Source organism: Tepidiforma thermophila (assembly GCF_002563855.1).
Taxonomy (GTDB): domain Bacteria; phylum Chloroflexota; class Dehalococcoidia; order Tepidiformales; family Tepidiformaceae; genus Tepidiforma; species Tepidiforma thermophila.
Genome location: NZ_PDJQ01000001.1, coordinates 55124 through 110476, shown reverse-complemented (window position 1 = coordinate 110476; position 55353 = coordinate 55124). Strand labels below are relative to the sequence as shown.

57 protein-coding genes (2 of these 57 only partly in view) are annotated in these 55353 nt (G+C 70.1%); 40 read left to right on the top strand and 17 right to left on the bottom strand.

Features of this window, described 5'->3' with window-relative positions; translation table 11 throughout:
* Positions 1-41, top strand: the final stretch of a protein-coding gene (locus A9A59_RS00560) for a hypothetical protein (RefSeq protein ID WP_098502416.1). It extends 298 nt beyond the left edge of the window; 41 of the gene's 339 nt are visible here — the last part of the coding sequence; the start codon falls outside the window, past its left edge; the stop codon is at positions 39-41.
* Here A9A59_RS00560 and A9A59_RS00555 read toward each other — a convergent pair.
* Genes A9A59_RS00555 through A9A59_RS00545 form a run of 3 tightly spaced genes read right to left on the bottom strand, consistent with a single transcriptional unit; the run spans position 38 to position 2208 of the window.
* Positions 38-529: a DinB family protein gene (locus tag A9A59_RS00555; RefSeq protein ID WP_098502415.1), complete on the bottom strand. Its 492-nt coding sequence runs from the start codon at positions 527-529 to the stop codon at positions 38-40. The genes A9A59_RS00560 and A9A59_RS00555 overlap by 4 nt on opposite strands.
* Positions 530-576: 47 nt before the next feature.
* The gene (locus A9A59_RS00550; RefSeq protein ID WP_098502414.1) at positions 577-765 is read right to left on the bottom strand and encodes a hypothetical protein; all 189 of its coding nucleotides are present in this window, start codon (positions 763-765) and stop codon (positions 577-579) included.
* 6 nt (positions 766-771) lie between these two features.
* The gene (locus tag A9A59_RS00545) at positions 772-2208 is read right to left on the bottom strand and encodes an NADP-dependent isocitrate dehydrogenase (RefSeq protein ID WP_098502413.1); all 1437 of its coding nucleotides are present in this window, start codon (positions 2206-2208) and stop codon (positions 772-774) included.
* Between the two features lie 177 nt (positions 2209-2385).
* Here A9A59_RS00545 and A9A59_RS00540 point away from each other — a divergent pair, with 177 nt between their 5' ends.
* The 5 genes from A9A59_RS00540 (at position 2386) to A9A59_RS00520 (ending at position 7678) form a co-directional block, all read left to right on the top strand.
* Positions 2386-3702, top strand: a complete 1317-nt coding sequence (locus A9A59_RS00540; RefSeq protein WP_098502412.1) for an MFS transporter — start codon at positions 2386-2388, stop codon at positions 3700-3702.
* Positions 3703-3778: 76 nt separating this feature from the next.
* The gene (locus A9A59_RS00535; RefSeq protein WP_098502411.1) at positions 3779-4723 is read left to right on the top strand and encodes an LLM class flavin-dependent oxidoreductase; all 945 of its coding nucleotides are present in this window, start codon (positions 3779-3781) and stop codon (positions 4721-4723) included.
* Between the two features lie 62 nt (positions 4724-4785).
* Positions 4786-5589, top strand: coding sequence for an enoyl-CoA hydratase (locus A9A59_RS00530; protein WP_098502410.1), 804 nt, complete (start codon positions 4786-4788; stop codon positions 5587-5589).
* Positions 5590-5630: 41 nt separating this feature from the next.
* Positions 5631-6968, top strand: a complete 1338-nt coding sequence (locus A9A59_RS00525; protein ID WP_098502409.1) for an MFS transporter — start codon at positions 5631-5633, stop codon at positions 6966-6968.
* A 92-nt stretch (positions 6969-7060) separates the two neighbouring features.
* Positions 7061-7678 (top strand): GNAT family N-acetyltransferase, encoded by a 618-nt coding sequence (locus A9A59_RS00520; RefSeq protein ID WP_098502408.1) that lies wholly within the window; start codon positions 7061-7063, stop codon positions 7676-7678.
* 283 nt (positions 7679-7961) lie between these two features.
* On the opposite strand, the gene A9A59_RS00515 is transcribed toward A9A59_RS00520, so the two are convergent.
* Entirely contained in the window at positions 7962-9470 is a 1509-nt protein-coding gene (locus A9A59_RS00515; protein ID WP_165772398.1) for a leucyl aminopeptidase, read from the bottom strand.
* A 27-nt stretch (positions 9471-9497) separates the two neighbouring features.
* On the opposite strand from A9A59_RS00515, the gene A9A59_RS00510 reads away from it, so the two are divergent.
* From A9A59_RS00510 to A9A59_RS00490, 5 genes are all read left to right on the top strand, one after another.
* Positions 9498-10364, top strand: coding sequence for a phosphatase PAP2 family protein (locus A9A59_RS00510; protein ID WP_098504758.1), 867 nt, complete (start codon positions 9498-9500; stop codon positions 10362-10364).
* Between the two features lie 170 nt (positions 10365-10534).
* Positions 10535-10834 carry a hypothetical protein gene (locus tag A9A59_RS00505; protein WP_098502406.1) on the top strand — a complete coding sequence of 100 codons (300 nt, stop codon included), beginning with the start codon at positions 10535-10537 and terminating at the stop codon, positions 10832-10834.
* Positions 10835-10910: 76 nt separating this feature from the next.
* A complete protein-coding gene (locus A9A59_RS13595; RefSeq protein ID WP_133117453.1) occupies positions 10911-11576 on the top strand; it encodes a hypothetical protein in 666 nt (221 codons plus the stop codon).
* A 1333-nt stretch (positions 11577-12909) separates the two neighbouring features.
* Positions 12910-13305 carry a MauE/DoxX family redox-associated membrane protein gene (locus A9A59_RS00495; RefSeq protein ID WP_133117452.1) on the top strand — a complete coding sequence of 132 codons (396 nt, stop codon included), beginning with the start codon at positions 12910-12912 and terminating at the stop codon, positions 13303-13305.
* 69 nt (positions 13306-13374) lie between these two features.
* Positions 13375-14859, top strand: coding sequence for an aldehyde dehydrogenase family protein (locus A9A59_RS00490; RefSeq protein WP_098502403.1), 1485 nt, complete (start codon positions 13375-13377; stop codon positions 14857-14859).
* 74 nt (positions 14860-14933) lie between these two features.
* On the opposite strand, the gene A9A59_RS14205 is transcribed toward A9A59_RS00490, so the two are convergent.
* Together A9A59_RS14205 and A9A59_RS00480 are read right to left on the bottom strand one after the other, a co-directional pair.
* A complete protein-coding gene (locus tag A9A59_RS14205; protein WP_098502402.1) occupies positions 14934-15266 on the bottom strand; it encodes an antibiotic biosynthesis monooxygenase family protein in 333 nt (110 codons plus the stop codon).
* Positions 15263-15790: a P-loop nucleotide/nucleoside kinase family protein gene (locus tag A9A59_RS00480; protein ID WP_165772397.1), complete on the bottom strand. Its 528-nt coding sequence runs from the start codon at positions 15788-15790 to the stop codon at positions 15263-15265. The genes A9A59_RS14205 and A9A59_RS00480 overlap by 4 nt, the downstream gene beginning before the upstream one ends.
* 58 nt (positions 15791-15848) lie before the next feature.
* On the opposite strand from A9A59_RS00480, the gene rpsO reads away from it, so the two are divergent.
* Together rpsO and A9A59_RS00470 are read left to right on the top strand one after the other, a co-directional pair.
* Positions 15849-16115: a 30S ribosomal protein S15 gene (gene rpsO / locus A9A59_RS00475; protein WP_098502400.1), complete on the top strand. Its 267-nt coding sequence runs from the start codon at positions 15849-15851 to the stop codon at positions 16113-16115.
* 152 nt (positions 16116-16267) lie between these two features.
* On the top strand, positions 16268-18646 hold the full coding sequence (locus A9A59_RS00470) for a polyribonucleotide nucleotidyltransferase (RefSeq protein ID WP_098504757.1): 2379 nt from the start codon (positions 16268-16270) through the stop codon (positions 18644-18646).
* A 94-nt stretch (positions 18647-18740) separates the two neighbouring features.
* Here A9A59_RS00470 and A9A59_RS00465 read toward each other — a convergent pair whose 3' ends face one another.
* The 4 genes from A9A59_RS00465 to A9A59_RS00450 form a co-directional block, all read right to left on the bottom strand.
* Positions 18741-19985, bottom strand: coding sequence for an LLM class flavin-dependent oxidoreductase (locus tag A9A59_RS00465; protein ID WP_098502399.1), 1245 nt, complete (start codon positions 19983-19985; stop codon positions 18741-18743).
* A gap of 141 nt (positions 19986-20126) precedes the next feature.
* Positions 20127-21014, bottom strand: a complete 888-nt coding sequence (locus tag A9A59_RS00460) for an acyl-CoA thioesterase (RefSeq protein ID WP_098502398.1) — start codon at positions 21012-21014, stop codon at positions 20127-20129.
* 68 nt (positions 21015-21082) lie between these two features.
* Entirely contained in the window at positions 21083-21310 is a 228-nt protein-coding gene (locus A9A59_RS00455) for a DUF2277 domain-containing protein (protein ID WP_098502397.1), read from the bottom strand.
* A 21-nt stretch (positions 21311-21331) separates the two neighbouring features.
* A complete protein-coding gene (locus A9A59_RS00450; RefSeq protein ID WP_165772396.1) occupies positions 21332-22522 on the bottom strand; it encodes an acyl-CoA dehydrogenase family protein in 1191 nt (396 codons plus the stop codon).
* A 79-nt stretch (positions 22523-22601) separates the two neighbouring features.
* Here A9A59_RS00450 and A9A59_RS00445 point away from each other — a divergent pair, with 79 nt between their 5' ends.
* The 3 genes from A9A59_RS00445 to A9A59_RS00435 are packed head-to-tail and all read left to right on the top strand — an operon-like array spanning position 22602 to position 25346.
* Entirely contained in the window at positions 22602-23591 is a 990-nt protein-coding gene (locus tag A9A59_RS00445) for a GGDEF domain-containing protein (protein WP_098502395.1), read from the top strand.
* A complete protein-coding gene (locus A9A59_RS00440; RefSeq protein WP_098502394.1) occupies positions 23588-24553 on the top strand; it encodes an HDOD domain-containing protein in 966 nt (321 codons plus the stop codon). The genes A9A59_RS00445 and A9A59_RS00440 overlap by 4 nt, the downstream gene beginning before the upstream one ends.
* 43 nt (positions 24554-24596) lie before the next feature.
* Positions 24597-25346, top strand: a complete 750-nt coding sequence (locus A9A59_RS00435; RefSeq protein WP_098502393.1) for a diguanylate cyclase domain-containing protein — start codon at positions 24597-24599, stop codon at positions 25344-25346.
* A gap of 3 nt (positions 25347-25349) precedes the next feature.
* On the opposite strand, the gene pyk is transcribed toward A9A59_RS00435, so the two are convergent.
* Positions 25350-26795 carry a pyruvate kinase gene (pyk, locus tag A9A59_RS00430; protein ID WP_165772395.1) on the bottom strand — a complete coding sequence of 482 codons (1446 nt, stop codon included), beginning with the start codon at positions 26793-26795 and terminating at the stop codon, positions 25350-25352.
* Positions 26796-26850: 55 nt separating this feature from the next.
* Between pyk and A9A59_RS13865 the strand changes: the two genes are divergently transcribed.
* Positions 26851-27330 carry a hypothetical protein gene (locus A9A59_RS13865; protein WP_165772394.1) on the top strand — a complete coding sequence of 160 codons (480 nt, stop codon included), beginning with the start codon at positions 26851-26853 and terminating at the stop codon, positions 27328-27330.
* The gene (locus tag A9A59_RS00425) at positions 27327-27857 is read left to right on the top strand and encodes an FKBP-type peptidyl-prolyl cis-trans isomerase (protein ID WP_098502391.1); all 531 of its coding nucleotides are present in this window, start codon (positions 27327-27329) and stop codon (positions 27855-27857) included. The genes A9A59_RS13865 and A9A59_RS00425 overlap by 4 nt, the downstream gene beginning before the upstream one ends.
* On the opposite strand, the gene A9A59_RS00420 is transcribed toward A9A59_RS00425, so the two are convergent.
* From A9A59_RS00420 to A9A59_RS00410, 3 genes are all read right to left on the bottom strand, one after another.
* Positions 27854-29167, bottom strand: a complete 1314-nt coding sequence (locus A9A59_RS00420; RefSeq protein WP_133117451.1) for a CaiB/BaiF CoA transferase family protein — start codon at positions 29165-29167, stop codon at positions 27854-27856. The genes A9A59_RS00425 and A9A59_RS00420 overlap by 4 nt on opposite strands.
* Before the next feature lie 27 nt (positions 29168-29194).
* The gene (locus A9A59_RS00415) at positions 29195-30334 is read right to left on the bottom strand and encodes an acyl-CoA dehydrogenase family protein (RefSeq protein ID WP_165772393.1); all 1140 of its coding nucleotides are present in this window, start codon (positions 30332-30334) and stop codon (positions 29195-29197) included.
* A 61-nt stretch (positions 30335-30395) separates the two neighbouring features.
* On the bottom strand, positions 30396-31478 hold the full coding sequence (locus A9A59_RS00410) for a phosphotransferase family protein (protein WP_278286739.1): 1083 nt from the start codon (positions 31476-31478) through the stop codon (positions 30396-30398).
* Positions 31479-31588: 110 nt separating this feature from the next.
* On the opposite strand from A9A59_RS00410, the gene A9A59_RS00405 reads away from it, so the two are divergent.
* The 19 genes from A9A59_RS00405 to A9A59_RS14400 all read left to right on the top strand — a co-directional run bounded on the left by A9A59_RS00405 (position 31589) and on the right by A9A59_RS14400 (position 49104).
* Entirely contained in the window at positions 31589-32620 is a 1032-nt protein-coding gene (locus A9A59_RS00405) for a glutamyl-tRNA reductase (RefSeq protein WP_165772392.1), read from the top strand.
* On the top strand, positions 32617-33750 hold the full coding sequence (locus A9A59_RS00400) for an Lrp/AsnC family transcriptional regulator (RefSeq protein ID WP_098502387.1): 1134 nt from the start codon (positions 32617-32619) through the stop codon (positions 33748-33750). The genes A9A59_RS00405 and A9A59_RS00400 overlap by 4 nt, the downstream gene beginning before the upstream one ends.
* 2 nt (positions 33751-33752) lie before the next feature.
* Positions 33753-34751: an aldo/keto reductase gene (locus tag A9A59_RS00395; RefSeq protein ID WP_098502386.1), complete on the top strand. Its 999-nt coding sequence runs from the start codon at positions 33753-33755 to the stop codon at positions 34749-34751.
* Positions 34748-35518 carry a chlorite dismutase family protein gene (locus tag A9A59_RS00390; RefSeq protein ID WP_098502385.1) on the top strand — a complete coding sequence of 257 codons (771 nt, stop codon included), beginning with the start codon at positions 34748-34750 and terminating at the stop codon, positions 35516-35518. The genes A9A59_RS00395 and A9A59_RS00390 overlap by 4 nt, the downstream gene beginning before the upstream one ends.
* Before the next feature lie 52 nt (positions 35519-35570).
* Positions 35571-37049, top strand: a complete 1479-nt coding sequence (cobA, locus tag A9A59_RS00385) for a uroporphyrinogen-III C-methyltransferase (protein ID WP_181950221.1) — start codon at positions 35571-35573, stop codon at positions 37047-37049.
* A complete protein-coding gene (locus A9A59_RS00380) occupies positions 37046-37558 on the top strand; it encodes a precorrin-2 dehydrogenase/sirohydrochlorin ferrochelatase family protein (protein WP_098502383.1) in 513 nt (170 codons plus the stop codon). The genes cobA and A9A59_RS00380 overlap by 4 nt, the downstream gene beginning before the upstream one ends.
* On the top strand, positions 37555-38982 hold the full coding sequence (locus tag A9A59_RS00375) for a CbiX/SirB N-terminal domain-containing protein (RefSeq protein ID WP_098502382.1): 1428 nt from the start codon (positions 37555-37557) through the stop codon (positions 38980-38982). The genes A9A59_RS00380 and A9A59_RS00375 overlap by 4 nt, the downstream gene beginning before the upstream one ends.
* Positions 38979-40250 carry a glutamate-1-semialdehyde 2,1-aminomutase gene (gene hemL, locus A9A59_RS00370; protein WP_098502381.1) on the top strand — a complete coding sequence of 424 codons (1272 nt, stop codon included), beginning with the start codon at positions 38979-38981 and terminating at the stop codon, positions 40248-40250. The genes A9A59_RS00375 and hemL overlap by 4 nt, the downstream gene beginning before the upstream one ends.
* Complete coding sequence (hemC, locus tag A9A59_RS00365; RefSeq protein WP_098502380.1) at positions 40247-41140, top strand: hydroxymethylbilane synthase; 894 nt, start codon at positions 40247-40249, stop codon at positions 41138-41140. Before hemL ends, hemC begins: the two co-directional genes overlap by 4 nt.
* 49 nt (positions 41141-41189) lie before the next feature.
* Positions 41190-42050 carry a class I SAM-dependent methyltransferase gene (locus tag A9A59_RS00360; RefSeq protein WP_098502379.1) on the top strand — a complete coding sequence of 287 codons (861 nt, stop codon included), beginning with the start codon at positions 41190-41192 and terminating at the stop codon, positions 42048-42050.
* A gap of 50 nt (positions 42051-42100) precedes the next feature.
* A complete protein-coding gene (locus tag A9A59_RS14200; protein ID WP_098502378.1) occupies positions 42101-43330 on the top strand; it encodes a class I SAM-dependent methyltransferase in 1230 nt (409 codons plus the stop codon).
* Between the two features lie 88 nt (positions 43331-43418).
* Positions 43419-43958 carry an HNH endonuclease gene (locus A9A59_RS00350; RefSeq protein WP_098502377.1) on the top strand — a complete coding sequence of 180 codons (540 nt, stop codon included), beginning with the start codon at positions 43419-43421 and terminating at the stop codon, positions 43956-43958.
* Between the two features lie 77 nt (positions 43959-44035).
* Complete coding sequence (locus A9A59_RS00345; protein WP_098502376.1) at positions 44036-45364, top strand: acetyl-CoA hydrolase/transferase family protein; 1329 nt, start codon at positions 44036-44038, stop codon at positions 45362-45364.
* A 118-nt stretch (positions 45365-45482) separates the two neighbouring features.
* Positions 45483-46385, top strand: a complete 903-nt coding sequence (locus A9A59_RS00340; RefSeq protein WP_098502375.1) for a crotonase/enoyl-CoA hydratase family protein — start codon at positions 45483-45485, stop codon at positions 46383-46385.
* Positions 46386-46416: 31 nt separating this feature from the next.
* Entirely contained in the window at positions 46417-46641 is a 225-nt protein-coding gene (locus tag A9A59_RS00335; protein WP_098502374.1) for a hypothetical protein, read from the top strand.
* Positions 46638-47222, top strand: coding sequence for an SDR family oxidoreductase (locus tag A9A59_RS00330; RefSeq protein WP_098502373.1), 585 nt, complete (start codon positions 46638-46640; stop codon positions 47220-47222). The genes A9A59_RS00335 and A9A59_RS00330 overlap by 4 nt, the downstream gene beginning before the upstream one ends.
* Before the next feature lie 167 nt (positions 47223-47389).
* Entirely contained in the window at positions 47390-47620 is a 231-nt protein-coding gene (locus A9A59_RS00325) for a hypothetical protein (protein WP_098502372.1), read from the top strand.
* Between the two features lie 23 nt (positions 47621-47643).
* Positions 47644-48027 carry a DUF2089 domain-containing protein gene (locus A9A59_RS00320; RefSeq protein WP_098502371.1) on the top strand — a complete coding sequence of 128 codons (384 nt, stop codon included), beginning with the start codon at positions 47644-47646 and terminating at the stop codon, positions 48025-48027.
* 867 nt (positions 48028-48894) lie between these two features.
* On the top strand, positions 48895-49104 hold the full coding sequence (locus A9A59_RS14400) for an SHOCT-like domain-containing protein (RefSeq protein WP_423242392.1): 210 nt from the start codon (positions 48895-48897) through the stop codon (positions 49102-49104).
* On the opposite strand, the gene A9A59_RS00310 is transcribed toward A9A59_RS14400, so the two are convergent.
* Positions 49101-50399, bottom strand: coding sequence for an acetyl-CoA hydrolase/transferase family protein (locus tag A9A59_RS00310; RefSeq protein ID WP_098502370.1), 1299 nt, complete (start codon positions 50397-50399; stop codon positions 49101-49103). The genes A9A59_RS14400 and A9A59_RS00310 overlap by 4 nt on opposite strands.
* Positions 50400-50494: 95 nt before the next feature.
* Between A9A59_RS00310 and A9A59_RS00305 the strand changes: the two genes are divergently transcribed.
* A complete protein-coding gene (locus tag A9A59_RS00305; RefSeq protein WP_098502369.1) occupies positions 50495-51907 on the top strand; it encodes a cryptochrome/photolyase family protein in 1413 nt (470 codons plus the stop codon).
* Here the strand turns inward: A9A59_RS00305 and mgtE are convergent.
* Positions 51885-53240, bottom strand: coding sequence for a magnesium transporter (mgtE, locus tag A9A59_RS00300; RefSeq protein ID WP_165772391.1), 1356 nt, complete (start codon positions 53238-53240; stop codon positions 51885-51887). The genes A9A59_RS00305 and mgtE overlap by 23 nt on opposite strands.
* A gap of 176 nt (positions 53241-53416) precedes the next feature.
* On the opposite strand from mgtE, the gene A9A59_RS13855 reads away from it, so the two are divergent.
* Positions 53417-54472: a DUF7452 domain-containing protein gene (locus A9A59_RS13855; RefSeq protein ID WP_098502367.1), complete on the top strand. Its 1056-nt coding sequence runs from the start codon at positions 53417-53419 to the stop codon at positions 54470-54472.
* Positions 54469-54771, top strand: a complete 303-nt coding sequence (locus tag A9A59_RS00290; RefSeq protein WP_098502366.1) for a hypothetical protein — start codon at positions 54469-54471, stop codon at positions 54769-54771. The genes A9A59_RS13855 and A9A59_RS00290 overlap by 4 nt, the downstream gene beginning before the upstream one ends.
* Before the next feature lie 114 nt (positions 54772-54885).
* On the opposite strand, the gene A9A59_RS00285 is transcribed toward A9A59_RS00290, so the two are convergent.
* Positions 54886-55353, bottom strand: partial view of a class I SAM-dependent methyltransferase gene (locus A9A59_RS00285; protein WP_098502365.1) — the 3' portion only. 402 nt of this gene lie beyond the right edge of the window; 468 of the gene's 870 nt are visible here — the last part of the coding sequence; its start codon lies off the right edge, out of view; its stop codon occupies positions 54886-54888.

Here is a 55353-nt window from a genome sequence, read left to right as displayed (position 1 = left end):
CCATCGACCGCCTGCTCGAACTCCTCCGGGCTGAGCCCTAGCGGCCAGGCCGGTCGCCCAGCTCCGCCCGCAGCGCACGGATCTGGTCCGCATGCTCCTCGCTGTGCGCTGCACCCCGCTGCAGGAGCTCCGCCACCGTCACCCGCTCCCCATCGACCAGCCCGTCGCGCCCGAACGCCTCCGCCGGGAACTGCCGCAGCAGCTCCGCATTCGAATACACGAGGGCGTCGTACAGCGCGAGCGCCGCTTCCGGGCTGCGCCAAAGGTACTGGAGCCGCCGTTTCCATCGCCCTTCGTCGAACCCCGGGAGCGCCGGCGGCTCCTCCTCAGCGAGCATGAACCGCAGCCGGCTCGCCCGGACCAGCTCCGCATCCGCGAGGTGCACCAGCACATCCCGCACGCTCCAGCCGCCGCTCCCCGCCCGGGAGATGACGCCCGGCCCGGCGCCGTTCACCGCCTCGCGCACCAGGGCCGGGCCGCGCACGTAGCGCGCCAGGACATCCTCCAGGTCAGCGGGCAGCCGCGCCATCGCACCATTCTACGGCCCGCGCCGCGGCTGCCTGCCCGCTGGAGCCCTCAGTCGTGCAATTCCGTTGCGGCCACCCGGTATGCGAGCGCCGAGCCGAGGAGCCGGCAGCTCCGGCGGTGGAGCTCCGCGGCCCGCGCCGCCTCAGCCGGGTCGGCGAAACACGCCCGCGCAGCCGGGCAGGTGCACCACACCTCCTCCCAGCCCCGCCGCGTCGCCATGAGCACCCGGTACGCCATCGCCCGTCACTCCCCCTGCCCCTTCGAGAAGGCCTCCTCGCCGTCGAAGGTGCACAGGTGCTCGGTCTTGATGAAGTCGATGCCGGCTCCCGCCAGCCGCCCCAGCAGTCCCACAATCGCCGTGTGGCTGATCGGCCCGTCCGCCTTGAACCGGCACCGCCAGTGGTCCGTGCAGAACGTCTCCGGGAGCCCCTCGGGCCAGACCTTCACCCCGCGGTTCGTGATCATCGCCAGGTGCAGCCCGTCGCCCTCCAGCGCCTGGAGCCGCGCCGCCAGCCCGTCCGGCGTCGTCTCCGGGTCGTGCACGAAGACATCCACCCCGATCGTCTCCTTCTTCGCCCGCGGCTGCGGCTTCAGCGGCGGCGGCGTGAACCGCCCCTCCGCCGTGTACCGCACCGGCTTCAGGTGCTGCGGCTCCTGCCCCAGCCGCGCAATCACCGCATCGGCGAAGGCCCGCGTACCCACCTTCTCCTTGCTCACGCCCGGGTCGTAGATGTCGTACGTGTGGATGCCGTCCTCGATCGTCCGCAGCCACGCGTTGTGCACCCGCGTCGCTACATCCGATTGCCCGATGTGCACCAGCATCATCACCGCGCCCAGCAGCAGGCCCGACGGATTCGCGAGGTCCTGCCCGGCCCGCCGCGGCGCCGAACCGTGAATCGCCTCGAACATCGCACCGTGCTCGCCGATGTTCGCCGAGCCCGCCAGGCCCACCGACCCCGCAATCTGTGCCGCCACGTCGCTCAGGATGTCGCCGTACAGGTTCGGCAGCACCACCACATCGAACGCCTCCGGCGTGTCCGCCAGCTTCGCGGCCCCGATGTCGACAATCCAGTGCTCCGCCTCGATGCCCGGGTACTCCGCCGCGACCTCCTCGAACACCTTGTGGAAGAGGCCGTCGGTCATCTTCATGATGTTATCTTTCGTGAAGCAGGTGACCTTCTTCCGCCCGTTCATCCGCGCGTATTCGAACGCGTACCGCACGATCTTCTCTGTGCCCGGCCGCGTAATCAGCTTCAGGCACTGGTACACCTGGTCGGTCTGCCGATGCTCAATCCCCGCGTAGAGGTCCTCTTCGTTCTCGCGGATGATGACGACGTCCATCCCCGGGTGCTTCGTCTCGACAAACGGCGCATAGGCTGTGCAGGGCCGCACGTTCGCATACAGGCCCAGCGTCTTCCGCACCGTCACGTTGAGGCTCTTGAAGCCCCCGCCCTGCGGCGTCGTGATCGGCGCCTTCAGGAACACCTTCGTCCGCCGCAGCGATTCCCACGCCTCCGGCGCAATACCGGCGCTGTACCCCTTCAGGTACGCCTGTTCGCCAATCTCGATCTCCTCGATCTCCAGCTCCGCCCCCGCAGCCTCCAGGATGCGCAGCGTCGCATCCATAATCTCCGGGCCGATCCCGTCACCCCGCGCAACCGTAATCGGAATTTTCGCCATCCAGGCACCTCCAGCGGTAAACTCTGCCCATGATACACGACGTTTGAGTCGTGAGTTGACGGTCGTCTGTCTGGTGACGTAACTGTCCCCCGGTGGCATCATGAACGCCACCCTAACCATCCGGTTTCGCCCTGTGGCTCCCCTCACCCAAACTCCGCTCCCCGGCGGCCGCCCCTGATGGCCGGGGCCCGCCCGGCCGCCCACGCCGCGCCCGGCTGGCGCCGCAATCTCGTCTTCATCTGGATCGGCGTCTTCGTCGGGCTCATGGGCGCCAACTTCGTCTTCCCATTCATCCCCTTCTTCATCCAGGACCTCGGCGTCACCGACGAATCCCGCGTCGCCTTCTACACCGGCATCACCGCCAGCGCCACCGGGCTCTCGCTCACGCTCACCGCGCCGCTCTGGGGCTCCCTCGCCGACCGCTTCGGCCGCAAACCGATGTTCCTCCGCGCCCTGGTCGGCGCCGGCCTCCTCATCGGCATCATGGGCATCGCCCAGGCGGTCTGGCAGCTCATCATCCTCCGCTTCCTCATGGGCGCCTTCGCCGGCACCATGGGCGCCGCCGCTGCCCTCGTCGCCGCCACCACCCCCAAAGAACAGGTCGGGCGCGCCCTCGGCACCCTCCAGACGGGGCAGTTCGCCGCCAACATGCTCGGCCCCGTCCTCGGCGGCATCGTCGCCTCCAGCCTCGGCATCCGCGAATCCTTCATCTTCTGCGCGGCCCTTTACGGCATCGCCGCAATCCTCGTCTTCTTCTTCGTCAGCGAAACCCCCGTCGCCGGCAGCGAGCCCGGTCCCGCCGCCCGCCGCAGCGAGGGCTCCCTCCTCGAAAACCTCCGCGTGGTCATCGGCGAGCGCCAGGTCGTCCTCGTCCTCCTCTTCCTCTTCGTCCTCTGGCTCTCCACCACCTTCGTCCGCCCCGTGATGCCGCTCAGCATCGATAAGTTCGCCGCTGCTGCCCCCGGCGAGGGGCGCGTCCACCTCGAACTCCCCGGCGCCGCCTGGGACCTCCGCAAAGAGGCCGCAACCGGCATCGTCTTCGCCGTCATCGGGCTCACCTCCACCATCGCCGCCCTCTCCGTCGCGCCCCTCGGCGAGCGCTTCGGCTACCGCAACACCGTTGTCGCCGCCGCACTCATCACCGGCCTCCTCTACCCGCTCGTGGCCCTCGCCCAGGGCCTTACCGCCTTCCTGCTCCTCTTCGGCGCGGTCGGCCTCTTCCAGGGCGCCATGGTCCCCGGCACAAACGCCCTCATCGCCGCCGGCACCCCCGATGGCAAGCAGGGCAGCGCCTTCGGTCTCGCCGCCAGCATGCAGTCCATGGCGCTCCTCCTCGGCCCCCTCGGCGGCGGCTTCACTTCCGGCGTCGGCGGCATCGGCGCCGTCTACATCGTCATCGGCGTCATCCTCGTCCTCGCTGCCCTCGCCGCAGCCATGCTCGTCCGCGAGCCCGAGGTCTTCGCCGGGCGCCGCCGGGCCCCCGCCCGGGCCTGAAGCCGGCCTTCCGCCGCAGCCTCGCGGCCGGTAGAGTTCGGCTCACCACACCCGCAGTCTCCGGAGGCCCCTGCCCATGCACGGCATAACCGTCGGTGTCCATATCGTTGCCCGCACCGCCCCCGAACTTGTCGACGGCATCGTCGCCGCCGAACAGGCCGGCATCGAATGCGCATGGCTCACCGTCGGCGGCCTCGCCCCCGACCCCTTCGCCGTCTTCGGCGCCGCCGCCATGCGCACCTCGCGCATCAAGTTCGGCACCAGCATCGTCCCTACCTTCCCCCGCCATCCCCTCGCCATGGCCCAGGGCGCTGCCGCCGTCGATACCCTCGCACCTGGCCGTCTCCGCCTCGGCGTCGGCCCCAGCCACAAGCCCGTCATCGAAGGCACCTGGGGCATCCCCTTCGAGCGCCCCCTCGAACACCTCCGCGAATACCTCACCATCCTCAAAGCCATCCTCGGCACCGGCTCCGTCGCCTTCGAAGGCAAGCGCCTCATCGCCCGCGGCTCCATCGGCGGGCCGACCGGCGTCACCGTCATGGCCTCCGCCCTCCGCGCCAACGGCTTCCGCCTCTGCGGCGAACTCGCCGATGGCGCTATCTCCTGGGTCTGCCCCCTCCCCTACCTCCGCGACGTCGCCATCCCCGCCATCCGCCAGGGCGCCGAAAAAGCCGGGCGCACCCCGCCGCCCCTCGTCGCCCACATCCCTGTCGTCGTCTCCGAAGACGCCGAGGCTGTCCGCGAAGGTGCCCGCCGCCAGATCGGCATCTACCCCCGCGTTCCCTTCTACCAGCAGATGTTCGCCGATGCCGGCTTCCCCGAGGCCCTCGAGGGTCAGCTCTCCGACCGGATGATCGATGCCCTCGTCGTCCACGGCACCGCCGAAGCCGTCAAGGCCCGCCTCCGCGAAGCCCCAGCCTTCGGCGCCGGCGAAATCCTCGCCATGCCCATCCTGCCGCCCGGCGACCGCGAGGCCCTGCCCCGCACCCTCGCCGCCCTCGGAGAACTCGCCGCCGAGTAACCTCCCGCCTCTCCCGGGCAGCCCCCTACAATCCGATAAACCTGCGCGAAAGGACCTGCCGCATGTCTGACGTTGTCCTCACCTCGGTCGAAGATGCCGTCATGGTCATCACCATGAACCGCCCCGAATCCCTCAACGCCATGACCCCTGAGATGCTCGATACCCTCGCCGACGTCGCCGCGAAGGCCGCCGCCGACCCCGCCATCCGCTGCGTGGTGATCACCGGCGCCGGGCGCGCCTTCTGCGCCGGCGGCGATGTCAAAGCCATGGCTGCCGCCAACGAAGCCGCTGCCTCCGGCGGCGGTGGCCTCGTCTCCCGCGTCGATGTCCTCCGCCAGCAGGAAGAGGTCTCCCGCCTCCTCCACGAGATGCCCAAGCCCACCATCGCCGCGGTCAACGGCGTCGCTGCCGGCGCGGGCCTCAGCGTCGCCCTCGCCGCCGACCTCCGCATCGCCAGCGACCAGGCGCGCTTCACCACCGCCTTCGCCAAAGTCGGCTTCAGCGGCGACTTCGGCGGCACCTGGCTCCTCCAGCGCCTCGTGGGCCCCATGCGCGCCCGCGAGCTTTACTTCCTCTCCGACGTCATCGATGCCGCCCGCGCCCTCGAGCTCGGCATCGTCTCCCGCGTCGTCCCCCACGACCAGTTCTGGGCCGAGACCATGGCCCTCGCAAAGCGGCTCGCCAGCGGCCCCACCCTTGCCTACGCCCGCATGAAGGACAACTTCGTCTACGGCGAGACCAACACCTTCGCCGATACCCTCACCCGCGAGGCCGAAAACATGGTCGCCAGCGGCCAAACCGAAGACCACCGGAACGCCGCCCGCGCCTTCGTCGAAAAGCGCGAACCCGTCTTCCACGGCCGCTGAGCCCCGCGCAGCCCGGCGCGGATTTCGTTAGAGTACGCTGAATGACCGCGCAGCACCCCCCGCGCCCCCTGCCGCCCGCTGCACGTCTCCTCCCCGGCGGGTGGTTCTACGGCTGGTACGTGGCCGTCGCCTGCTCCCTGCTGATGATGGTCGGCGTCGGGGTCGGCTATTACGGCCTCCCCATCTTCCTCAAGCCGCTCAAAGAGGCCCACGGCTGGTCAACCGCCGAAGTCAGCTGGGCCCCCGCCATCTACTTCTGCGTCTCCGGCCTCACCGCCGCCATCGTCGGCCCCTACGTCGACAAATACGGCCCTCGCCGCTTCATGCTCATCGGCAGCCTCATCAACGGCGCCAGCGCCGCCATGATCGGGATCGTCAATGAGCTCTGGCAGCTCTACCTCGTCTATTTCGTCTTCGCCGTCGCCTTCGGCATGTCCAGCAACATCGCCGTTAACGCCATCCTCACCCGCTGGTTTATCCGCCGCCGCGCCCTCGCCATGAGCATCTCCTTCACCGGCGTCTCCCTCGGCGGCGTTATCCTTGCTCCGGTCGCCAGCCGCCTCATCGACGCCGGCGGACTCGAACTGGCGACCCCGATCCTCGGCGCCCTCGTCATCCTCACGTCCATCCCCGTCATCCTCGGCGTCATCGTCTTCGACCCCCGCGACGTCGGCATGCTCCCCGACGGCGACACCGCGGAATCAGCACCGCCGCCCGCACAGCAGGCGGTCCTCGCCGCCCAGATGCGCACCTGGACCCGCGCCGAGGCAGTCCGCACCGTCGGATTCTGGGGCATCCTCGTCGCCTTCCTCCTCGTCCTCATCGCCCAGACCGGCTACGTCGTCCACCAGGTCACCTTCCTCGAAGACCGCCTCGGCTCCCGCAGCGCCGCCGCCTTCACCATCTCCGTCACCGCCTTCGGCTCCATCGTCGCCCGCCTCGCCGTCGGCATCTTCGCCGACAACGTCGACCGCCGCCTCCTCACCGTCATCCTCTTCGTCGTCCAGGCCACCGCCATCCTGCTCATCATTCACACCGACAGCATCGCTGCCACCTGGGCCCTCACCCTCGTCTTCGGCCTCACCATCGGCAACGTCTACATGATGCAGTCCCTCCTCGTCGGCGAAATTTTCGGCATGGTCTCATTCGGAACCGTCTTCGGGCTCATCAGTCTCGCCGGCCAGGTCGGGAGCGGCCTCGGTCCCATCGGCGTCGGCATCATCCACGACGCCACCGGCGGCTACACCGTCCCCTTCACCATCACCGCGGCCCTCACCTACCTCGCCGCCGTCGCCATCCTCTTCGCCCGCCCCGCGAAGTCCCGCGCTGCCGAGGCCGCCCCCGGGCCCGCTCTCCGCTCTCCCTCCGGCGCCGACTGACCCGATAGACTCCTTCCTGAGGCCCTATCGGAACCTGAAATCTGCACCGGCCGATAACTCGATACCTCCGCCCCGTCTGCGATACTCAAACCGTGGACGTCGTCTATCCTCCGGAACGCACCTTCGTCACGCGCACCGGCACAACCATGCGCCTCCGGCCGATCCGACCGGAGGATGTGCCCAACCTCTTCGCCTTCCACGAGCGCCTCTCCATCGAGTCGCTCCGCATGCGCTACTTCACACCTCGCCGCCGGCTCACCAATGAGGTCGCCCGCCACCTCTGCACCGTCGACTTCCGCGACCGCGCCGCCTTCGTCGCCAGCCCGCTCGACAGCGACACCATCCACGGCATCGGCCGCTACGAGCGCGACGCACCCCGCTCCGCCGAGGTCGCCTTCATCGTCGAAGACGCCCTCCAGGGCCAGGGCATCGGCCCCGCCCTCCTCGCCCGTCTCGCCGAGCACGCCCGCAGCCAGGGCATCGACCGCTTCACTGCCGCTGTCCTCAACGAGAACACCGCCATGCTCGCCGTCTTCCGCGCCTCCCCATTCCGCCCGCAGGTCTCCGTCGAGGGTGACTGCGCCTTCGTGAAGCTCGATCTCACCGTCCTGCCCGAGCCCGCCGCTGCGCCGGCCCAGCGCTCGCTCCTGCCGAAGGCCCCACACCGCGGCCTCGCGCCCGCACCGCGCCTGTTGGCTGCCCCCGAGTAGTCTCCTGCCCGGTGAGCTGCCCCCAGCGGCCGAGGATGCGCTCCGCGCCTGCCTCGCGGGGAGGGAGCTCACCCTCGCCGGCGCCTGCCTCGCCATCACCGCCGACCCCGGCCAGACGGCGCACTGCTACCTCGTGCTCGAAGGCTCCACCCTCGAGCGGATGCGCCTGGTCGTCGGCCGCTGGGCTTCCGGCCAGGCGGTCGGCGTCACCCTTGTGTGCGGCCCGGCCGGCACCTGCCGCATCACCGAGGTCGCCCGCCCCGCCGGCTCTCCCTGGCGGGGCCTACTGCGCCAGCCGCAGCCCCAGGTTGATGAGCGCCCGCACGCTGTAGCCGCTCGCACCCTTCGTCACCCAGCCCCGGTCCGACGACATGTTGTCCACCCCGGCGATGTCGAGGTGCACCCACGGCGTCTTCCCCGCGAACGGCTCCAGGAACTTCGCCCCGACAATCGTCCCCGCACCCCGGTTCCCGGCGCCGACGTTCCGGCAGTCGGCCACATCGCTCTTGATGTACTCGTCGTACTCCTTCCACATCGGCAGCCGCCAGGTCTTCTCCCCCGCCGCCGCAGCCGCCGCCTCCACCTCCCGGCAGAGCGCATCGTCGTTCGTCATCAGCGCGTAGCACACGTCCCCGAGCGCCGTCGTCACCGCCCCGGTCAGCGTCGCCACGTCGACAATCCGCTTCGCGCCCAGCTCGTTCGCCCAGCAGATCGCGTCCGCCAGCACGAGCCGCCCCTCGGCATCCGTGTTGATCACCTCGATCGTCCGCCCGTTCATCGCCCGGACCACGTCGCCCGGCTTCGTCGCGCTGCCTGAGGGCATGTTCTCCGTGCATGGAGCAATCGCCAGCACGTTCAGCTTCGCTCCCAGCCGCGCCAGGGCCCACGCCGCCGTTATCACGTTCGCGGCGCCGGTCATGTCCGCCTTCATCGCCTCCATGTTCGCCGCCGGCTTGATGCTGATGCCGCCGGTATCGAACGTAATCCCCTTCCCCACCAGCGCGAGGTCCCACCCCTCGCCGCCGCGGCCCCGGTAGCCGAGCCGGATGAGCTTCGGCGGCTCCACGCTCCCCTTCGCAACCGAGAGCAGCGAGCCCATCCCCTTCCGCTCCATGTCCGCCCGCTCCAGCACCTCGAACTCCATCCCCGCCTCCCGCGCCAGCTCCGCAGCTCGCTCCGCCATCACCGTCGGCGTCAGGTGGTTCGATGGCTCGTTCGCCCAGTCCCGCGCGATATTCGTCGCCTCCGCCAGGATCGACCCCCGCTCCGCCGCCCGCGCCATCCCCGCCACCTTCGACGCGTCGTGCTCGATGATCACCACCTCCTCGATCTCCGCCCGGTCGTCCCCTGCGCTCGACTTGTGCTTCAGGAACTGGTACCCGCCGAGAATCGACCCCTCCGCGATCGCCTGCGCGCACGCCTCCGGGTCGAGCCCGGCGATCCCCGCTCCGTGCGCAATCGTCGCAATCCGGCGGATGCCCGGCCTCCGCAGCGCCCGCACCACGTTCGCCGCAAGGTTCCGCACCGCGTCGATGTCGAACTCGTCGCGGTTCCCCAGCCCGGCCACCAGCACGCGCGGCGCAGGCATCCGCCCCAGCGTGTGGATCGTCACCAGCTCGCCGGCCTTGCCTCGCAGGTCGCCCGCGGCGATCACCTGTGAAATTGCACCGCCCAGCGCCATATCCACCGCGCCGGTCCCGCCCCCCGGCACCGTCACACCTTCGAACAGGTTCACGACGACCGCATCCGCCGCTGCCCGGGTGATATCGCCTTGCTCGACACGTACCTTCACGTTCCGTTCCCCCGTCGAAGTCCCGGCATGCCGCCGGCGTGCTACCTTGAAATCAGCATTATCGTCGCGGCAACCGCCTGCGGCCACTCGCGGATCCCCATGGCGCCCCGATTCGACCGCACCGCTCACCGCCTCGCCCGGGCCTGGGCACTCATCCGGCAGTACGGCATCTACGAAGCCGTCGTGGTCGTCGTCGCCTTCCTCATCTACTTCACCGTCCGGGGCCTCGTCGTCGACCGCGCCGGCGAGGCGATGGTCCGCGCCTTCAACCTCATCGAACTCGAGCAGCAGCTCCGCATCTACTGGGAGCTCCGTATGCAGAGCTGGATTCTCGATTCCTACTGGGCCATCCGGGCACTCAACTGGGTCTACTTCTGGGGCCACATGCCCCTCGTCGCCCTCCTCGCCGTCTGGCTCTTCGTCTTCCACCGCCGCGCCTACTACAGCACCCGGAACGCCTTCCTCGCCTCAGGGGCCATCGGCGTCGTCATCTACTGGCTCTTCCCCGTCGCCCCGCCGCGGCTCGTCCCCTTCTCCGGCTTCATCGATACCATGGCCGCCTTCGACCGCTTCGGCTACAACGCCCAGGAGACCGAAGCCTTCGTCAACCCCTTCGCCGCCGTCCCCAGCCTCCACTTCGGCTGGTCGCTCCTCCTCGGCGCCGTCGTCGCCTGGGTCGGGCGGCATCCGCTCGCCGTCGCTTTCGGCGTCGCCTGGCCGGTCGCGATGTTCTTCGCTGTCGTCATGACCGGGAACCACTTCATCCTCGATGCCGTCTTCGGCGGCATCGTCGCCTTCGCCGGCTTCGGCATCGCCCTCCTCATCGAACGGTTCTGGCATCCAGCCGCCCGGGCGCTCGCCGCCCGCCTCCCCGCCCGCGAGCCGGTGAAGTGAAGCCTGTCCGCTTTCGCCGTAAGCCGCCGTGCTGGAAGCCCATGCCTGGCCGCCCGTTCGCCGACCGGTCAACTGGTCGACCCGTCAAGCGTTGAATGCCCATTACTTCTTGTGGTAGACACGACAGGTGCCCCGGTGGCGGACCCTGGAGCCGGGGGCAGGAGTGCCTCATGTATCAGCCGAGCGAGGTGCTCCGCGTGTTGGGCAGGCACCACGTGCGTGAGCTGAACGGCTACCAGCAGCGCCTGGTAGCTGCCATCTGCGTGGGCTGGGCTCCGCCGGACATCGCCGCAGCCAGCGGCCAAAGTTCGAAGGCCGTCTATCGCCACATAAGAGAGCTTGCCTGCCACGTTCTGGACCCGGTTGGATTCGAGCCAACCCGGGCTTTCCTTCGTACTTGGGCCGAGCTGCACGGAACCTGCTGCTGCGCGCCAGCGTTCAAAATGATCAGGGAAAACCGCATCTTCTGAGAAATATTCTCACATCGGCCCGGCGCCGGAGGGTAGGCTTATTCCGGTCCCCCGGCGGGCAATCGGAGACAAAGAGATGTTTCGCGAAGCGACGCGCCGACAGATCCTCCGCAAGCTGGCAGCCGGCCCCATGGCGGTGGCCGGCGCCATGGTTGACCCGCTGGGCCTCCGAAGCCGCGATGCCGCCCGTGCCGCTGATGGGCGCGGCTCGGACGCGGGAGAGCTTTACAACGGGCTCCTGCTTCTCGCACCCGGCGCAACCCGCCCGGCGCCGGAGAGAGTGCCGGTGCTCGCTCCACCGATACTGGAGAAGATCGGGGACGGGCCCGAACCGACCGGATTTGCGCGTTCGCTTTCCGGCGCTGAAGCGCGATCCTTGGGTGTCCCCCTCTGGAAGGTCAAAGGGCAACCGGTCTCATCGATCCGAGCCACGTTTTCTGGCTCCCGGGTATTCGAGGTAGCCACGATCACGGAGGCCGAAGACGGTCCGTACTCATCCATAGTCATCACCGCTCAGCCTCACTATATTCGGCCATATCCCGTCCCTGTCGCAGGCATCCCGGAGCGACCAGTGTTCCCGGCAAAGACCTCGGCGACGCCCGTCGCGGGAATATATTGGACTGCCCCTCTCGAAATCGTGGCAATCTGGGCGTCCGACGAAGGACTGTACAGAATGACTGCCACGATGCGCGCCCCCGCTTTGCCGGCGGAGAGATTTCCGTTCGAATTCCAGCAGGTTTAACGCAATGAACCTTCGATAGAAAGGGGAATGTTTCGTGCCTGGCTTCTATGGGTATGCGCCCATAACCGGTACAGTGACTTCCTGCTGGACCGGTCCCGTCGCCTGTCCGGCAGACCCAAACGGCTGCGGGAACAGTAGTCAGATGGCAGCCACAGGCAAGTACTGCGGCGGGGCATACACATGCGGTCCGTGCTGCCACCCCTCAGTATCTTGCAATGAGCCACAGGATATCAGCACTGGTGGTGGAACCCCAGACATCGTGTTCACTGCTGACCCAATCGTCGCTTCGATCTGGGTTGGACTGGCCAGCAATGCCTGCTCGAGCGGATCTGGGTGCAGCTCGCTTCCGTACACGAGGGTCATGACCGTCTACATGTACTCTGGGCTGAACGGTAGTGGCACATTTCTAGGGGTTGTTATATTTGTCCATGTGAATAATGCCATTGCGAGCGGATATTACAATACATCAATTGAGCCTGGAACAGGGCACGCTTACAAGGTGATAGGCTCCGTACCATCTGGTTCGTGCGGGCGATGCTATACAGGGCAACACCTCCATTGGGAGCGTTGCGGTAATTCTGTCGTGAATGCGAGTATATCATGCGGCGATACGATGCTCCGCAGTCTCTCATGGGTCTTCAGGTACTCCTACTGAGTCTCTTGCTCTGGCTGGCCGTTGGCTGTTCAGGCGACGACCAGACTCAAACGCCGGCTGCTTCCGCCACGGCCGGCGGCACGCAGGCCACGTCCGCGTCTTCAGCGACGCCCTCGGCCACGGCGGACCCGGCTCGCTCGCCACTGCCACCTGTTGTAGTAGAGGTCGCCGAAGCGATCCGGGATCGGGATGCTGCCAGACTGCTCCAACTGCTCGGCGGTGAGCCTGAACCGTGTGGCCAGACTCCAACGCCGGGAATTGGTGCCGGGCCGAACCCGACGTGTCCACCCGGATCGAGCCCCGGAACGCTTGTCGGGCAATTTATCGTAATCGGCGACTGCGAGGGCTTTAGCGTGCCGGCGGGGGCAGGGGTTGTGGATCGCATCATTGGCCTCCGCGACGAAGGCGCCGAGTTGCACGCTGTGGTCTGGGCGAGGGAGTCTTTCGGATCGCCCGAACGGGCCTACGTCCTCGTCTACGGGGTCGAGTCAGGCGCCGGTCGCGCGGTTTCGGTCAAGGAGAGCGGAATAGTTGGGGTGTACTTCGGCTGCGGCGCGTCTCCACCGGGTCTGGTGTCCTTCTGGGAGGCCAACGGAGACGCCGTCGTGTACCCACCGTCTGACGTCAAACGTTAACCGCGATGAGGCTGAGCTTGGGAGCCGCATGATGATTCAGGGCATGCAGTACTTGGCCATTGGCATTCCGGCGTCGGTTGCTGTCATCGCTGGCGTCATCAAGCTTCGGTTCCGCCGCGAATTCGCCTCCGCGATCGTCGCCTGGGGGGTCCTTCCCCCGCGTGGGATTCAGCCGTTCACCACCGGGCTGCCGGCGGCTGAGGTCGCCACGGGCCTGGCTGCGATTGGTCTCACGTTGATGGGACGCCAGGTCGCGGCTCTTGCGTTGCTCGCCCCGCTGTTCTTGCTGCTTGCGGCAGGCCAGGCCGTGATTCTCAAGCGAAGTGTCAACCCCTCGTGCGGGTGCTTCGGGAGGACTGCAGGGCCAATCGGTACCGGGACCATCGTCCGCGCCGCCGCCCTGGCGCTGCTGCCGGTGGCGGCCATCATCGTCTTTTAGCCGCCCGCTGGCATCCCTTCCCCCCTCTCGATATGCTCCCACCGACAGCACGAAAGGAGGCCCCTCCCCATGACGTCCATCGCCGAACGCCCCGGCGTCACCACCTACCAGCAGTTCATCGACGGCCAGTGGGTCGACGCCCTCAGCGGCGCAACCTTCACCCGCACCAGCCCCTACGACGGCTCCGTCGTCGGCGTCTACCCCAACAGCGGCATCGAAGACGCCGAGCGCGCCATCCGCGCCGCGCGCCGCGCCTTCGACGAGACCTCCTGGCCCACCTCCCCCGCCGCCGACCGCGCACGCATCCTCCGCCGGGCCGCCGACCTCCTCGCCGAGCGCGCCGATGCCTTCGCCACCTGCATCGCCGCCGAAGTCGGCAAGCCTAAGACCATGGCCCTCGGCGAAGTCATGGCCACCGCCGAGGTCTTCCAGCTCTTCGCCGCCAAGGCCCTCAACCTCAAAGGCGAATCCTTCACCCAGCAAATCCCCGACGCCGTCGGCATCGTCGCCCATGAACCCGTCGGCGTGGTCGGCATCATCACCCCCTGGAACTTCCCGCTCCTTCTCATCTCCTGGAAGATCGGCCCCGCCATCGCCGCCGGCTGCACCATGGTGGCCAAGCCCTCCCACTACACCCCCGGCTCCACCCTCATGCTCGCCGGCCTCCTCGCCGAAGCCGGCCTGCCGGACGGCGTCTTCAACGTTGTCACCAGCGAAACCGATAACGGCGCTCTCGTCGGCCAGCACATCGCCGCCTCCGAGCTCGTCGATAAGGTCGCCTTCACCGGCTCCACCGCCAGCGGCAAGGCCGTCATGCGCGCCGCCGCAAACAACGTCAAAAAGGTCAGCCTCGAACTCGGCGGCAAGTCCCCCAACATCGTCTTCCCCGATGCCGCCCTCGATGCCGCCGTCGCCGGCGCCTTCTTCGGCATCTACCTCAACAGCGGCCAGGTCTGCCAGGCCGGCTCCCGCCTCCTCGTCGCGAAGCCGATCAAGGACGAATTCGTCGCGAAGCTCACCGCCCTCAGCCAAACGCTCAAGCTCGGCGACCCCTTCGACCCCGCCACCACCATGGGCCCGGTCATCAACGAAAACCAGCTCGCAAAGATCGAGAGCTACCTCGAACGCGGCAGGCAGGAAGCGAAGCTGCTCACCGGCGGCTCCCGCGCCACCGACCCCGGCCTCGAAAAAGGCCTCTTCGTCAAACCCACCATCTTCGATGAGGTCCCCGCGCAGGCCACCATCGCCCGCGAAGAGATCTTCGGTCCCGTCCTCTCCGTCCTCTCCTTCGACAACCTCGACGATGTCATCCGCATCGCCAACGACACCATGTACGGCCTTGCCGCAGCCGTCTGGACGAAGGACATCAACGTCGCCCTGAAAGTCGCCAAAGGCCTCCGCGCCGGCACCGTCTGGGTCAACGCCTACCACTCCACCGGCCTCTACAACATGCCCTACGGCGGCTACAAGCAGAGCGGCCTCGGCCGCGAACTCGGCGACCTCGGCCTCGAGGAGTACATGGAGACCAAGTCCATCCAGATCAAGCTCCAGTAGCGCCGCCCCCGCTCTATCGACTCGCCCGGCCCGCAGCCCCGGCTGCGGGCCGGAGCCGTTCCGCTGTCCGCGCCTCAGTTGATCGAGGCGAACGCCTGCTCCGGCGCCACCGCCGTCAGCATCTCGAACCGCACCTCGTACACCTTCCCCAGCCACTGCTGGAGCGTGCCCCGGGCGTAGGCCGCCTCCGGGCTTTGCAACGCCACCGGCACCGAATCGGCATCTTCAAACACGTACACCACCAGCACCACCCCCTCCGGCGCCAGCCCCACCTCCACCCGCCGCACGCCGGGCACCGCCCCCGTGTCGCGGACGTGCACCTCCCGCGCCCACCGGGCGAATGCCTCGAAATGCTCCGGCGCCGGCCACGCCCGCATCACCAACAGCGGCCGAAACCGCTCCCTCACCGCAGCCGCTCCACCAGCCGGGCGATGAGCTCCACGCTTGGCCCCGTCTCGAAGCGCGTGTCGACCACCACGTTCGGGCCGTCCAGCGCCTCCGCCCGCGGAAGCATCCGCTCATAGACCGCTTCGTCCGCCTGCGAAAACCCCTCCCGCGGACGGCGCAGCCGCTCCCGCACCACCGCCTCCGGCGCCGTCACCCGCACCCGCACCAGCCCCCCGGCCCGCTCCCCCAGCCGCACGAACCGCCGCCGGTCCCGCCGCGTCAGGTTCGTCGCATCCACCACCACCGTCTGCCCCTCGGCCAGCGCATCCGCTGCCAGCGCCTCCGCCCGCGCGAACACCGCCGCGTGCTCCTCCGGCGTGTAGGCCGGCTCCGGAAAGAGCTGCCGCCGCACCGCATCGCTCTCCACGTGCACCGCCCCCAGCCGCTCCGTCAGCTGCCGCGCCAGCGTCGTCTTCCCCGAACCGGGCAGCCCCGAGAGCAGCACGAGCACCCCTTCGCCCCCTCCCCGATTGCCGCTAACCATGCCCATATGCTAGCGTGAAGCCGTAGAGACGACAGGAAAAGGAAGACAGAGAACAAGGTTGCTGACGAAAGAGCGCAAGACCGACCTCATCAAGGAGTTCGGCACTCACCCCAACGACACCGGGTCGCCTGAGGTGCAGGTTGCCATCCTCACCGAGCGGATCAAGTACCTCACCGAGCACCTCAAGGTGCACAAGCACGACTACCACACACGTCGCGGCCTCCTGAAGCTCGTCGGCCAGCGTCGCCGCCAGCTTCGGTACCTCAACAGCCGCGACGTCAACCGGTACCGCGAACTCATCGCCCGCCTCGGCCTCCGCAGATAGCGGAGGCTTTTCGCTTTCGCGGGGTCCGCAACCGCCCCGCCCGCACTTCCTCACCTGCGTCCCGCCATCGCGGAGCCACCGCGAAACGGGCACCGTGGCCCATATCCCACGGCCACCCCAGCAGCTGAGATGAAGCACACCACGTGACCACCATGAACGACCCACGCACCTACGAAATCGAAATCGGGGGCAAAACCCTCACCATCCAGCACGGCATCCTCGCCCAGCAGGCCAACGGCGCCGTCACCGTCCGCCTCGGCGATACCGTCGTCCTCGTCACCGTCTGCATGGCCGAAGCCCGCGAAGGCATCGACTTCTTCCCACTCACGGTCGACTACGAGGAGCGGCTCTACGCCGTCGGCAAAATCCCCGGCGGCTTCCCCCGCCGCGAAGGCCGCGCCTCCACCGAGGCCATCCTCGCCATGCGCCTCACCGACCGCCCCCTTCGCCCCCTCTTCCCCAAGGGGTTCCGCAACGAAGTCCAGGTCATCGCCACCACCCTCTCCGCCGACCGCGAACACCAGCCCGATACCCTTATCACCATCGGAGCCTCCGCCGCCCTCGGCATCAGCGATATCCCCTTCAACGGCCCCGTCTCCTCCGTCCGCGTCACCCGCCTCGACGGCCAGTACATCGTCAACCCCACCTTCGATGAAACCGAACGCGGCGACCTCGACATCGTCGTCGCCGGCACGAAGGACGCCGTCGTCATGGTCGAAGCCGGCGCCAAGCAGGTCTCCGAAGACGTCGTCCTCGAGGCCATCGAGGTCGCCATGGAGGCGAACCGCAAGATCATCGCCCTCCAGGAGCAGATCGCGGCCGACGTCGCCCCGGTGAAGAAGCCCTTCACCCCGGCCAAAGAGAACGAAGAAGCCATCGCCGTCATCAGCGAGTACCTCAAGGACCGCATCCCCGAGCTCGTCGCCACCGCCGCCTCCGAGCGCTCCGACGCCAATAAAGCTGTCCGCCAGGAACTCCAGGAGCGGTTCGGCGACCGCTTCACCTCCGCCGACATCGCCGATGCCCTCTGGAACATCATCAAGAAGGCCATGCGCAAGCAGATCCTCGAGCAGGGCATCCGCGCCGACGGCCGCGGGATCAAAGACATCCGCCCGCTCGATATCCACGTCGGCGTCCTCCCCCGCACCCACGGCTCCGGCCTCTTCCAGCGCGGCCAAACGCAGGTCCTCACCATCGCCACCCTCGGCGGGCTCAGCATGGTGCAGAAGCTCGATACCCTCTCGCCCGACGAGTACAAGCGGTACATGCACCACTACAACTTCCCGCCCTACTCCGTCGGCGAAGTGCGCCCCCTCCGCGGGGCCGGCCGCCGCGAAATCGGCCACGGCGCCCTCGCCGAGCGCGCCCTCGAACCCGTCATCCCCTCCGAAGAAGAGTTCCCCTACGCCCTCCGCCTCGTCAGTGAGGTCATGTCCTCCAACGGCTCCACCTCCATGGCCTCCGTCTGCGGCAGCACCCTCGCCCTTATGGATGCCGGCGTCCCCATCTCCGCACCCGTCGCCGGCATCGCCATGGGCCTCATCATGGGCGAAGACGGCAACTACCGCGTCCTCACCGATATCGCCGGCCAGGAAGACTTCATGGGCGACATGGACTTCAAGGTCGCCGGCACCGCAAAGGGCATCACCGCCCTCCAGATGGACATCAAAATCTCCGGCGTCTCCCGCGAACTCCTCGCCACCGCCCTCGAACAGGCCCGCGAAGCCCGCCAGTACATCCTCGAGCGCATGCTCGAAGTCATCCCCGAGCCGAGGCCCGAGCTCTCGCCCTACGCGCCCAAGATGTACAAGGTCACCATCCCGCAGGACATGATCGGCACCCTCATCGGGCCCGGCGGCAAGACTGTCCGCCGCATCCAGGACGAATCCGGCGGCGCCACCATCGACATCCAGGAAGACGGCACCGTCATCGTCGGTTCCCCGAACGAAGAGGTCGCCCGCAAAGCCATCCGCATGATCGAAGGCCTCACCAAAGAGGTCCAGGTCGGCGAAATCTACACCGGCAAAGTCACCCGCCTCCTCAACTTCGGCGCCTTCGTCGAAATCCTCCCCGGCAAAGAAGGCCTTATCCACATCTCCCAGCTCGGCGCCGACCACGTCCGCAGCGTCGAAGATGAGGTCAAAGTCGGCGACGAAGTCACCGTCATGGTCTCCGAGATCGACAACCTCGGCCGCATCAACCTCTCCCGCCGCGCCGTCCTCCTCGGCGAAACACCGGAGCAGGCCGCCGCAGCCAGCCGCGACGGCGGCCGCGACCGCGATCGCGGCCCGCGCGGCGGCGGTCCAGGCGGCCCCGGCGGCGGCTCCCGCCCCTCCGACCGCGACCGCGGCGGCCGAGGCGGCGGTCCCCAGCCCCAGCGGGCCAGCCAGCCCCAGCCCTCGCGCCCCGCGCCCGCCAGCACCGGCCCCGTCGGCGGCGCCACCCGCGGCTGGGTCCGCCGCACCCCGCCCGCTGAAGGCGCGCCCCCGCCCCCGCGCCGTGACTTCGGCGGCGGCATGAACGAAGACTGACACCCAACCGCGCACAGTCGAAACACAGCCGACAAAGCAGGCCGCCCCGGTACCGGGGCGGCCTCGCTGCTCGTCCGGGCCTTCGCGGGCGGGGCTACACCCCCACCGCCTCCCGCCACTCCGCCGGCTTCGCCCGCTGCTCCTCCGGCAGCGGCCGGATCCACCAGCGGTCCTCGTACTCGCTCCAGATGCCGCGCAGCTTCGGCATCACCTTCTCCGCGAACAGCTTCGTGTTGTAGAGCACCTTCTCCCGCGGCATGTTCCCGATCTGCATCAGGCACATCAGGTGACCGACCTTCAGCCCCCTGATAACCTCCTCCATCTGCTGCGCAACGCTCTCCGGGCTGCCCGCAATCACGTACCCCTGCTTCACGAAGTCCGCCCAGGTAAGCCCCGCACGCTGTGCGCTCGCCTGCGCGCCCACCTGGGCCGTGATCCCGGCCTTCACCGTCCGCAGCGTCCGGTAGCCCGGCGCATCCGCAAACCCCGCGTAGACGTGCAGGCACCGGTTGTAGAAGTAGTCCACGTGCTCGCTGTACAGCCGCTCCGCCTCCGCGTCGCTCTCCGCCACGCAGACCAGCTGCAAAAAACCCGCCCGGTACGGATTGAACTCCCCGCCCAGCTCATCCACCCGCGCCCAGTACTGGTCCATCACGCTCTTGCCGCGCAGGTAGCCGAAGTACGAAAGGTAGCAGTAGAGGTAGTCCTTCTCCGTCGTCCAGTCCCACGTCTCCAGCGAGCCGCCGCCCGGGATCCAGATCGGCGGGTGCGGCTGCTGCAGCGGCCGCGGCCACGGATTCACATACCGCACCTGGTTGTACTTCCCGTTGAAGTGGAACGTCTCCGTGTTCGTCCACGCCTGCAGGATGAAGTCGTGGTTCTCGTAGTATCGCTCCCGCAGCGTCGCCGGCGTCATCCCGTAGGCGAAGTTCGTGTCCATGCTCGTCCCCACCGGGAAGCCGGCTACCAGCCGCCCGCCCGAGATGACGTCGAGCATCGCAAACTCCTCCGCCACCCGGAGCGGCGGGTTGTACAGCGCAATCGAGTTCCCCAGCACCACCAGCCCAGCCCGCGAGGTGCGCCGCGCCAGCGCCGCCGCAATCAGGTTCGGGCTCGGCATCAGCCCGTATGCGTTCGAGTGGTGCTCATTGCAGCAGATCCCGTCGAACCCGCACCGCTCCGCGTACTCGAGCTCGTCGAGGTACTCGTTGTAGACGTGGTGCCCCTTCACCGGATCGAACAGCGAGTACGGAACGTCGACCCAGACGCTCCGGTACCGCTCCTTAAAGTCGTCCGGCAGGTACGGGTACGGCATCAGGTGGAACCAGTGGAACTTCATGCTGCCCCTCCAGCGGCTGCGCCACGCTCAGCGCGGCGTGCCTCATCCATACGCCTTCGCAATATCCGCGTCAAGCTGCGCGGCTCCCGGCACCGCCGTACGCCCGCTTCCGCCCCCGCCGAGGAGGAGCCGCGGCGCGCCCTACCCCTCGCGCGGCGCCCGGAAAAGCCCCTCCTGCGCGACCGTCGCAATCCGCGTCCCTGAGCGGTCGTACATCCCGGCGATCATGATCGCCCGCGCCGCGTGCGCTGCCGGGCTCTCGCTCACATAGAGCACCCAGTCATCGAACCGCGGCGGCCGGTGGAACCACATCGCGTGGTCCAGGCTCGCCGAGCTTCCGCCGGGCCGCCACAGCCCGTAATGGTGCGCAACGGTCGCCACCAGGCCGCTGTCGCTGAAGTAGGCCAGCGCCGCTGCATGCAGCAGCGGGTCCTCCGGGAGCGGCTCAGCCATCCGGCCCCACACTGCCCGCGCCGGCAGCCGCCCCGTCCCATCGTCCGCGCGTGTGGGCGCAGCCGCTGATCGCAGGTCGATCGGCCGGCCCAGCCGGCTCCGCATCCGCTCCGGCATCGCCGGCGGGATGTCCGCCATGCGCGGCAGCGCGATCGTCGTCCACCAGGGCGGGCAGCCCTCCGGGTCCGGCGCTTCAGGCATCGGCGCCTGGTGCGAAATCCCCTCCTCCGGCGCGGCGAAGCTCACCGACGCCTCGAAGATGGTGTGCCCGGCCTGCACCGCCGTCACTCGCCGGGTCAGGAAGTTCCGTCCCTCGCGAATCCGCTCCACCGTGTAGTCGATCGGGTCCTGCGGCTTGCCCGCCCGCAGGAAGTAGGCATGGAGCGAGTGGATCGACCCAAAGCTCGCCGTTCGCCCGGCCGCCACAATCGCCTGCGCCAGCACCAGCCCGCCGAACAGGCGCCCCTCTTCCTGTCCCGGTTCACCGCGGAACCGGTCGTAATCTGCGGGCTCCAGCGTCATCTGCCGCAAAAACTCACGAATCGCCCCGCCGGGGGCTTCCCGTGCCTCCGTCATGGTTCCTCCATCTCCCGCCCCTGCCCCGCTCCGGGGCCGGGCCGTTCGTACGCTTGTGTTGAATCAGCCTACCGGCTGCCGGCGTCCCGGTCTCCCCGCCCGGCCTCGAGCGCCGCGAGCAGCCGCGCCGTCGCCGCCGCCACCGCCGCCACCGCGTCCTCGAACGCCGCCGCATTCCGCTGCGATGGCTGGCGGTAGCCGCTCACCTTGCGCACGTACTGGAGCGCAGCCGCCCGCACCTCCTCGTCAGTCGCCGGCGGCTCCTGTCCCCGCAGGGTCCGGATGCTTCGGCACACGCCCCGGTCTCCTCTCCCCGCTTACGCCCGCGGCAGCCCGAGCCCGCGCGTCGCGATGATGTTCCGCTGCACCTCGCTCGTGCCCCCGCCGATCGTCGCCGCGACCGAGTGCAGCTGGAACCGGCCGATCCGGCCCATCAGCAGCTCCCAGCGCGAGGCTCCCCGCGACGTAATCTGCCCCCGCAGCCCCGCCATCCGGTAGATCACCGCAGCCATCCGCTGCTCCACTTCGCTCGCGTACAGCTTCACAATGCTCGCCTCGTAGTTCGGCTGCACCCCCCGCGCCTGCATCGAAACCACCCGCAGGCTCAGGTTCCGGGCCACCTCGACCTCAATGAACAAATCGGCCAGCCGGTGCCGCGCCCACGCCAGGTTCGTCAGCCCCTCCGCCTTCGCACAGGCAACCGCCTCCTCGAGGATCGCCCGGTACTCCACGCACAGGTCCACCAGGCTCCGTTCGAAGTCCAGCGTCGTCGCCGCCACGTACCAGCCCCGGTTCTCCTCCCCCACCATGTTCCGCGCCGGCACCCGCACATTCTCGAAGAACACCTGGTTGAACCCGCTGTTCCCAACCATGTTGATAATCGGCGAGAGCGTGATCCCCGGCGATTTCATATCCACCAGGAAGTACGAGAGCCCCTTGTGCTTCGGCGCCGAAGGGTCGGTCCGCGCCAGCAGGATCATCCAGTCCGCAATGTGCGCGCCGCTCGTCCAGATCTTCTGGCCGTTGATGACATAATCGTCGCCATCCCGTACCGCCCGCGTCTGCACGCTCGCCAGATCCGAGCCCGCGCCCGGCTCGCTGAACCCCTGGCACCACCGCTCCTTCCCCGAAAGAATCGGCTCGATGAACCGCTCCTTCATCCACTCCTCGCCGTACTGCATCAGCGTCGGCGCCACCCAGCCGATCCCCACCCCGCCGAATCGCGGCGCCCGGGCGCGGGCCATCTCCTCCTTCAGGATGAACTGCTGCATCACCGGCAGCTCCGCGCCACCGTACTTCTTCGGCCACGCCGGCGCCACCCATCCCCGCGATTGCAGCCGCCGCCGCCACTCCGCCAGCGCCTCCTTGTCCCGCTCGTGGCCGCTCGAAAGCTGGCCCCATTCACCTTCGCCGGCATCGCCCTTCAGCGCGTCCGGCAGGTTCTCCGCGATCCAGGCCCGCACCTCGGCCCGGAACGCTGCCTCTTCCGGGGAATCGCGAAAGTCCATGCCGCGAAGCTTACCCCCGCCCGGCCCCACGATCATTCCCCGCTGAACGGTCCGCCGCCGTCTGCCGATACCTCAACTGATGGTACGCCCGAACGCCGCCCTCGCCCGCCGGGGAGACTTCCTCGCCGTCCTCGCCGACCCCGACCTCCTCCAGCTCCTCCTCGTCGCCTGCCCCGACGCCGTGATCGTCACGACCCCCGAAAACCGCATCGCGCTCTACACCGGCGCCGCCGAGGCCATGTTCGGCTTCGCCCCCGTCGAAGTCATGGGCCGCCGCATCGACGTGCTCTTCCCCGACCGCGTCCGCCGCCGCGCACTCCGCGCCGCCCTCGCCCGGGATGGCCGGGTCGCCGCCTTCGAGCTCCCGGCTGCCCGCAAAGACGCCCCGCCGTTCCCCGCCGCCGTCTCCGCCGCCCGCGTGACCGGCCGCCTCGGCGAGCTGCTCGCCACCGTCTACTACATCCGCGACCACTCCGCCTACCGCGAAATCGAAGACGCCCTCCGCAGGAACAACGCCCAGCTCACCCACCTCGTCGCCCGGCTCGACCATCTCGCCCGCCACGACTCCCTTACCCGCCTCCTCAACCGCGCCGCCGCTATGGATGCCGCCCGCGATATCCTCCTCGCCTTCCCGGTCGGCGCCGCCCGTCTCGGCGTCGTTATCTTCGACCTCGACCGCTTTAAGGCCGTCAACGACTCCTACGGCCACCTCGCCGGCGATGCCGTCCTCCAGGCCTTCGGCGAAACCCTCCGCCAGCTCGCCCGCCACGGCGATGTCATCGGCCGCTTCGGCGGCGAAGAATTCGTCGCCTTCCTCCCCGGCGCTTCCCTCGCCGATGCCGCCGCCTTCGCCGAGCGCATCCGCCAGGCCGTCCAGGCCCGCCACGTCCCCATCGATGAGACCCTCGCCATCGCAATCACCGTCAGCGCCGGGGTCGCCAGTATCCCCGAGTCTGCCGAAAACCTCGAAGAGGCCATCCGCATCGCGGATGAACGCCTCTATGCCGCAAAACGCGCCGGCCGCAATCGCGTCGTCGCCGCTGATTCCGAGCAGAGGAGCGCCGCATGACCGCCGACCCGACCGCCGAGTCCCCCTTCTTTCGCAACCGCCTGCGCACCATCGTCCAGGCCACCACCGACCTCGCCCCGCTCAAAGCCGTCGCCACCAAAGCGATCCAGCTCGCCGAGGACGAACGGTCGGCCGCCATGGACCTCGCAACCGTCATCAGCTCCGACCAGGCCCTCACCGCCCGCCTGCTCAAGCTCTCGAACTCCGCCTACTACGGCTACGCCCGCCGCATCTCCAATGTCCGCGAAGCGGTCATCCTCCTCGGCATGCGGACCGTCCGCTCCGTCGCCATCTCCACCGCCATCATCGACGCCCTCCGCCTCCCCCAGCTCGAAGGCTCCCGCTTCGACCAGGACCTCTTCTGGGCCCACAGCGTCACCGTCGGCATCATCGCCGAGGTCATCGCCCGCGAAACCCGGGTCGCCCGCTCCGAAGACGCCTTCACCGCCGGCGTCCTCCACGACATCGGCAAGCTCGCCATGATGCTCGCCGAGCCCGCCGCCTTCGCCGAGGTCATCGACCTCGTCGAAACCGAAGGCATGAAGTACCGCGACGCCGAGTTCGCCGTCTTCGGCTTTGGCCACGAACTCGTCGGCTCCCGCCTCGCCGCCCGCTGGAAATTCCCCGAACCGCTCGTCTCGGCCATCCAGGCCCATCATCAGCCCGTCGCCGCAATCGAATCCATGTCCGACATCGTCGCTGCCGCCAACCTCATGGCGAACCGCGAGGGGCTCGCCGCCGGCTTCGATTACACCCACGAGCCGGAGCGCCGGCCGGCCGCCGCCGTGCCGCCCGCCTGCGACCTCGCCGTCGGAAAAGTCCACGGCGGCATCGCCACCCTCGAGGAGAAGGCCCGCGCCTTCCTTACCCATGTCACCTCACGTCCGCCGCGCTGGTACCGCCCCCACCATGGAGAAGACGAAGGAGCCGAACTCCCGGCCGAGGAAACCCCGGCAGCCTGATGATCCGCCTGCCGGCAGTCGAATCCTCCTGTAAGGAGCACAGATGAATCCCGCACCGTCGGTGCCTGCCAGCCCGGAACAGGAGCCTGAAGCGCCCCAGCGGCACCTCCTCCGCATGGCTGCCCTCGCCGGCTGGGGTGTCGTCCTCGCCGTGCAGGCCGTCCAGTACCTCCGCCAGCCGACCACCGCGAACTTCATCGTCACGGTCGGCCTGGCCGCCCTTTTCCTCCTCTTCCTCGCCCACGCCGTCTTCATGCAGGTCGTCCGCAAGCGCCACTGGCACCGCGTCGCCGCCCGCCTCCAGGGCGCAGCCTACCTCTCCGAATTCCACAACCTGCCGAACCGGAACTACGTCCTCGCCGAGCTCCGCCGCGAAATGCCGCGCGCTCGCGCCCTCCAGTCCCCCTTCGTCCTCGTCCAGCTCTCCATCGAAAACATCAACGACATCCGCGAACGCCGCGGCGACGATTTCGCCAACCGCGCCGTCAACGCCCTCGCCGAGGTCCTCAAGCGCCTCACCCGCAGCTCCGATTTCCTCGCCCACCTCGGCGGTGCAAAGTTCTGCGTCATGCTCGTCGAATGCACGCTTGAGCAGTCGTTCATCTACCTCAAGCGCGTCCCCGGCACTATCGCCGTCTCCGATGGCCATAACGTCCTCGATGTGCCCGTGACGGCCCGCGTCCTCCAGTACGACCTCGAAGCCCTCTACGCCACCGACGTCCTCCGCGACCTCGAAGAGACACTCCCTCTCCGCCGTCGCGAACCCCCGCGCCCCGATTCCCTCGCCGCCTGACAGCTACCACTGGTAGGCCGCCGCGTCGCCCACGCGGTGCAGCTTGAGGAAGTTCGTCGTCCCTTGCGCACGGACAGGCAGGCTCGCGACCACCACCACCTCGTCACCCTCCTCCACAAAACGGCCGCCCAGCAGCGCCTCGTCGAGCACCCGCAGCAGCTCGTCGGTCGTCGTCACCGCCCGGCTCAGGATCGGCACCACGCCCCGCGCCAGCGCCAGCCGCCGGTAGACCGCCTCCGCGTGCGTCACCCCGAAAATCGGCGCATCAGGATGCACCTTGCTCATCAGCAGCGCCGAATACCCGCTCCGTGTGAAGCAGGCGATGCCGCGCATATTCGGGTCCGATTCCACGATCCGCCGTGCCGCTACCGCCACCACGTACGAATGGTCGTCGTGCTCGCCATGTCCGGTGCCCTCCGGCGCCGGCCCCGCCACCGCCTCAGCCTGCCGGATAATCCGGTCCATCATCGTCACCGCCGCCACCGGATACTTCCCAATCGCAGTCTCCCCGCTCAGCATCACCGCGTCCGAAAACTCCCACGTCGCATTCGCAACGTCCGATGCCTCCGCCCGGGTCGGGCGCGGCGATTCGATCATCGACTCCAGCATCTGCGTCGCCGTAATCACCGGGACCATCTCCCGCGCCGCCGCCGCGATGATCCGCCGCTGCTGCACCGGCACCTCCTCCGGCGGCAGCTCCACCCCAAGGTCCCCCCGCGCCACCATCACCCCGTCCGCAACGGCCACGATCTCGTCGAGCCGTTCCACTGCAACTTTCCGCTCGATCTTTGCCACGATCGGGATATCGCCCCCCAGCGCGGCAATCGCCGCTCGCGCCGCCTCGATGTCGGCAGCATCCTGCACGAAGCTCACCGCCACGTAGTCCACGCACTCCGCTACCGCCATCGCCATCGCCTCGCGGTCGCGGTCGGTCAGCGCCGGGGCTGTCAGCGCCGTCTCCGGAAAGTGCACGCCCCGCCGCGCCGGGAGCACCCCGCCGGCCACCACCTCGCAGACCAGGTCGTCACCGTCCCGGTCCAGCACGCGCAGCTCAATCCGCCCGTCGTCGAGCAGGATCCGCTCGCCGGCTTCCACATCCTCCACCAGCCGCTCATAGCTGATGGTGAACCGCTCCTCTGTCCCCGCCACCGGCTCCGCCGTCACCCGCACCGTCGCTCCCGCTTTCAGCTCCAGCGAACGGCCGCCCGCGTTCTCCCCCGTCCGGATTTTCGGACCCGCCAGGTCGAGCAGCACCGCCACCGGCCGCCCCACCTCCTTCGCTGCCTCCCGCACCAGCCGCACCGCCTCCCGGTGGCTCTCCAGCGTCCCGTGGCTCGTGTTCAGCCGCGCCACGTCCATCCCCGCGCGCATCATCGCCCGCAGGGTTGCCGGGGGCAGCGAGGCAGGCCCCAGCGTCGCCACGATCTTCGTCCTGCGCAGCATGCTCATGTCCCGACTATAGCAGCGCCCGGCATGCCTCCCGGTGAACGGTACACTGGGAAGCGTGCCGCGCGACCAGCTCAAGGCCCGAGAATTCCTCTTCCTCGCCGAGGACCTCGCCCTCCGCGCCCTCCCGCCGGCCGTCCCGGCGCCCTCCCGCAGGGTCATGTGGACCATCCTCCAGCTCTCCTGGGGCGACCCCGCCTCGCACATCGAACTCCAGCCCCAGCCCGCCCGCAGCATCGTCGAACTCGGCCTCCACTTCGAAGGTCCCGTCGAGGTGAACGACGCCCGCGCTGCTCTCGTCGCCGCCCACGCCGGCCCGCTCATCGCCGCGCTCGGCCCCGCCTGGGAGCTCGAAGTGTGGACCCCCTCCTGGCGCCGGCTCCACCGCACCTTCGCCTTCGAAACCCTCACCCGCCAGCTCGCCGGGGCCGTCGCCGCCGAGATGGCCCGCGTCATTCCCCTCCTTTACCCCTTCTGTCTGCCAGTCCCCCAGCCTGCATTATCCCTAAGCGCCGCCGAAGCTACCCTCGCCCCATGACCCGCAGACTGCACCCCCTCCTCGCCGCCATTGCCGCCGCCGGGCTCATCGCCGCCGGCGCATGCGGCGGCGATGATGACGACACCGCCCCCACGCCCTCCACCCCCTCGCCTGCGGCGACCCAGGCTACTCCGGCCCGCACCGGCACCCCGGCCGCCACAGCGACCGCCGGCCCCATCACCCTCGAGAACCCGACGGTCACCGCCTCCGGCCTCCGCTACCAGGACATCGCCATCGGCGATGGCCCCTCGCCCCAGCCCGGCCAGCGCGTCACCGTCCACTACACCGGCTACTTCACCGACGGCCGCAAGTTCGACAGCTCGCTCGACCGCGGGCAGCCGTTCACCTTCGTCCTCGGCGTCGGACAGGTCATCAAGGGCTGGGACGAAGGCGTCGCCACCATGAAGGTCGGCGGCAAGCGGCTGCTCTACATCCCCGCGAACCTCGCCTACGGCAGCCGCGGACAGGGCCCCATCCCGCCCGATACCGACCTCATCTTCGAAGTCGAGCTGCTCGATATCCGCTAATCCCGGCGCCCCTCGACCCCCGCGGGCGGCTCCCACGCCCGCACCGCCTCCGCCGCAATCAGTCCCTCGATCTCGTCATCCGCGAAGCCCAGCTCACGCAGCACCTCCCGCGTGTGCTGGCCCAGCGCCGGCGACGGCAGCCGCGTCCCGGTCTCCCCGCCGCTCATCCGCAGCGGGCTGTTCGCCATCACCACCGGCCCCAGCACCGCGTGGTCGAACGTCCGCAGCAGTTCCATCGCCTTCACCTGCGGGTCATCGAACAGCTCCGCCGTGTACCGCACCGGCCCGCACGGCACCCCGGCCGCATCGAACGCCGCCACCCACTCGTCGGTCGTCTTCGTGCTGAAGATCGCCGCGATCAGTTCGTTCAACACCAGGTTCTCGTCCGGCGAGAGCGCTTCCGTATCGAACTCGTCGCCCTCCACCCGCGGGTCCTCCACGCCGAGCACCCGCACCGCCGCCCGCCGCAGCCGGTTGTTCAGGCAGGCGAGCGCGATGTACGAATCCTTCGTCTCGTACACCTTGTAGTACGGGTTGTTCCGCCGGCCCGTCTCGTGCCGCGTCGGCATTTCCCGCAGCACCTCCTCAACCCGCCGCCCCTCCGCCCGCGCCTGCGCAATCGCGGTCAGCACCCGCTCCCGCTGCTCCCGGTCCAGCCGCTCAATCGAGAACATTGGGCGGTACTGCACCGCGATCCCCGCCGCGAACAGGCTTGTCTCAATGAACTGCCCCTTCCCGGTCCGCTCCCGGTGGTAGAGCGCCGCCGCGGCCCCGTAGGCGAGCCACATCCCCGCCGCGAGGTCCGTCGGCGAGGTCGTGATGATCGGGTGCGGCAGTCCGCCGGCCCCCTCGAACGCCATGATCCCCGTCATCGCCTGCGACACGAGGTCGAACCCCGGCCGGTCCCGGTACGGCCCCGCGCTCCCGAACGCCGTGTTCTGGCAGTAGATCAGCCGCGGATTGACCGCCGAGAGCGTCGCGTAATCCACCCCCAGCCGCTCCGCCACCCCCGGCCGGTAGTTCGCCAGCAGGATGTCCGCCGTCTCCACCAGCCGGAGGAACACCTCCTTCCCCTCCGGCCGCTTCAGGTCGATCGAGATGCTCCGCTTCCCCTTGTTCACCCCCATGAACCCGCGGCTCTCGCCCGGCGCAACCGGCGCGGTGTGCCGCCAGAAATCCCCGAGCGGCGGTTCGACCTTGACCACGTCGGCCCCGAGGTCCGCCAGCATCTCTCCCGCCAGCGGCCCGGCGATGTACTCGCTCAGGTCGAGCACCCGCACCCCTTCGAACACGCCCCGGATCGTCTCCATCGTCACCCCTGCGCGTCCTCGCTCCCGTCAGCCGCGCGGCAGCCCCAGCCCGCGCGTCGCAATGATGTTGCGATTGATCTCCGAGGTCCCGGCCGCAATCGTCAACGCAACCGCCTGCAGCACCGTCGCCGGGATCTGCCCCGCGAGCGGCGCCCACGCCCCGTCCAGCAGCTGCCCCCGCAGCCCGAGCGTCGTGTACGCCACCCGCGCCATCCGCTGGTGGAGCTCCGTACCGAACGTCTTCGCCATCGACGCCTCGTAGTTCGGCACCAGCCCCCGGCTCTGCATCCACGCCACCCGGTACGACATCAGCCGCCCCACCTCGAAGCTGAGCGCCACGTCCGCCAGCGCCAGCCGCACCGGCGCCCGGTCGAACAGTGTCCCGCCGCCGCTGTCGCGCGCCGGCGTCGCCTTCGCGTACGCCACCACCTCCTCAAACGTCCGCAGCCCGCCGATCACCCGCCCGATGCCCGACCGCTCAAAATCCAGCGTCGCCGTCGACACGTACCAGCCCCGGTTCACCTCCCCGACCACCATGTTCGCCGGCACCCGCACGTCGTCGAAGAACACTTCGTTGAAGCCCGCCTGCCCGGTCATCTGCACCAGCGGGCGAACGGTAATCCCGGGAAGCTTCATATCCACGAGGAAGTAGGTGATGCCGCGGTGCTTCGGCGCATCCGGGTCCGTCCGCGCCAGCAGAATCATGTAGTCCGCCCGCTGCGCGTTCGAGGTCCAGATCTTCTGCCCGTTGATCACCCAGCAGTCGCCGTCGCGCACTGCCCGCGTCTGGAGCGAGGCAAGGTCCGAGCCCGAGCCCGGCTCACTGAACCCCTGGCACCAGGTCATCTCGTCCCGGGCGATTGCCGGCAGAAACTGTGCCTTCTGCTCCTCCGTCCCGAACAGGATCAGCGTCGGCCCCACCCGGTCGGCCCCCATCGTCTGGCCCGGGGCCCGGTGGTACGCCATCTCCTCGTTGTACACGAGCTGGCGCAGGTGAGGCGCCCCCTGTCCTCCGTACTCCTTCGGCCACGACATCGTCAGCCAGCCCCTCGCCGCCAGCTTCTTCGTGAACGACTCCCCCTCGCGCACCTTCGGCAGCTCCGCGCGGATGAACGCGCGGACCTCCTGCCGGAACGCCTCGTCCTCCGCGGAGAACCGGAACTCCATGGCGCACCCCTCGCCGCGTTTCGCGCACTCTACCGCGGCGGGGGAACCGGCGGTAGCCGCCCTACGCCTCCCCCCGCAGCCGCGGGTCCGATGCGCGGTTCGCCATCTCCAGCGCATCCTCCACCAGCGCGACTGTCCGCTCCCCGAAAGCCTCGAACCCCTCGCCCACGGTCTCCCCCTTCAGGTACCGCGCGTGGATGCCCTCCACAATGACCGCCAGCTTGTAGGTCGCGAACACCTCGTACCATTCGACCCGCGAAACGTCCCGTCCGCTCAGCCGGCCATACATCTCGACAATCTCGCGGCGCGTCGGGAACCCCGGGTAGGCCGTTGCCTTCGCCGCAATCCGGGCGTTCAGGAACCGCTCCGAATCGCCCACTTCGCCCCAGTACCCGAGGGTGTACCCGAGGTCCGTGAGCGGGTCCCCGAGCGTCGCCATCTCCCAGTCGAGCACAGCCACCACCCGGCCCGGGTCCTTCGGGTCGAGCATCATATTCCCGAGCCGGTAGTCCCCGTGCACGATCGTCGGCGCCGGCGATTCCGGTATGCTCGCCCGCAGCCGCCGGATCAGCTCATCGATCGCCGGCAGCTCCCGCGTCTTCGAGCGCTCCCACTGCTCGCTCCAGCGCCGCACCTGCCGCTCGAGGTATCCCTGCGGCCGCCCGAAATCGCCGAGCCCCACCGCCTCGTAGTCGATGGCGTGCAGCTGCACCAGCGTCTCCACCAGCGCCCGCGCAATCTTCTGCCGCTCCTCCGCCGTCTCCGCATACCCCGGCGGCAAATCCTCCCCGATGACCACGCCCTCCCGGTACTCCATCACGTAGAACGGGTATTCGTTCACCGAAGGGTCCTCGCACAGCGCGATTGGCGGCGGCGCCGGGAATCCCGCCCGCTGCATCGCTGTCAGCACCCGGAACTCCCGCACCATGTCGTGCGCCGTCGGCAGCACATGCCCCAGCGGCGGCCGCCGCAGCACCCAGGTATGGCCGTCGCCCTCCACCCGGTACGTCAGGTTCGAGCGCCCGCCGCTGATCAGCGTAAAGCGCAGCGGCACGTCGCCCCCGGGCACGTGCTCCGCAAAGAACTTCGAGACCGCCTCGTAGCGGATCCCCGCCGGTACCTCGTTCGTCATTTCGTTCCTCATCGAACCGGAAAGTATACGCCCCGGCTCCTTGCGCCGAAGCCGCAGAAGGGCGAAGATCGCAAAGCTCGAAAACCTCGTAGATCTGCCTGATGACCGATCATTTGGAAGGTTTGGATCGTTTGGTCGTCTGCTCGTGGGACACCACCTCCTGCGACGCAGCCGCCTTCGACCTCGCCTGCGCTGAGGCCCTCGCCCACGACGCATCCCTCATCGTCACCTGCCAGCGCATCGAGGCCGTCGCTCTCGCACCCTGCCCTCTCGGCTGCGCCGCCAGCCGCACCGGCCGCGACGCCTTCCGCTACCTCACTGCCCTCGCCGCCGGCCTCCACTCCATCGCCCTCGGCGAACACGAAATCCTCGGGCAGGTCCGCCGCGCCGCCGATGCTGCCCCGCCGCCGCTTGCCGCTGTCTTCGCCCGCGCCATCGCCGCCGCCCGCGCCTTCCGCAAGCGCCACCCCAGCGATGCCGATTCCGGCTCCCTCCTCCGCCTCGCCCTCCGCCGCCTCCCGGTCCCGGCCTCGCTCCTCATCGTCGGCTCCGGGCCCACCGCCGCCGCCGTCTGCCGCACCGCCCGCGACCTCGCCATTCCGCAGGTGACCGTGGTTTCCCGCACCGCCCCGGCCTGGCTCCGCGGCCGCGCCTCCGCCTGGCAGCCGCTCGACCGCCTCCCCGCGCTCCCCCCGCACGACCTCGCCGTCGTCGCCCTCGGCGGCGATGCCCCCGTCCTCCAGCCCGCCGACCTCCCCGCTGCCGCCGTCCTCGACCTCTCCACCCCCCGCCGCACCGACCCCGCCGACCCCCGCGTCACCGACCTCCGCGCCCTGCGCGAACTCGCCGGCTTCGAAGGCCGCGCACCCCTCTTCGCTGAACTCGACAACGACATCGACCGCGTCCTCGCCCACTGGTCCGAAGATGCCGCCTCCCCCGTCGGCCGCTTCCGCCGCGCCGTCGAGCTCCGCCGCCGCGCCGACCTCGAACGCATCGCCCGACGCCACCCCGAAATTCCCCGCCACGTTCTCGAAACCATCACCCGCAGCCTCGTCGCCCACATCCTCCACGAGCCGTCGGAGCGCCTCCGCGCCCTCGACCCTGCCACCGCCAGCATCGTCGCCGCCATCTTCGAACCCGCGGAGCAGCCATGACCGCCACATCCGTCCTCAGCACCGCCCACCCCGAGACCGCCCGCATCCTCGCCGTCGCCGAAGACGGCCTCGCCGGCTTCCACGAACGCCCCTTCGCCGCCATCGCCGAACGCGCCGGCCTCCCCGAGCAGCTCGTCATTGAACGCATCCGCGACCTCCTCGAAGCCGGCGTCGTCCGCCGCGTCCGCCAGACCCTCAATACCGGCAGCCTCGCCCACGGCGCCCTCGTCGCGTGGAAGGTCCCCGCCGATGCGCTCCACGACGCCTTCGATACCCTCTTCCGCGACGACCCCTTCTCCGGCCACGTCGTCATCCGCTCCACCGACTCCTCCCTGCCCGGAGCCGCCTTCCGGCTCTGGACCACCGTCAAGGTGCCGCAGGGCTTCTCCCTTGAACGCCACGTGGCGTATATAGCCCGCGTCATCGGCGCCGAAGCGTGGCGGGTCATGCCCGCGCGCTGCCTCTTCGCCCTCGGCGTCGGTCATGTCCGCCGCCGCAGCCTCGAACCGGGCGCCCGCGCCGATGCCCCCGCACAGCCCCAGTTCCCCCAACTGACCCGGCTCACCGCCGCCGAATGGCAGGCCCTCGCCGCCCTCAAGGAGCCGCTCGAGCCCGGCGAACTCCTCCCCGAGCCGTGGCGCGCCCGCGCCGATCGGTTCGGCCTCCCGTACGAAGCCTTCCTCGAAGCGGTCCGCGGCCTCGAAGCGAAAGGCCTCATCGCCCGCTTCTCCACCTTCCTCGAACACGTCAAAGAACTCCCCACCGGCGAACGGGTCACCCGCTACAACGCCCTCTTCCACTGGGCCGTCGAACCCGGCCGCGAACTCGAAGCCGGCGCCGAAGTCGGCCGCCACCACATCATCACCCACGCCTACTGGCGCGAGGCCGGCCCCGAATTCGGCAACGTCAACATCATGGCCGTCGCCCACGGCACCGAAAAGGCCGCCCTCCTCGCCCACAAGGCCGCCATCGACGCCCACCTCGCCGAAGCCGGCATCCCCGTCGCCTACACCACCCAGTTCTGGGGCGGCCGCTCCGAAATCAAGCCCTCCGAAATCCTCCCCTCTGCCTACGAAACCTTCTGCCGCGAACGCGGCATCGACCCCGACACCATGCGCGAGGACGCCTGACCATGCAGTATCGACCCCTCAACGGCACACCCCTCACCCTCTCCGCCGTCGGCTTCGGCGTCTGGACCGTCGGAACCACCTGGTGGGGCGTCACCGACCGCCAGGAGGGCATCCGCCTCCTCCGCCTCGCCTTCGACCTCGGCATCACCTTCTTCGATACCGGCAACACCTACGCCGACGGCGCCGCCGAGACCATCCTCGCCGACGCCCTCGGCCATCGCCGCTCCGACATCGTCATCGCCACCAAGTTCGGGTACGACCTCTCCGTCCCGCCCCGCCCGAACCAGCAGGAGCGCCCGCACGACTGGTCACCCGCCCACATGCGCCGCTCCCTCGAAGACTCCCTCCGCCGCCTCCGCACCGGCTGGATCGACTACTACCAGCTCCACAACCCCCGCATCGACGCCATCCAGCGCGACGACCTCCTCGCCGCCCTCGAAGACGCCCGCCGCGAGGGGCTCATCCGCGCCTACGGCGTCGCCCTCGGCCCCGCCATTGATATGCGCCAGGCCGATGAGGGCATCGCCGCCGTCCGTCGCGGCATGCCCGCCCAGCTCATCTACAACATCCTCGAGCAGGAGCTCGGCGAAGCGATCTTCCCCGTCGCCCGCGAATGCGGCGTCGGCACGCTCGCCCGCGTCCCCCACGCCTCCGGCCTGCTCGATGGCACCGCAACCCGCACCACCGAATTCCCGCCTGGCGACCACCGCCGCTGGCGCATCGATACCCCCGAAAAGCGCGCCGCTTGGGAAGAGGGCATCCGCCGCGCCGGCACCCTCGCCTTCCTCGCCCGCGATGGCCGCACCCTCGGCCAGGCCGCCATCCAGTTCATCCTCCGCGAGCCCTCCATCGGCGCCGTCATCCCCAACATCTACGACGAGGCCGGCCTCCGCGAGTTCGCCGCAGCCTGCGAAGCCCCGCCGCTCACCGACGCCGAGTACGACGCCATCCAGCGCCTCCGCGCCGCCGGATACCCCGAACCCGAAGGAGCCCCCGCATGACCGCCGAACCCGCCGCCCAGCCCGCCCGCCCGCGCGGCCCCATGGTCGAACTCGACCCCTCCGGCCGCGTCAACCCGAAGGAGCCCGACCGCGCCCGCCGCCAGTTCCTCAACTACGCCTTCTTCCGCATCGACCCCGCCTTCCGCCGCCTCCCCCGCGAAGAGCGCTGCGCCCTCCACCGCGAATACGTCGAGGTCCTCCGCCGCTGGGCCGGCCGCGACGATGTCATCCTCCGCACCTACACCCTCGAAGGCCTCCGTGCCGACTGCGACTTCATGCTCTGGCGCATCGCCCACGACGTCCGCCGCTTCAACGAGATGCAGCGCGACCTCAACGCCACCGGCATGGCCGGCTGGCTCAGCCCCGCCTACAGCTTCCTCTCCCTCCAGAAGCGCTCCCAGTACGTTAACCGCATTGAAGGCTCCGGGCAGGGCGTCGAGCTCCTCCCCGGCGAAGGCCAGTTCCTCTTCGTCTATCCTTTCGTCAAAACTCGCGCCTGGTACGCCCTCAGCCCCCACGCCCGCCAGGGCATGATGGACGAGCACATCCACGTCTCCGCCCCCTTCAAAGGCGTCCGCCTCAACACCAGCTACAGCTACGGCATCGACGACCAGGAGTTCGTCGTCGCCTTCGATTCCGACTACCCCCAGGAGTTCGTCGACCTCGTCGGCCGCCTCCGCTTCACCGAAGCCTCCCTCTACACCCAGCGCGACACGCCCATGTTCACCTGCCTCAAGACCACGCCCGAGAACATCTTCACCCCCTGACCCCGGCGTCCCTCCGCCAGCGCCTTCGACTCGACATGTCACAATGAACACCATGCCGAACCTCACAGGCCACGCCTGGCTCGTCGGCGCCGGCCCCGGCGACCCCGGCCTCCTCACCCTCGCCGCCCGCGACGCCCTCCAGCAGGCCGACGTCGTCCTCTACGACGCGCTCATCGGCCCCGAGGTGCTCCGCTTCGCCCGCCCCGGGGCCGAGCTCGTGCCCGTCGGTAAGCGCGCCGGCGCCCACGCGATGCCCCAGGAGGAGATCAACCGCCTCCTCGTCGCCCGCACCGGCGAAGGCCGCCGCGTCGTCCGCCTCAAGGGCGGCGACCCCTTCGTCTTCGGCCGCGGCGGCGAAGAAGCCCTCGCCCTCCGTGCCGCCGGCCTCCCCTTTACCGTCATCCCCGGCGTCACCTCCGCCGTCGCCGTCCCCGCCGCCGCCGGCATCCCCGTCACCCACCGCGGCCTCGCGACTCGCTTTACCGTCATCACCGCCGCCGACCGCGCCGGCGCGGTCCCCGCTGACCTCCCCGGGCCCGCTGCCGCCGGCACCCTCGTCATCCTCATGGGTGCGGCCGCTCTCCCCGCCCTCGTCGAACGCCTCCTCGCCGCCGGCTGGGACCCGGATACCCCCGCGGCCTCGATCGCGAACGGCACCCTCCCCGGGCAGCAGGTCGTCACCGCGCCCCTCGCCGGCATCGCACTCGCGGCGTCGTGCCTCCCCACGCCCCTCATCACCGTCGTCGGCCCGGTGGCCGCCCTCGCCGAACAGCTCGGCCCCGGCCGGTTTGGACCGCTTGTCGGCCGTTCCGTCGTGGTCACCCGCTCGCGCACGCAGTCGTCAACGCTCAGCGAGGCGCTTCGCAACCTCGGTGCCACGGTGATCGAAGCGCCCGCCATCGCCATCCGCCTCCACCCCGAGCGCATCCTCGCCGATGAGCGCTGCGCCAGCCGCTGGGACTGGGTCGTGTTCACCAGCCAGAACGCTGTCGCCGCCGTCTTCGACGCGTTCGACGCCGCCGGCCTCGATGCCCGCGCCTTCGGCACCACCCGCATCGCTGCCGTCGGCGATGCCACCGCTGCCGCCCTCCGCGCCCGTGCCATCCGCCCCGACTTCCTCCCCTCACGCGCCACCTCGGCCGCCCTCGCCGACGAACTCCCCCGCGTGCGGGGCGCCCGGGTCTTCCTCCCCATCTCCTCCCTCGCCGGTCCCGAGCTCGAAGACGCCCTCCGTGCCCGCGGCGCTCACGTCGAACGGGTGGACGCCTATGACACCATCCCCGAAACGCTCGACCCGGCCACCATCGCCCGGGTGCAGGCCGCCGACGCCATCACCTTCACCAGCGCCTCCACGGCCCGCTTCCTCCGCCAGGCCCTCGCCGAGACCGTCCTCGCCCCGGAAGTCCGCCTCGTGAGCATCGGCCCCGCCACCTCTGCCGCCGTCCGCGCCGCCTTCGGCCGCGTCGACGCCGAGGCCCCCGAGCCCTCCATCCCCGCCCTCGTCGGCGCCGTCCTGGAGGTCCTTGCATGAGCATCCTGGTCGAACTCCTCCCCGGGGCCGGGCCCGTCCTCGTCATCGGCGGCGGTACCGTCGCCCGGCGCAAGGTCCAGGCCCTCGTTGACGGGGGCTTCACCGTCGTCGTCATCGCCCCCGAGGTCGACCCGGCCATCGCCGCACTCGACACCGTGACCTGCATCCGTCGGCCCTTCGTTCACGTCGATGTCGATGCCCGCCCGTGGGCGCTCGTCCTCGCCTGTACCGCGGACCGCGAGGTCAACCGCACCGTCGGCGAGCTCGCCCGCGCCCGCCACATCCCCGTCCTTGTCGCCGACGCCCGCGCCGAGAGCACCATCGCCTTCCCCGCCCTTCACCGCGACGGCGACCTCCTCGTCGGCGTCTCCACCTCGGGCGCCGACCCGGCGCTTGCCGCCCGCCTCCGCGATTCGGTCGCCGAAGCCCTCGGCCCCGGCCGCGCCGCGGAGGTCGCCGCCGCCCGCGCCGCCCGCGCCGCCCGCCGCACTACGGAGCCCAACGCATGACCCACCTCATCCTCGCCGGCCACGGCTCCCACCTCAACGCAGATTCGAGCGAGCCCTTCCACCGCCTCGCCGCCGCCCTCCGCACCTCCGGCGACTTCGATGCCGTCTCCGTCGCCCTCTGGAAGGAGGAGCCGTCCCTCGCCCTCGCCCTCGACGCCGTCACCGACCCCGAGGTCGTCGTCGTCCCCATCTTCATCTCCACCGGCTACTTCACCCGCACGGTCGTGCCCCGCGAAATGCGCCTCGACGGTCCGCTGACCCGCCGCGCCGGCCAGCGGATCCGCTATACCCCGCCCGTCGGCACCCATCCGCGCCTCGCCGACGTCATCATCGAACGCGCCCGCGAAGCCGGCGCCGGCCCGGCTGACGCCCTCGTCGTCCTCGGCCACGGCACCCGCCGCGACTCCCAGTCCGAGAAGAACGTCTACGCCATGGCCGACCTCGTCGCCCGGCGCGCCCTCTTCGCCGAGTGCGGCGTCGCCTTCATCGACCAGGAGCCCGGCATGCTCACCATGCTCGAACGGTTCCGCGCCGACCGCCTCTTCGTCGTCCCGCTCTTCATCGCTGAAGGCTGGCACGTCGGCGAGACTATCCCCGCCGACCTCGCCCTCGACGGCCCCGAGACCCGCCGCGGCGGCCGCGTCGTCCACTACACCCCGCCAGTCGGCACCCACCCCGCCCTCGCCGCGGTCGTCCGCGAACTCGCCCGCGAGGCCCTCACCGCCTTCCCCCCTTCCGCCGCCTCCGCTCGCCCCGCCCGGCCTGCCCCCGCCCCGCTGCCCCGCGTCATCGGCGAACTCCGCATTGAGGACGGCCGGGTCTGCGGACCCGGCGAACCCGTCCGCGAACTCCCGCCCGACCCCGAAGCGGTCCGCCGCCACGTCCGCATCGGCGAAGATGGCCGCTACCGGCCGCTCCCCGGCGCACGCGGCCTCCCCGGCGGCTGGTTCGTCCGCACCGGCGAGGACTGCACCGCGGAAGCCGTCGTCGAAGCCGTCTACCCCCTCGCCACCGTCCACGAGCGGCAGGCCCGCGCCGGCGAACTCCGCATCGTCCCCCTCGACGAGGTCCTCGAACGCCAGTCCGGCCGCTACGAGAGCGCCCGCTCCCTCTCCGGGCGCGGCCGCCGCGTCCTCCGCGACATCCTCTGCGGCCGCTGCATCCGCACCCCCGCCTGGCCCCTCTCCTCCCTCCCCGCTCCCGGCTCCCCGCTCCCGGCTCCCGGCTCCCCGCCCTGCCCCGAGGCCTGCAGCGTCTTCGTCGCCCTCGCCCGCGAGGCCGCCGCCTGGGAGCGCGACGGCGCCGAGCCCGCCCCCGTCGACCCCGCCATCCCCTTCGCCGCCTTCGAAGAGCCCGGCAACGAAATCCGCGAAGCCGTCCTCGCCGCTATCCTCGAACCGGCACACCCCGGAGCCCCCGCATGACCAACCAGTCGATCCGTGAAGCCGCCGCCGGCCTCTTCCCCGGCGGCGTCAACAGCCCCGTCCGCTCCTACCGCTCCGTCGGCGGCGACCCCCTCCCCATCGTCCGCGGCGCCGGCCCGTACGTCTTCGACGCCGACGGCGCCCGCTACATCGACTACGTCGGCGGCTTCGGGCCCGCTATCCTCGGCCACGCCCGCCCCGAAGTGACTCGCGCCATCGCCGAGGCCGCCGCCGATGGGCTCGCCTTCGGCGCGCTCGGCCCGCGGGAGGTCGAGCTCGCCGCTGTCATCCGCGACGCCACCGGCCTCGAACGCCTCCGCTTCCTCAACTCCGGCACCGAGGCGACCATGACGGCCATCCGCATCGCCCGCGCCGCCACCGGCCGCGACCTGGTGGTCAAGTTCGACGGCTGCTACCACGGCCACAGCGACGGCCTCCTCGTCCGGGCCGGGAGCGGCGTCGCCACCCTCGGCATGAGCGATTCCGCCGGCGTCCCCCAGGCCGTCGCTGGCCTCACCGCCGTCCTCCCCTACAACGATCCGGCCGCCCTCATCCGCTGGTTCGATGCCCACCCTGCCGATACCGCCGCCGTCATCGTCGAGAGCATCCCGGCAAACGTCGGCATCCTCGCGCCGGACCCCGAATTCCTCCAGGTGCTCCAGGCCGTCCCCCGCGCGCACGGCGCCCTCCTCATCGCCGACGAAATCATCACCGGCTTCCGGCTCGCCCGCGGCCTCTCCGGGGTCCTCCCCGCAGCCGACCTCGTGACCCTCGGGAAGATCATCGGCGGCGGGCTCCCCATCGGCGCCATCGGCGGCCCCGCGCGCCTGCTCGGCCTCCTCGCGCCCGAAGGCCCCGTTTACCAGGCCGGCACCTTCAGCGCCAACCCCGCCGTCATGGCTGCCGGGCTCGCCACCCTGCAGCTGCTCACACCCGCCGCCTACCAGCGGCTCGAACAGGTCGCCCGCCACCTCGAAAACGGCCTGCGCACGGCCATCCGCCGCGCCGAGGCCCCGGCCAGCGTCGTCCGCTACGGCTCCATGCTCTCCCTCTTCTTCCGCCCCGAACCCCCGCGTGACTACGCCCAGGCCCGCGAGGCCGATACCGCCGCCTTCGCCCGCTTTCACCGCGCCATGCGCGCGCGTGGTGTCCTCATCCCGCCCTCCCAGTTCGAAACCTGGTTCGTCTCCCTCGCCCACAACGAGCCCGAGATCGATGCCACCGTCTGCGCTGCTGCCGAAGCCCTCCGCGAGGCCTGCCCGGCATGACCGTCCTCCGCCTCGGCACGCGCGGCAGCCAGCTCGCCCTGGCCCAGGCGCGGCTCGTGGCCGACCGTCTCGAAGCCGCTGCCCCCGGCCTGGCGGTCGAGCTCGTCACCATCGCTACCGCCGGCGACCGCGACCAGTCCACCCCCCTCGCCGAAGGCGAACGCCCCGGCTGGTTCACCACCGCCATCCAGGAGGCCCTCCAGCGCGGCGAGGTCGACATCGCCGTCCACAGCCTCAAAGACCTGCCCACCCGCCGCCCCGGGGGGCTCGTCATCGCCGCCGTCCCGCTCCGCGAAGACCCCCGCGATGCCCTCGTCTCCCGCACCGGCGCCCCCCTCCGCGATCTCCCCCGCGGGTCAGTCGTCGGCACCGGTTCCCCCCGCCGCGAGGCCCAGCTCCGCGAACTCCGGCCCGACCTCGACATCCGCCCCATCCGCGGCAACGTCGAAACCCGCATCCGCAAAGTCCGCGATGGCGAGTACGATGCCGCCGTCGTCGCCCTCGCCGGGCTCCGCCGCCTCGGCCTCGAAACCGAAGCCGCCGAAATCTTCGGCCTCGAGGAGATGCTCCCCGCGCCCGGCCAGGGCGCCCTCGCCGTCGAATGCCGTGCCGACGATGCCCGCGCGCGCGACCTGCTCGCCCGGGTCGACGACCCCGCGGTCCGCCTCGCCGTCACCGCCGAGCGCAGCTTCCTCGCCGCCATCGAGGGCGGCTGCAGCTTCCCCGCCGCCGCCTACGCCGAGCATTTTGGCTCGACCCTCAAGCTCCACGCCCTGGTCGCGTCCGGCGGCCGGATCATCCGCTCGAAAATGGGCGGCCCCGCCGAAACCGCCGCCGGCCTCGGGCGCCAGCTCGCCGAAGATCTCCTCCAGCGCGCCGGCCTCCGGTAGCCCCCGCCCTGACTGCGCCGCTGCCCGCGCGTCGTGGTACAACGGAGCCATGCCCGCTCCGCGCCGCGACCTCCACGAGCTCAACCGCCTCGCCTGGAACGAAGCCACCCGCGCACACAACAGCCACAAGGGCGACCAGGCCCGCTTCTTTCGCGAGGGCGGCTCCACCCTCTTCCCGGAGGAGCTGGAACTCCTCGGCCCCCTCGAAGGGAAGCGGCTCGTCCACCTCCAGTGCAACGCCGGCCAGGATTCCCTCTCCCTCGCCCGGCTCGGCGCCCGCGTCACCGGCGTCGATATCTCCGACGAAGCCATCGCCTTCGCGTCCGAACTCTCCCGCGCCGCCGGCATCCCGGCCGACTTCGTCCGCGCCGATATCTACGACTGGTTCGACGCCGCCGCAGCGGCCGGCGAGCAGTTCGACCTCGCCTTCTCGTCCTACGGCGCCGTCTGCTGGCTCTCCGACCTCTCCGCCTGGGGCCGCGGCATCGCCGGCATCCTCGCGCCCGGCGGCGCCTTCGTCCTCGTCGAATTCCACCCTGTCGTCTGCATGTACGACGACGAACTCCGGCTGACCTGGCCCTACCGCGACCCCGAACCGGTCCTCGGCGACGGCGTCGGCGATTACGTCGCCGCCTCCCGCGAGGGGCTCGTCCCCTGGGGCTTCGAAGAAGGCGTCACCGGCTTCAAGAACCCCCACCGCGGCGCCGAATTTGCCCACGGCACCGCCGACGTCATCACGGCCCTCATCGAGGCCGGCCTCGTCCTCGAAGTCTTCCGCGAGTACGAGTACGCCAACGGCTGCCGCTTCTTCTCCTGCGCCGAAATGCGCGAAGGCCGCCGCTACTACCTCCCCGCCGGCGTGCCCGCCATCCCCCAGATGTACGCCGTCCGCGCCCGCAAGCCCGCCTGACCCGGCCCCCGTTCGACGTCGCGCCCGCTTTCCGGCACAATCCAGATTCCATGCAGCCGCCCCCGGTTTCCGAACGCGACCCCGGGTCGCTCGAGCGGTACCTCCTCTCCTTCCGCTGGCCCTTCCGCAACGAGGAGGTCCACCGCATCCTCGTCCAGGGCGGCCTCCCCCTCTGGCGCCAGGTCCTCCGCTTCGTCCCAAACCCGAAAGAGCGCGGCAAAGCCCTCGAGCTTGGCAGCCCGCCCTTCCACATCACCCTCCTCCTCCAGCGCTTCCGCAACTACGACCTCTTCCTCACCGGCTACGCCGCCGACGGCCGCCCGGAGCTCCGCCAGCAGCTCGAAAGCCCCGAATTCGGCGAAACGTACGAATTCGTCTGCACCTGCTTCAACGCCGAGGCCGATACCTTCCCCTACCCCGACAACACCTTCGACCTCGTCACCTGGTGCGAAGTCATCGAGCACCTCACCGAAAATCCCGTCCACACGCTCGCCGAGATCCACCGCGTCCTCAAACCGGGCGGCGCGCTCGTCATCTCCACCCCGAACGCCTCCCGCGCCGACTCCATCGCCAACTTCCTCGCCGGCCGCAACATCTACGACCCCTACCACCTCGGCGCCCCCCTCAAGGGCTCCCGCCACAGCCGCGAGTACACCCTCGCCGAGCTCACTGGCCTCCTCGAGGGGTGCGGCTACACCATCGAGCGCGCCGCCGACATCGACATCTACCCCCCGGCCAGCCGCAACCGCCGCATCTTCCGCTGGCTCATGAACAACGTCGTCAGCCGCATCACGAAGGGCCACTACCGCTACCACCTCTTCGTCCGCGCCCGCAAAACCGAGGCCCCCTTCCGCTGGTACTTCCCGTCCTCCCTCTTCGATATGGGTCACCTCGCCTTCTACATGGCCCCGCGCGATCCCGAGGTCACCTTCGGCATCAATGAGGTGCCGCACATCGCCATGGGCTGGGGCGACCTCCAGCGCGACCCCTCCGGCCGCGAATATCGCCGCTCCGGGCAGGTCGGCGATATCTACCTCCTCGTCCGCGAACCCAGCACCGCCGCCACCGTCACCCTGGCCGGCGGCCGCGGCGAGGCACAGGCCTGGCACGATAACGGCGGCAACCTCGTCCTCCTCGGCGCGACCCGCTTCGACGCCCCGCCCGGGCGCTGGACCGACGTCACCATCCCCCTCTCCGCCGACTTCGAGCCCGGCAACCCCCTCCATATCCGGCTCGATACAGAGGCCGGCGTCGACGTCCACCGCGTAACAACGACATAACGCACCCGCGCCGGGTTAACGGCCCGCAATTGCTGACCCTTCGCGCCGTTTGCTACGATCCCGCAAAGGCAGGCCGGAGGCTCCGCCCGTGGGGGTAGATGGCATAGCCGTCCTGGTGCTGAACCAGAATTACGAGCCGCTCAACGTGTGCTCCGTCCGGCGCGCCATCGTCCTCGTCCTCCGCGGCAAAGCAGAAATCATCGAAACCGCCCGCGCCGTCCTCCACACCGCCCGCACCACGCTCGCCCTCCCCTCCGTCATCCGCCTCGTTCACATGGTCCGCCGCCCGCGCCCGAAGCTCCGCCTTACCCGCCGCGAAATCTTCCAGCGCGACGGCTGGCAGTGCGTCTACTGCGGCCGCCAGACCCGCGACCTCACCCTCGACCATGTCATCCCCCGCCACCGCGGAGGTCCCCACACCTGGGAGAACCTCGTCGCCGCCTGCCGCACCTGCAACCACCGCAAGGCCGGCCGCACCCCCCAGGAAGCCCGCATGACCCTCCTCCGCGAGCCCGCCGCGCCCCGCGTCAGCATCTACCACGCCTTCTACCCCTACCTCGAAAGCGAAGAAGCCTGGCGCAAGTTCATCCCCGGCTGGGACGACGCCGTCCTCGCCGCCGCCGGCTGACCGGCCGGTAAACGTCACTCGTCCGCAGCCGCGCCTCCGGTATCATCTCCGTTCGAATCTCCCCGGAGGTCAAACCGGTGAAGCCAACGGCACCCAACTGGCGCGAACTCGTCGCCGACAAACTCGTCTCCCCCGAAGAAGCCGTCGCCGTCGTCAAAGATGGCGACTGGGTCTGGACCGGCGGCTGGACGTCCGTCCCGCCTCAGCTCTGCGCTGCCCTTGCCGCCCGCGCCGGCCAGCTCAAGAACCTCACCATCGTCAACTTCCTCTCCCCCTTCAACTGGGACAGGCCCGAAGTCCTCGCAAACTGGAAGGTCATCACCGGCTACTGCAGCCCCTTCGACCGCAAGGCCGCCCGCGAAGGCCGCATCGAATACGTCCCCGTCTCCCGCTTCCGCGAAGGCAAAATGCCGCCCGGCCTCGACCGCCTCGATGTCGCCCTCATCCCCATCTCCCCGCCCGATGAAGACGGCTGGTGCTCCTTCGGCTCCGGCGTTTTCTTCGGCCCCACCGTCTCCGGCATCGCAACCACCCTCATCGGCGAAATCCACGAGAACTTCATCCGCACCGGCGGCGGCAACCGCATCCACATCGACCGCTTCGCCCGCGTCTGCGAGTACACCCTCCCGCCCGCCGCAGCCCCCATTCCCCCGCGCACCGAAGAAACCGAGCTCGCCGCCAACGTCATCTGCACCCTCGTCGCCAACGAAATCGTCTACGACGGCGCCACCCTCCAGTTCGGCATCGGCGATGTCTCGGCCGCCCTGCCCGTCTTCCTTGAGGAGAAGCACGACCTCGGCGTCCATACCGAACTCCTCCCCGGCGGCATCCCCGACCTCGTCGAAAAGGGCGTCATCACCGGCAAATACAAGCCCCACCACGTCGGCAAGGTCGTCGCCAGCGCCCTCGGCCAGGTTCCGCCCGAGGACCTCGCCCGCATCAACGGCAACGACACCTACGAGCTCTACGACTTCACCCATACCGACGACATCCGCCTCCTCCTCCAGATCGAGAACTTCATCGCCGTCAACAACGCCCTCGCCGTCGACCTCACCGGCAACGTCTCCTCCGAGACCCAGGGCAACCTCGTCTACTCCGGCACTGGCGGCCAGGCCGTCTTCGCCATCGGCGCCTCCACCGCCGCCAACGGTTCCGTCATCGTCCTCCCCTCCAGCTCGCTCATCGGCGATACCCGCCACACCCGCATCGTCGGCGGCCACCCGCCTGGAACGGTTGTCACCGTCCACCGCGGCTTCGTCGACTACGTCGTCACCGAACAGGGCATCGCGAAGCTTACCGGCAAGTCCATCCGCGAACGCATCAACGAGATGATCTCCATCGCCCATCCCGACTTCCGCGGCGAACTCAAGAAGGAGGCCCAGCGCCTCTACGGCATCACCGTCTAGCAGCCCGCAGCTCCTCCCGCCCCCTGAGCGCCCGCCGTGCCCGCCGCCGGCGGGCGCTTCCCGTTCCCGCAGGCCCCTGCCGCACCGGGCTATACTCGCCTCCCACGGAGGCAGCAGCATGAACGACTACCGCACCATCCTCTACGAAGTCGAACGCGGCCGGGCGCGCATCACCCTCAACCGCCCCGAAAAGCTCAACGCCCTCAGCCTCGAACTCCAGCAGGAGCTCCACGACGCCCTCTGGGAGGCCGACAACGACACCCGCGTCCACGCCGTCATCATCCGCGGCGCCGGCCGCGCCTTCTCCGCCGGCTACGACCTCACCCCCCTCGGCAACCGCCGCCCTGCGCCCGAGGGCGACCACTACACCTCCGTGTACCGCGGCGCACGCACCTTCGACGACGACGCCTGGCAGCTCGAGCGCGCCCAGCGCCTCCGCATGGCGATCTTCGACATGCACAAGCCCGTCGTCGCCCAGGTCCATGGCTACTGCCTCGCCGGCGGTACCGATATCGCCTTCCTCTGCGACATCGTCATCGCCGCCGAAGACGCCGTCATCGGCTTCCCGCCCGCCCGCGCCATGGGCTCCCTCCCCAACCAGATGTGGGTTTACCACTGCGGCCCCCAGTGGACGAAGCGCCTCTTCCTCACCGGCGACACCATCACCGGCGCGGAGGCCGCCAAGATCGGCCTCGTCCTCAAGGCCGTCCCCGCGAATCTCCTCGCCCAGGAGGTTGAAGGCCTCGTCGACCGCATGGCCATGATCGACACCGACCTCCTCTCCGCCAACAAGCGGATCGTCAACCTTGCCCTCGAACTCATGGGCGCCCGCACCATGCAGCGCCTCGGCGCGGAGAACGACGCGCGCGCCCACCTCGCACCCTCCGTCCGCGAATTCGGCCGCATCGCCGCCGAGCAGGGCCTCAAGGCTGCCCTCCACTGGCGCGACGCGAAGTTCGGCGACGGCCGCGCCCGCGTCGAGGGCCCCGAAATCCGCGACGAGCACGGCCGCCTGGTCTGACCGCGACGCCGCCCTGCGGTACCATCCCACCGTGTACCCCGACGACGATGACGACCGCATCCCCCTCGGCCCGCCCGCCGATGACCGCGACCTCGGCCCCGACGAGCGCGACCGCGACCTGATGGACGGCACCTGGGAGCAGCAGTACTACAGCGGCCAGCTCCGCACCCGCGACTGGAACACCATCGCCCTCGGCATCGCCATCCTCGTCGTCCTCGCCCTCGTCCTGCCGATGCTCCTGGTGGTGTTCCGGTGAACCGCCCGGTCGCCCTCGTCGGCCCCGGCGGCCCGCCGCTCCGCGGCCTCGCGCTTGCCCTGGCCGAAGCTGCCCGCCCCATCGGCCTCACCACCCTCGCGCCCGCCCGGGACCACGAATTCGCGACCGCCAGTATCGCCAACGAACTCTGGGCCCTCGGCGCCGACCACCTCCACCGCGTCCTCGACGCCGCCGACCCCGCCGCCCTCGGCGCGTTCCTCGCCGAGCTCGAAGACCGCTTCGGCCCGCTCGCAGCGCTCGCCGTCGACCCCGGCCCGCTCCCGGACATCCCCTTCGACGAGTTCTCCATCGACGAGTGGCTCCCCCTCGCCCGCGAACGGCTCGGCGCAACGCTGGTCGCTATCCGCTGCGCGGCACCGCTCCTCGAACGTGCCGGCGGCGGCCCGGTTGCCATCGTCCGCCACCCGGCCCCTGCCACCGCCGCCCCGGCGCTGATCGACGCCGCCCTCGCCCAGCTGCCTGCCGCCCTGGAGGCCGAGCTGGCCGGGCGCCCGCTCCGCCCGGCCGCCCTCGACGCAGCCGGCGACCTCGCCGCCGCCTTCCTCTCCCTTCTCCCCTGAACCTGCCCCGCAGCCGCCGGTCTCCCGCGGCGCCCGCAGTGCCGCTGTGCCATCCTTCTTGCGTGCAAAGTCAAGTGAAAGATAAATTTTCTTAAGTAAGGTATTGACTTTCCTCCTCGCGAAAGCAAGAATGGCACCCTGGGGCCGCTGCCCCCGGGAGACCCGCCATGTTCGACCTCAACCCCTGGTTCGTCGCCGCCTTCAGCGACCACTTCGTCGCCAGCCGCCGCGCCTCGGCGGCGCGCTACCGCCTTGGGCGCCCGGGGCCCCTGCCCGCTATGATCGCCCGGTGCGCCGCCGCACTCCGCCGGGCTGCCGCCGCCCTCGACGCCTGGGCAGCCGGCAGCCCCGCCGAGCTCCCCGACCCCTTCCCGCTCGGCGGCCGCGGCGCCCGCTGAAAACCCCTGCCTAGGACATTCCCATGGCTCGACTGATCGGCGCCTGCCCCAGCTGCGACAGCCCCATGATCGTCCGCCGCCTCGAATGCCCCGAATGCGGCACAGGCGTCGATGGCCACTTCGATGCCGGCCCCCTCGCCCGCCTCAACCGCGAACAGCTCGCCTTCGTCGAAACCTTCCTCCGCGCACGCGGCAAAATTAAGGACGTCGAAGAAGAGCTCGGCATCTCCTACCCCACCGTCGTCGCACGGCTCAACGACGTCCTCGTCGCCCTCGGCTTCGAAACCGGCGAAGACCCCCGCGACGCCGAGCGCCGCCAGCGCATCCTCGACGAACTCGCCGCCGGGCGCATCTCCGCCGCCGAGGCCGCCGAACAGCTCCGCGCCCTGGCCGCCCGCGATGGCTGACACCGACCCCGAAATCCGCCGCCTGCATGAAGAGGCCCGCCGTGCCCGCGAGGCCGCCGAGCGCCTGCGCCGCGAAGCAAAGGCCGAGGCGGAGCGACTGAAGGCCGAGGCCCGCCGCGCCCGCGACGAGGCCCGCCGCCAGCGCGACGCCGCGCGCGCCGAACGCCGCGGCACCGCCGACCCCGCCGATGGCGCCGGCGCGGCCCGCGTCGAGCGCCCCCTCCCGCCGCTCGAGGGCATCGGCCGCCTCGAAATCGACAGCACCGCCGGCAGGCTCACCGTCCGCACCTGCATCGAGGGCGAAACTCCAGCCGTCGCCGCTGCAGCCAGCCGCTCCGCCCCTGAGGTCGCCATCGAACGCGACGGCGATACCCTCCGCATCCACATCCGCGTTGCCCGCGGCTGGCTCTTCCGCCGGCGCCAGGGCGCCACCGCCCTCGTCCGCCTCCCCGCCCACAATTTCCGCGCGCTCCGCATCGCCAACGGCTACGGCGAAATCGAAGTCGCCGGCCTCTCCGCCGATTCGATCCGGCTCAGCACCGGCGCCGGGACCGTCACCGCCGTCCAGCTCACGGGCGACCTCGATGTCAGCGTCGGCGCCGGCCGCATCAGCATCCTTGCCCATGAGGGCACCGCCAGCGCCCAGTCCGGCACCGGCGATATCACCCTCGACCTCGCAGCTGTCCGCCCCGGCCGCTACCGCGTCGATGTCGGCCTCGGCCGCGCCGAGGTCCGCATCCCCCCGGGTGCCGAGGTCGAAATCCGCGCTGCCTCCGGCCTCGGCAAGTCCGCCATTGAGGTGCCCTCTGTCCCGGGCGCGCCGGCCGTCATCAGCGTCAACAGCGGTATCGGCGAGGCCGCCGTCCGCTGGCGCGTCCCCGGCGAACCCCCGCCCGCGCGGCCCGCCCGCCCCGGCCCCCTGCCCGCGCCGCCGACCGCCGCCGCGAAGCCGAAGAGCTCCGCGTCCTCCAGCTCCTCGAACAGGGCCGCATCACCCCCCAGGAAGCCGCCGACCTCATCGCCGCGCTCCGCGGCGCCCCCGGCCCGGCCTTCGCCGACGAGCCCCCGGCCCCCTAGAGCCCCGGGATATGCTCGTGCCGCCCCAGGTAGCCGAGCTCCGTTGCCCGCCGCGCGAGCTCCTCCCGGAACTTCGGGTGCGCGATCTCGATCAGCATCCGCGCCCGCTCCCGGATCGTCCGCCCGTGCAGGTTTCGCGCCCCGTACTCCGTCACCACCCAGTGCACGTCCCCCCGCGTCGTCACCACCCCGCTCCCCGCCGCCAGCTCAGGACAGATGCGCGACACCGTTCCGCCCTTCGCCGTCGAGGGCAGCGCAATAATGGGCACGCCGTGCTTCGCGCGCGCAGCGCCGCGGATAAAGTCCACCTGCCCCCCGATGCCGCTGTAGAACCGCGGCCCGATCGAATCCGCCACCACCTGCCCCGTCAGGTCCACGCTCAGCGCCGAGTTGATGGCCACCATCCGGTCCTGCGACGCAATCACGTCGACATCGTTCGTGTAGTCCACCGGGTGGAACTCCACCTCCGGGTTCCAGTCCACGAAGTCGTACAGCTCCTGGTTCCCGACCGCGAACGCCGAGACCACCTTCCCCCGGTCGCGCGTCTTCCGCGCCCCGTTGACCACCCCCGCCCGGATGAGCGGCAGGAGCGCCTGGGTGAACATCTCCGTGTGCACGCCAAGGTCGCGGTGCCCGGTCAGGTGCCGCAGCACCGCGCTCGGGATCGTCCCGATACCCATCTGCAGCGTCGACCCGTCCGCCACCAGCTCCGCAACGTGCCGGCCGATGTCCATCGCTTCCGGCCCCGGCTCTTCGAGCACCACCTGCGGCAGCTGCTCGTCCACCTCGATCGCCAGGTCGATGAAACTCGCGTCCAGGCTGTGCCCGAACGTCCGCGGCATCCGCGGGTTCACCTGTGCCACCACCGTCCGCGCATGGATCGCTGCCGCCATCGCGCAGTCGACCGACACCCCCAGCGTGCACCGGCCCTCCCGGTCCGGCGGGCTCACCTGGATAAACGCCACGTCCAGCGGCAGCGCCCCGCCGGGCTCGAACTGCCGCGGGATGTCCGAGAGAAAAATCGGCGTGTAGTCCGCCCGGCCCTCCTGCACCGCCTGCCGCACGTTCGGGCCGATGAAGAGGGCATTGTGCCGGAACCGCTCCTCCATGCCGGGCTCCGCGTACGGCGCCGGAGCGTCGGTGTGCAGGTGGACAATCTCCACGTCCCGCAGGTCCTGCCGGATCGCCACCAGCCCTTCGACCAGCACGCGCGGCGTACATACCCCGCCGTGCACGTACACCCGGTCGCCGTGCTGCACCACGCCGACCGCTTCGTCCAGTCCCACAATGCGCATGGCGCCCAGCCTCTCCCACATCACGTGAACGGCGCAACCCCCATGCGGGCGCGATCACGCCAGCCGTTCGTCCATTCCTGCCACACTTGTACCACATGCCCGGCGTCCTCTGGTTCCGCCGCGACCTCCGCCTCCACGACCACCCCGCCCTTCATGCCGCCATCGAAGCCGGCCCCGTCGCGCCCCTCTTCGTCCTCGACCAGCCGCTTCTCCGCGGGCGCTGGTCCTCCTCGAACCGCACCGCCTTCCTCCTCGCCTCGCTGCGTGAGCTCGACGCGGCCCTCAGCGAGCGCGGCGCCCGCCTCCACGTCCGTTTCGGCCGCCCGGCCGATGTCGTGCCTCGCTTCGCCGCCGAAATCGGCGCCTCGGACGTCTTCGTCTCACGTGACTACAGCCCGTACGCCCGCCGCCGCGATGCCGCCGTCGCCCGCGCCCTCGAGGCCGCCGGCATCCGCTTCCACGCCCGCCGCGGCACCCTCGTCCACGAGCCCGAAGACGTGCGCGGCGCAGCAGGGCAGCCCCTCTCGGTGTTCACCCCCTTCTTCCGCGCCTGGTCCGCGCTCCCGCTCCGCGCCGTGCTCCCCGCCCCCGGCCGCATCCCCTGCGCCGCCGCCGAACCGGGCCATATCCCGGGCCTCTCAGACCTCGGCCTGCCCCCGGCGGTCGATGCCCTGCCGCCCGCCGGCGAGGCCGCTGCCCGCGGCCGCCTCGAACGGTTCCTCGCCGGCCCGGTCTGCGCCTACGCCGCAACCCGCGACCGCCTCGACCTGGCCGGCACGTCCCGCATCAGCCAGGACCTCCACCTCGGCCTCCTCTCCCCGCTCGAGGTCGTAACCCGCGCCCGCGCCGCCCCCTGCGATGCCGGCAAGTTCATCGCCGAAGTCGCCTGGCGAGAGTTCTACCACCACATCCTCTGGCACCACCCCCGCGTCCTCCGCGAACCCTTCCAGCCGGCCTTCGCCGCTATCCCCTGGCGCGACGCCCCGGCCGACTTCGAAGCCTGGGCCGCCGGCCGCACCGGCTACCCCATCGTCGATGCCGCCATGCGCGAACTCCTCGCCACCGGCTACATGCACAACCGCGCCCGCATGATCGTCGCTTCCTTCCTCACCAAGGACCTGCTGCTCGACTGGCGGCTCGGCGAAGCCCACTTCATGCGCCACCTGGTCGATGGCGACGTCGCCAACAACGATGGCGGCTGGCAGTGGGCCGCCTCCGTCGGCACCGATGCCCAGCCCTACTTCCGCATCTTCAACCCGGTCGCCCAGTCGAAGAAGTTCGACCCCGAGGGCGCCTTCATCCGCCGCTGGCTCCCCGAGCTCCGCCGCGTTCCCGACCGCTACCTCCACGAGCCGTGGACCATGCCCGCCGATGTCCAGCACGCGGCCGGCTGCATCATCGGCCGCGACTACCCCGCGCCAATCATCGACCACCACGCCGCCCGCGCGCGCGCCCTCGCCGTCTTCGAAGCCGCCCGCCGCGCCGCTAGCTCGCCAGCCGGTCGATGAGGACCGTCCCCAGCCCGAGCAGCATCAGGAACCCCATCACGTCGGTAAACGTGGTCAGCCAGATCGAACTCGCCACCGCCGGGTCTCCGCCCAGCCGCTTGATCGTGAGCGGGATGATAGCGCCCATGACGCCCGCGATCAGGACGTTCAGGAGCAGCGCGACAAAGACGACCAGTCCCAGCCACGGGTTAAACGAGAGGATGAGCGCCAGCACTGCCGTCAGTGCCCCCGCCAGGATGCCGTGCACAACCCCGAACGCCAGCTCCTTCCGCAGCACCAGCAGCCAGTCCGATAGCTTCACGTCGCCCAGCGCAATCCCGCGCACGACCAGCGTCACCGCCTGTGTGCCCGTATTGCCCGCATGCCCGGCGATCACCGGCATGAACACCGCAAGCGTCGCCGCCCGCGCGATCGTCTCCTCGAACGGCCGCACGACCAGCGCGGCGAAAAACGCCGTCGCAAGGTTCACCAGCAGCCACGGCACCCGCCGCCGCACCGACCGCCACACCGGCGCCAGCACCGTCTCCGCCTCGTCGAGGCCGACCATCCGGTACATGTCCTCGGTCGCCTCTTCCTGGAGCACGTCGATCAGGTCGTCGGCAGTCATCACGCCTTCGAGCCGCCCCTCCGCATCCACCACCGGCACGGCCAGCAGGTTGTACTTCTGCAAAATCCGGGCCGCCTCCTCCTGGTCGGCGTCCGTCGTCACCGCGTGCACGTCCCGCTGGGTGATCTCCTTCAGCAGCGTCTTCGGCGACGACACCAGCAGGTCCCGGATCGACACCACGCCCTGCAGCACACGGTTGTCATCGACCACGTACAGGTAGTACGCCCGGTCCGCAGGCGGCCGCAGCACCCGCAGGTAGTCGATCGCCTGCTGCACCGTGATCCCTTCGTTCAGGGCCACGAAGCCGCGCGACATAATGCCGCCGGCCGACTCGTCCCCGTACTGCAGCAGCTCCGCGACTTCCTCGCCGCGGTCCATCTGCGCCAGCGTCTCCGCCTGCTCCTCCGGCTCCAGCTGCTGGATGACATCCGCCGCGACGTCGTCCTCCACCTCCTCCAGGACGGCCGGCAGGTCCTTCACGCCGACCCCCCGGATCAGCTCCTTCAGGTCGTCGTCCTCGACGTACTCGAAGAGGTCGGCCACCACGTCCGTCGGCAGGTGGTCGAGCAGCGCCACGCGCTCCTCTTCCGGGAGCTCGAGTACCAGTTCGGCAAGGTCAGCAGGGTGAAGGGACGTTACAAGCGCGACGAGTTTCGCCCACTCGCCGTTCGCCGCCAGCGCGCGTGCATCATCGAAAAGCTCCCGGACAGCCACGTCATCGGCCACGGAGGTGTCCTGCGTTGCGGAGGTTCGAGGCACGCGGGTGTGCGCACGTGCCGAACGTACGCCCCGCCTCCCGAAGGGTCAAACTGCATCCGTTAACACCCCGTTTGCCCGCAGTTTGCTCATCTGCCTACGCAGGTGAGCTATAATCCCGCCGATTGCGATCCGAGGAGGCGCCCGTGGCCCGCAACCGCATCCTCACCCTCGCAGCAGCGGCGCTCGGCCTTGCTGCCCTCGTCCCCATCGCCACCGCCATCGGCGACGACGCCCCCGGGGATTCCCGCATCGAATCCGCCACCGCCCTGACCACCACATTTACCTACCAGGGCCGCCTCGCCGACGGCGGCAGCCCCGCCAACGGCCCCTACGACCTCCGCTTCATCCTTTACGACGCCGAATCCGGCGGCGCCCAGGTCGGCGCTACCGTCACGAAGGACGACGTCCCCGTCGCCAACGGCCTCTTCACCGTCGACCTCGATTTCGGCCCCAACGCCTTCCGTGGCGACGCCCGCTGGATGGAGATCGCCGTCCGGCCCGGCACCTCGACCGGCACCTACACCGTCCTCTCGCCGCGGCAGCCGGTCAGCCCGGCGCCCTACGCTCTCTTCGCCGCGGCCGCGGGCAGCCTAAAGGTCCCCCTCACGGTCACCGGCACCTCCGCAGGCGTCCCGTTCACCACCGAGAACCTCGGCCTCGTCACCGTCAACCAGGAGGGCACCGGCATCGCCATCGCCGGCCTCCGCACAACGACCGACTCCGCGGCCTACCCCGCCGTCTACGGCTACAACGCCGGCGGCGGCGCCGCCATCCAGGGCGAAACGACCGCAACCAACGGCATCGGCGTCCAGGCCTTCGCCACCCAGGGCACCGCCGGTAAGTTCGTCGGCCAAACGGCCCTCGACCTCGATGGCGCCCTCAAAGTCTCCGGCAGCGCCCCCGCCGCCTTCGTCCACACCGTCACTACAGCGGGCGCCAGCAAGAACACCTGCGCCGGCTCCGACAAGGTCACCGTCCTCGACCATCCGCTCCTCAACGGCAAGCCGGACGCTATCGTCCTCATTACGCCCCGCGCCGACGTCCCTGGCGGTACCACCGGCCCGGTGGACATCGGCGTGAGCTACCGCGCAGCCGCGTCCGCCCCGTGCACAGGCGTCTCAAACCAGTGGGTTATCTACACGACCGCCATCGACTTCGTTGACGGCGCCACCTTCAACGTCCTGGTGATCAGCCAGTGAACGCCCGCCACGCCCGCCGCACGCTCGCCCTCGCTGCCGCCGCCTGCGTCAGCTTCGCAACCCTCGCAGCCGTCCTTGCGCAGGTCTCCTTCGGCTCCTACGAACTCTGGTGGCGCACCACCTCCGGCGGCGGCCGCTCGACCGGCGGCCCCTACGAACTCCGGGCCGCCATCGGCCAGCCCCTTGCCGGCACCTCGACCGGCGGGAGCTTCACCGTGGCGTCCGGGTTCCTCCCCGGCGGCGGCCAGGACAGGTACTACCGCTACCTGCCGCTGCTCGCGACCGACGGCACCAACTGAGTCCTTTCGCCGTCGCGATGCCCGGGGCCGCAGCCAGTGGGAGAGGCTGCGGCCCCGCCCGTTCCAGTCAGTGACGTCCCATCCCGGGCCGGAATCTGGCCTGCCGGGCCCCCGTCAGGCGTGCCCCGCCGCCGGCCACGAAATTACCGACGAGTACTGCCGCACCACCGGCGGCCAGGCCAGCCCCTCTCCGGCCCCGCAGTGCCGGGCCACCAGCTCCCGGAAGCGCGCCAGCTTCGCCTCGTACCCCTCCATGCCCGGCCGCACGTGGTACATCCATGCATACTCCGCAGCCACATCGTCGAGCGGCCGCGGCTCCCGCGGCTGCGGCGGCAGCGGCTCCACCCGCACCCGACGGCCCATCGCCAGCAGCACCGCCACCAGCTCCCGCAGCGCCGGCAGCTCGCAAAAGGGGCTGCCCCACAGCTCCTCCCACAGCGCTGCGACCGGGGTGTTCGGCGCACGATCGAACGCCACCACCGCGCAGGTCCGCCGCGCGTTCCGCTCCATCGCCGCCAGGAACCCCCCGACATCCTCGATGGCGTACAGCACGTTCGCCGCCAGCGCCACATCGCCTTCCGG

Bases quoted from the DNA above. Each gene is read 5' to 3' on its own strand.
- A9A59_RS00400 (WP_098502387.1), top strand. From the start codon at position 32,617: ATGACCGCCACATCCGTCCTCAGCACCGCCCACCCCGAGACCGCCCGC.
- A9A59_RS00460 (WP_098502398.1), bottom strand. From the start codon at position 21,014: ATGACGGAGGCACGGGAAGCCCCCGGCGGGGCGATTCGTGAGTTTTTG.
- A9A59_RS00325 (WP_098502372.1), top strand. From the start codon at position 47,390: ATGTTCGACCTCAACCCCTGGTTCGTCGCCGCCTTCAGCGACCACTTC.
- A9A59_RS00415 (WP_165772393.1), bottom strand. From the start codon at position 30,334: ATGGAGTTCCGGTTCTCCGCGGAGGACGAGGCGTTCCGGCAGGAGGTC.
- pyk (WP_165772395.1), bottom strand. From the start codon at position 26,795: ATGAGCATGCTGCGCAGGACGAAGATCGTGGCGACGCTGGGGCCTGCC.
- A9A59_RS00555 (WP_098502415.1), bottom strand. From the start codon at position 529: ATGGCGCGGCTGCCCGCTGACCTGGAGGATGTCCTGGCGCGCTACGTG.
- A9A59_RS00510 (WP_098504758.1), top strand. From the start codon at position 9,498: ATGCCGCCGGCGTGCTACCTTGAAATCAGCATTATCGTCGCGGCAACC.
- A9A59_RS00530 (WP_098502410.1), top strand. From the start codon at position 4,786: ATGTCTGACGTTGTCCTCACCTCGGTCGAAGATGCCGTCATGGTCATC.
- A9A59_RS00310 (WP_098502370.1), bottom strand. From the start codon at position 50,399: ATGCGCATTGTGGGACTGGACGAAGCGGTCGGCGTGGTGCAGCACGGC.
- hemL (WP_098502381.1), top strand. From the start codon at position 38,979: ATGACCAACCAGTCGATCCGTGAAGCCGCCGCCGGCCTCTTCCCCGGC.
- A9A59_RS00545 (WP_098502413.1), bottom strand. From the start codon at position 2,208: ATGGCGAAAATTCCGATTACGGTTGCGCGGGGTGACGGGATCGGCCCG.
- A9A59_RS00420 (WP_133117451.1), bottom strand. From the start codon at position 29,167: ATGGAGACGATCCGGGGCGTGTTCGAAGGGGTGCGGGTGCTCGACCTG.
- A9A59_RS00445 (WP_098502395.1), top strand. From the start codon at position 22,602: ATGGTACGCCCGAACGCCGCCCTCGCCCGCCGGGGAGACTTCCTCGCC.
- A9A59_RS00480 (WP_165772397.1), bottom strand. From the start codon at position 15,790: ATGGTTAGCGGCAATCGGGGAGGGGGCGAAGGGGTGCTCGTGCTGCTC.
- A9A59_RS00340 (WP_098502375.1), top strand. From the start codon at position 45,483: ATGAACGACTACCGCACCATCCTCTACGAAGTCGAACGCGGCCGGGCG.
- A9A59_RS00380 (WP_098502383.1), top strand. From the start codon at position 37,046: ATGAGCATCCTGGTCGAACTCCTCCCCGGGGCCGGGCCCGTCCTCGTC.
- A9A59_RS00360 (WP_098502379.1), top strand. From the start codon at position 41,190: ATGCCCGCTCCGCGCCGCGACCTCCACGAGCTCAACCGCCTCGCCTGG.
- A9A59_RS00550 (WP_098502414.1), bottom strand. From the start codon at position 765: ATGGCGTACCGGGTGCTCATGGCGACGCGGCGGGGCTGGGAGGAGGTG.
- A9A59_RS00465 (WP_098502399.1), bottom strand. From the start codon at position 19,985: ATGAAGTTCCACTGGTTCCACCTGATGCCGTACCCGTACCTGCCGGAC.
- A9A59_RS13595 (WP_133117453.1), top strand. From the start codon at position 10,911: ATGTTTCGCGAAGCGACGCGCCGACAGATCCTCCGCAAGCTGGCAGCC.
- A9A59_RS00450 (WP_165772396.1), bottom strand. From the start codon at position 22,522: ATGGACTTTCGCGATTCCCCGGAAGAGGCAGCGTTCCGGGCCGAGGTG.
- A9A59_RS00535 (WP_098502411.1), top strand. From the start codon at position 3,779: ATGCACGGCATAACCGTCGGTGTCCATATCGTTGCCCGCACCGCCCCC.
- A9A59_RS00525 (WP_098502409.1), top strand. From the start codon at position 5,631: ATGACCGCGCAGCACCCCCCGCGCCCCCTGCCGCCCGCTGCACGTCTC.
- A9A59_RS00305 (WP_098502369.1), top strand. From the start codon at position 50,495: ATGCCCGGCGTCCTCTGGTTCCGCCGCGACCTCCGCCTCCACGACCAC.
- A9A59_RS00540 (WP_098502412.1), top strand. From the start codon at position 2,386: ATGGCCGGGGCCCGCCCGGCCGCCCACGCCGCGCCCGGCTGGCGCCGC.
- A9A59_RS00435 (WP_098502393.1), top strand. From the start codon at position 24,597: ATGAATCCCGCACCGTCGGTGCCTGCCAGCCCGGAACAGGAGCCTGAA.
- cobA (WP_181950221.1), top strand. From the start codon at position 35,571: ATGCCGAACCTCACAGGCCACGCCTGGCTCGTCGGCGCCGGCCCCGGC.
- A9A59_RS00375 (WP_098502382.1), top strand. From the start codon at position 37,555: ATGACCCACCTCATCCTCGCCGGCCACGGCTCCCACCTCAACGCAGAT.
- hemC (WP_098502380.1), top strand. From the start codon at position 40,247: ATGACCGTCCTCCGCCTCGGCACGCGCGGCAGCCAGCTCGCCCTGGCC.
- A9A59_RS00390 (WP_098502385.1), top strand. From the start codon at position 34,748: ATGACCGCCGAACCCGCCGCCCAGCCCGCCCGCCCGCGCGGCCCCATG.
- A9A59_RS00320 (WP_098502371.1), top strand. From the start codon at position 47,644: ATGGCTCGACTGATCGGCGCCTGCCCCAGCTGCGACAGCCCCATGATC.
- A9A59_RS00470 (WP_098504757.1), top strand. From the start codon at position 16,268: ATGAACGACCCACGCACCTACGAAATCGAAATCGGGGGCAAAACCCTC.
- A9A59_RS00410 (WP_278286739.1), bottom strand. From the start codon at position 31,478: ATGAGGAACGAAATGACGAACGAGGTACCGGCGGGGATCCGCTACGAG.
- A9A59_RS00425 (WP_098502391.1), top strand. From the start codon at position 27,327: ATGACCCGCAGACTGCACCCCCTCCTCGCCGCCATTGCCGCCGCCGGG.
- A9A59_RS00440 (WP_098502394.1), top strand. From the start codon at position 23,588: ATGACCGCCGACCCGACCGCCGAGTCCCCCTTCTTTCGCAACCGCCTG.
- A9A59_RS00495 (WP_133117452.1), top strand. From the start codon at position 12,910: ATGCAGTACTTGGCCATTGGCATTCCGGCGTCGGTTGCTGTCATCGCT.
- A9A59_RS00505 (WP_098502406.1), top strand. From the start codon at position 10,535: ATGTATCAGCCGAGCGAGGTGCTCCGCGTGTTGGGCAGGCACCACGTG.
- A9A59_RS00490 (WP_098502403.1), top strand. From the start codon at position 13,375: ATGACGTCCATCGCCGAACGCCCCGGCGTCACCACCTACCAGCAGTTC.
- A9A59_RS00395 (WP_098502386.1), top strand. From the start codon at position 33,753: ATGCAGTATCGACCCCTCAACGGCACACCCCTCACCCTCTCCGCCGTC.
- A9A59_RS14200 (WP_098502378.1), top strand. From the start codon at position 42,101: ATGCAGCCGCCCCCGGTTTCCGAACGCGACCCCGGGTCGCTCGAGCGG.